This window comes from Photobacterium minamisatsumaniensis (assembly GCF_050336695.1).
Lineage (GTDB): Bacteria > Pseudomonadota > Gammaproteobacteria > Enterobacterales > Vibrionaceae > Photobacterium > Photobacterium minamisatsumaniensis.
Map to the genome: position 1 here is coordinate 57,672 of NZ_JAKJSI010000026.1, position 57,671 is coordinate 115,342.

At 41.6% G+C, this 57,671-nt stretch carries 54 protein-coding genes and 1 riboswitch (1 of these 55 only partly in view); of the genes, 34 read left to right on the plus strand and 20 right to left on the minus strand.

Going from position 1 to position 57,671, the window contains the following annotated elements:
- The first annotated feature begins 484 nt into the window (after positions 1-484).
- The 3 genes from L4D78_RS14665 to L4D78_RS14675 all read left to right on the plus strand — a co-directional run bounded on the left by L4D78_RS14665 (position 485) and on the right by L4D78_RS14675 (position 4,114).
- Positions 485-1,498: a TRAP transporter substrate-binding protein gene (locus L4D78_RS14665; protein ID WP_428467612.1), complete on the plus strand. Its 1,014-nt coding sequence runs from the start codon at positions 485-487 to the stop codon at positions 1,496-1,498.
- A gap of 113 nt (positions 1,499-1,611) precedes the next feature.
- Positions 1,612-3,558: a TRAP transporter large permease gene (locus tag L4D78_RS14670; RefSeq protein ID WP_428467613.1), complete on the plus strand. Its 1,947-nt coding sequence runs from the start codon at positions 1,612-1,614 to the stop codon at positions 3,556-3,558.
- A 139-nt stretch (positions 3,559-3,697) separates the two neighbouring features.
- Entirely contained in the window at positions 3,698-4,114 is a 417-nt protein-coding gene (locus L4D78_RS14675) for a GlcG/HbpS family heme-binding protein (protein ID WP_428467614.1), read from the plus strand.
- Positions 4,115-4,142: 28 nt separating this feature from the next.
- Here the strand turns inward: L4D78_RS14675 and L4D78_RS14680 are convergent, their stop codons facing one another.
- The 3 genes from L4D78_RS14680 to L4D78_RS14690 form a co-directional block, all read right to left on the minus strand.
- Complete coding sequence (locus L4D78_RS14680; RefSeq protein ID WP_428467615.1) at positions 4,143-4,814, minus strand: Crp/Fnr family transcriptional regulator; 672 nt, start codon at positions 4,812-4,814, stop codon at positions 4,143-4,145.
- Between the two features lie 215 nt (positions 4,815-5,029).
- Positions 5,030-6,112 carry a rod shape-determining protein RodA gene (rodA, locus tag L4D78_RS14685; protein ID WP_428467616.1) on the minus strand — a complete coding sequence of 361 codons (1,083 nt, stop codon included), beginning with the start codon at positions 6,110-6,112 and terminating at the stop codon, positions 5,030-5,032.
- A gap of 85 nt (positions 6,113-6,197) precedes the next feature.
- Positions 6,198-6,677 (minus strand): hypothetical protein, encoded by a 480-nt coding sequence (locus L4D78_RS14690; protein ID WP_428467617.1) that lies wholly within the window; start codon positions 6,675-6,677, stop codon positions 6,198-6,200.
- Positions 6,678-6,879: 202 nt separating this feature from the next.
- On the opposite strand from L4D78_RS14690, the gene L4D78_RS14695 reads away from it, so the two are divergent.
- Together L4D78_RS14695 and L4D78_RS14700 are read left to right on the plus strand one after the other, a co-directional pair.
- Positions 6,880-7,344: an outer membrane lipoprotein gene (locus L4D78_RS14695; protein ID WP_428460410.1), complete on the plus strand. Its 465-nt coding sequence runs from the start codon at positions 6,880-6,882 to the stop codon at positions 7,342-7,344.
- A 151-nt stretch (positions 7,345-7,495) separates the two neighbouring features.
- Complete coding sequence (locus L4D78_RS14700) at positions 7,496-8,158, plus strand: alpha/beta hydrolase (protein ID WP_428467618.1); 663 nt, start codon at positions 7,496-7,498, stop codon at positions 8,156-8,158.
- Between the two features lie 58 nt (positions 8,159-8,216).
- Here the strand turns inward: L4D78_RS14700 and L4D78_RS14705 are convergent, their stop codons facing one another.
- The 3 genes from L4D78_RS14705 to L4D78_RS14715 form a co-directional block, all read right to left on the minus strand.
- Entirely contained in the window at positions 8,217-8,843 is a 627-nt protein-coding gene (locus tag L4D78_RS14705; RefSeq protein WP_428467619.1) for a 3'-5' exonuclease, read from the minus strand.
- A 26-nt stretch (positions 8,844-8,869) separates the two neighbouring features.
- Positions 8,870-9,292, minus strand: a complete 423-nt coding sequence (locus L4D78_RS14710) for a DUF3859 domain-containing protein (RefSeq protein WP_428460646.1) — start codon at positions 9,290-9,292, stop codon at positions 8,870-8,872.
- A gap of 139 nt (positions 9,293-9,431) precedes the next feature.
- Positions 9,432-9,578 (minus strand): hypothetical protein, encoded by a 147-nt coding sequence (locus L4D78_RS14715; protein ID WP_428467620.1) that lies wholly within the window; start codon positions 9,576-9,578, stop codon positions 9,432-9,434.
- Between the two features lie 619 nt (positions 9,579-10,197).
- Here L4D78_RS14715 and L4D78_RS14720 point away from each other — a divergent pair.
- Positions 10,198-11,364, plus strand: coding sequence for a sodium:proton antiporter (locus L4D78_RS14720; protein WP_428460648.1), 1,167 nt, complete (start codon positions 10,198-10,200; stop codon positions 11,362-11,364).
- A 147-nt stretch (positions 11,365-11,511) separates the two neighbouring features.
- Here L4D78_RS14720 and L4D78_RS14725 read toward each other — a convergent pair whose 3' ends face one another.
- On the minus strand, positions 11,512-12,894 hold the full coding sequence (locus L4D78_RS14725) for an MATE family efflux transporter (RefSeq protein ID WP_428467621.1): 1,383 nt from the start codon (positions 12,892-12,894) through the stop codon (positions 11,512-11,514).
- 54 nt (positions 12,895-12,948) lie between these two features.
- Between L4D78_RS14725 and L4D78_RS14730 the strand changes: the two genes are divergently transcribed.
- Positions 12,949-13,848 carry an AraC family transcriptional regulator gene (locus L4D78_RS14730; RefSeq protein ID WP_428467622.1) on the plus strand — a complete coding sequence of 300 codons (900 nt, stop codon included), beginning with the start codon at positions 12,949-12,951 and terminating at the stop codon, positions 13,846-13,848.
- Between the two features lie 50 nt (positions 13,849-13,898).
- On the opposite strand, the gene L4D78_RS14735 is transcribed toward L4D78_RS14730, so the two are convergent.
- Both L4D78_RS14735 and L4D78_RS14740 read right to left on the minus strand, forming a co-directional pair.
- The gene (locus L4D78_RS14735) at positions 13,899-14,891 is read right to left on the minus strand and encodes an MBL fold metallo-hydrolase (protein WP_428467623.1); all 993 of its coding nucleotides are present in this window, start codon (positions 14,889-14,891) and stop codon (positions 13,899-13,901) included.
- Between the two features lie 169 nt (positions 14,892-15,060).
- Positions 15,061-15,411 carry a hypothetical protein gene (locus tag L4D78_RS14740; protein WP_428467624.1) on the minus strand — a complete coding sequence of 117 codons (351 nt, stop codon included), beginning with the start codon at positions 15,409-15,411 and terminating at the stop codon, positions 15,061-15,063.
- A 154-nt stretch (positions 15,412-15,565) separates the two neighbouring features.
- On the opposite strand from L4D78_RS14740, the gene L4D78_RS14745 reads away from it, so the two are divergent.
- From L4D78_RS14745 to phrB, 6 genes are all read left to right on the plus strand, one after another.
- Complete coding sequence (locus tag L4D78_RS14745; protein WP_428467625.1) at positions 15,566-15,982, plus strand: ACT domain-containing protein; 417 nt, start codon at positions 15,566-15,568, stop codon at positions 15,980-15,982.
- Positions 15,983-16,290: 308 nt separating this feature from the next.
- Complete coding sequence (locus tag L4D78_RS14750; RefSeq protein ID WP_428467626.1) at positions 16,291-18,351, plus strand: alpha-amylase family glycosyl hydrolase; 2,061 nt, start codon at positions 16,291-16,293, stop codon at positions 18,349-18,351.
- Between the two features lie 154 nt (positions 18,352-18,505).
- Positions 18,506-18,829, plus strand: coding sequence for a divalent-cation tolerance protein CutA (gene cutA, locus L4D78_RS14755; RefSeq protein WP_428467627.1), 324 nt, complete (start codon positions 18,506-18,508; stop codon positions 18,827-18,829).
- Between the two features lie 155 nt (positions 18,830-18,984).
- Positions 18,985-19,932, plus strand: coding sequence for a YbgA family protein (locus tag L4D78_RS14760; protein ID WP_428467628.1), 948 nt, complete (start codon positions 18,985-18,987; stop codon positions 19,930-19,932).
- 7 nt (positions 19,933-19,939) lie between these two features.
- Positions 19,940-20,752 (plus strand): MerR family transcriptional regulator, encoded by an 813-nt coding sequence (locus L4D78_RS14765; RefSeq protein ID WP_428467629.1) that lies wholly within the window; start codon positions 19,940-19,942, stop codon positions 20,750-20,752.
- 85 nt (positions 20,753-20,837) lie between these two features.
- Positions 20,838-22,289 carry a deoxyribodipyrimidine photo-lyase gene (phrB, locus tag L4D78_RS14770; RefSeq protein WP_428467630.1) on the plus strand — a complete coding sequence of 484 codons (1,452 nt, stop codon included), beginning with the start codon at positions 20,838-20,840 and terminating at the stop codon, positions 22,287-22,289.
- 13 nt (positions 22,290-22,302) lie between these two features.
- On the opposite strand, the gene L4D78_RS14775 is transcribed toward phrB, so the two are convergent.
- On the minus strand, positions 22,303-23,958 hold the full coding sequence (locus tag L4D78_RS14775) for an ATP-dependent endonuclease (RefSeq protein ID WP_428467631.1): 1,656 nt from the start codon (positions 23,956-23,958) through the stop codon (positions 22,303-22,305).
- Between the two features lie 290 nt (positions 23,959-24,248).
- Between L4D78_RS14775 and L4D78_RS14780 the strand changes: the two genes are divergently transcribed.
- Positions 24,249-24,641 carry a VOC family protein gene (locus tag L4D78_RS14780; RefSeq protein ID WP_428467632.1) on the plus strand — a complete coding sequence of 131 codons (393 nt, stop codon included), beginning with the start codon at positions 24,249-24,251 and terminating at the stop codon, positions 24,639-24,641.
- A gap of 46 nt (positions 24,642-24,687) precedes the next feature.
- Here the strand turns inward: L4D78_RS14780 and L4D78_RS14785 are convergent, their stop codons facing one another.
- On the minus strand, positions 24,688-25,611 hold the full coding sequence (locus tag L4D78_RS14785; RefSeq protein WP_428467633.1) for a YeeE/YedE thiosulfate transporter family protein: 924 nt from the start codon (positions 25,609-25,611) through the stop codon (positions 24,688-24,690).
- A 169-nt stretch (positions 25,612-25,780) separates the two neighbouring features.
- Between L4D78_RS14785 and L4D78_RS14790 the strand changes: the two genes are divergently transcribed.
- A complete protein-coding gene (locus L4D78_RS14790; RefSeq protein WP_428467634.1) occupies positions 25,781-27,538 on the plus strand; it encodes a bifunctional metallophosphatase/5'-nucleotidase in 1,758 nt (585 codons plus the stop codon).
- A 345-nt stretch (positions 27,539-27,883) separates the two neighbouring features.
- Here L4D78_RS14790 and L4D78_RS14795 read toward each other — a convergent pair whose 3' ends face one another.
- The 4 genes from L4D78_RS14795 to L4D78_RS14810 form a co-directional block, all read right to left on the minus strand.
- Positions 27,884-28,033 (minus strand): hypothetical protein, encoded by a 150-nt coding sequence (locus L4D78_RS14795; RefSeq protein ID WP_428467635.1) that lies wholly within the window; start codon positions 28,031-28,033, stop codon positions 27,884-27,886.
- 116 nt (positions 28,034-28,149) lie between these two features.
- Positions 28,150-29,334: a MalY/PatB family protein gene (locus L4D78_RS14800; RefSeq protein WP_428467636.1), complete on the minus strand. Its 1,185-nt coding sequence runs from the start codon at positions 29,332-29,334 to the stop codon at positions 28,150-28,152.
- A gap of 296 nt (positions 29,335-29,630) precedes the next feature.
- On the minus strand, positions 29,631-30,998 hold the full coding sequence (locus tag L4D78_RS14805; protein WP_428467637.1) for a CoA-disulfide reductase: 1,368 nt from the start codon (positions 30,996-30,998) through the stop codon (positions 29,631-29,633).
- Between the two features lie 72 nt (positions 30,999-31,070).
- Entirely contained in the window at positions 31,071-32,489 is a 1,419-nt protein-coding gene (locus tag L4D78_RS14810) for a cation:dicarboxylate symporter family transporter (RefSeq protein WP_428467638.1), read from the minus strand.
- A gap of 637 nt (positions 32,490-33,126) precedes the next feature.
- Here L4D78_RS14810 and betI point away from each other — a divergent pair.
- The 7 genes from betI (at position 33,127) to L4D78_RS14845 (ending at position 42,118) form a co-directional block, all read left to right on the plus strand.
- Entirely contained in the window at positions 33,127-33,720 is a 594-nt protein-coding gene (gene betI, locus L4D78_RS14815; protein WP_428467639.1) for a transcriptional regulator BetI, read from the plus strand.
- Between the two features lie 42 nt (positions 33,721-33,762).
- Positions 33,763-35,223, plus strand: coding sequence for a betaine-aldehyde dehydrogenase (betB, locus tag L4D78_RS14820; RefSeq protein ID WP_428467640.1), 1,461 nt, complete (start codon positions 33,763-33,765; stop codon positions 35,221-35,223).
- A 90-nt stretch (positions 35,224-35,313) separates the two neighbouring features.
- Positions 35,314-37,008: a choline dehydrogenase gene (gene betA, locus L4D78_RS14825; RefSeq protein ID WP_428467641.1), complete on the plus strand. Its 1,695-nt coding sequence runs from the start codon at positions 35,314-35,316 to the stop codon at positions 37,006-37,008.
- A 126-nt stretch (positions 37,009-37,134) separates the two neighbouring features.
- A complete protein-coding gene (locus L4D78_RS14830; protein WP_428467642.1) occupies positions 37,135-38,085 on the plus strand; it encodes a choline ABC transporter substrate-binding protein in 951 nt (316 codons plus the stop codon).
- A gap of 113 nt (positions 38,086-38,198) precedes the next feature.
- Positions 38,199-39,047: a choline ABC transporter permease subunit gene (gene choW, locus L4D78_RS14835; RefSeq protein WP_428467643.1), complete on the plus strand. Its 849-nt coding sequence runs from the start codon at positions 38,199-38,201 to the stop codon at positions 39,045-39,047.
- A 2-nt stretch (positions 39,048-39,049) separates the two neighbouring features.
- Positions 39,050-40,252, plus strand: coding sequence for a choline ABC transporter ATP-binding protein (gene choV, locus L4D78_RS14840; RefSeq protein WP_428467644.1), 1,203 nt, complete (start codon positions 39,050-39,052; stop codon positions 40,250-40,252).
- Positions 40,253-40,327: 75 nt separating this feature from the next.
- Positions 40,328-42,118: a choline/carnitine O-acyltransferase gene (locus L4D78_RS14845; protein WP_428467645.1), complete on the plus strand. Its 1,791-nt coding sequence runs from the start codon at positions 40,328-40,330 to the stop codon at positions 42,116-42,118.
- A gap of 57 nt (positions 42,119-42,175) precedes the next feature.
- On the opposite strand, the gene ribB is transcribed toward L4D78_RS14845, so the two are convergent.
- Together ribB and L4D78_RS14855 are read right to left on the minus strand one after the other, a co-directional pair.
- Positions 42,176-42,853, minus strand: coding sequence for a 3,4-dihydroxy-2-butanone-4-phosphate synthase (ribB, locus tag L4D78_RS14850; protein ID WP_428467646.1), 678 nt, complete (start codon positions 42,851-42,853; stop codon positions 42,176-42,178).
- Between the two features lie 133 nt (positions 42,854-42,986).
- Positions 42,987-43,156, minus strand: a riboswitch (FMN riboswitch).
- Positions 43,157-43,255: 99 nt separating this feature from the next.
- Positions 43,256-44,206 carry a hypothetical protein gene (locus L4D78_RS14855; RefSeq protein ID WP_428467647.1) on the minus strand — a complete coding sequence of 317 codons (951 nt, stop codon included), beginning with the start codon at positions 44,204-44,206 and terminating at the stop codon, positions 43,256-43,258.
- Between the two features lie 271 nt (positions 44,207-44,477).
- Here L4D78_RS14855 and L4D78_RS14860 point away from each other — a divergent pair, with 271 nt between their 5' ends.
- The 6 genes from L4D78_RS14860 to L4D78_RS14885 all read left to right on the plus strand — a co-directional run bounded on the left by L4D78_RS14860 (position 44,478) and on the right by L4D78_RS14885 (position 49,639).
- Entirely contained in the window at positions 44,478-44,669 is a 192-nt protein-coding gene (locus L4D78_RS14860) for a hypothetical protein (RefSeq protein ID WP_428460561.1), read from the plus strand.
- 310 nt (positions 44,670-44,979) lie between these two features.
- Positions 44,980-45,261, plus strand: a complete 282-nt coding sequence (locus L4D78_RS14865; protein ID WP_428467648.1) for an HlyU family transcriptional regulator — start codon at positions 44,980-44,982, stop codon at positions 45,259-45,261.
- A 445-nt stretch (positions 45,262-45,706) separates the two neighbouring features.
- Complete coding sequence (pntA, locus tag L4D78_RS14870) at positions 45,707-47,263, plus strand: Re/Si-specific NAD(P)(+) transhydrogenase subunit alpha (RefSeq protein ID WP_428467649.1); 1,557 nt, start codon at positions 45,707-45,709, stop codon at positions 47,261-47,263.
- Between the two features lie 10 nt (positions 47,264-47,273).
- Complete coding sequence (gene pntB / locus L4D78_RS14875) at positions 47,274-48,653, plus strand: Re/Si-specific NAD(P)(+) transhydrogenase subunit beta (protein WP_428467650.1); 1,380 nt, start codon at positions 47,274-47,276, stop codon at positions 48,651-48,653.
- A gap of 189 nt (positions 48,654-48,842) precedes the next feature.
- Entirely contained in the window at positions 48,843-49,112 is a 270-nt protein-coding gene (locus tag L4D78_RS14880; RefSeq protein WP_428467651.1) for a type II toxin-antitoxin system TacA family antitoxin, read from the plus strand.
- Entirely contained in the window at positions 49,109-49,639 is a 531-nt protein-coding gene (locus tag L4D78_RS14885; protein ID WP_428467652.1) for a GNAT family N-acetyltransferase, read from the plus strand. Before L4D78_RS14880 ends, L4D78_RS14885 begins: the two co-directional genes overlap by 4 nt.
- Positions 49,640-49,720: 81 nt before the next feature.
- Here the strand turns inward: L4D78_RS14885 and L4D78_RS14890 are convergent, their stop codons facing one another.
- Both L4D78_RS14890 and L4D78_RS14895 read right to left on the minus strand, forming a co-directional pair.
- Positions 49,721-51,088 (minus strand): NCS1 family transporter, encoded by a 1,368-nt coding sequence (locus L4D78_RS14890; RefSeq protein ID WP_428467653.1) that lies wholly within the window; start codon positions 51,086-51,088, stop codon positions 49,721-49,723.
- A gap of 104 nt (positions 51,089-51,192) precedes the next feature.
- Positions 51,193-51,888 carry an aspartate/glutamate racemase family protein gene (locus L4D78_RS14895; RefSeq protein ID WP_428467654.1) on the minus strand — a complete coding sequence of 232 codons (696 nt, stop codon included), beginning with the start codon at positions 51,886-51,888 and terminating at the stop codon, positions 51,193-51,195.
- 357 nt (positions 51,889-52,245) lie between these two features.
- Here L4D78_RS14895 and vxrA point away from each other — a divergent pair, with 357 nt between their 5' ends.
- From vxrA to L4D78_RS14925, 6 genes are all read left to right on the plus strand, one after another.
- Positions 52,246-53,685, plus strand: coding sequence for a sensor histidine kinase VxrA (vxrA, locus tag L4D78_RS14900; protein ID WP_428467668.1), 1,440 nt, complete (start codon positions 52,246-52,248; stop codon positions 53,683-53,685).
- Positions 53,660-54,322, plus strand: a complete 663-nt coding sequence (locus L4D78_RS14905) for a response regulator transcription factor (protein WP_428460531.1) — start codon at positions 53,660-53,662, stop codon at positions 54,320-54,322. Before vxrA ends, L4D78_RS14905 begins: the two co-directional genes overlap by 26 nt.
- A 2-nt stretch (positions 54,323-54,324) precedes the next feature.
- Positions 54,325-55,191 (plus strand): DUF2861 family protein, encoded by an 867-nt coding sequence (locus L4D78_RS14910; RefSeq protein ID WP_428467655.1) that lies wholly within the window; start codon positions 54,325-54,327, stop codon positions 55,189-55,191.
- Positions 55,192-55,304: 113 nt separating this feature from the next.
- A complete protein-coding gene (locus L4D78_RS14915) occupies positions 55,305-56,510 on the plus strand; it encodes an NnrS family protein (RefSeq protein WP_428467656.1) in 1,206 nt (401 codons plus the stop codon).
- Between the two features lie 81 nt (positions 56,511-56,591).
- Positions 56,592-56,768 (plus strand): YoaH family protein, encoded by a 177-nt coding sequence (locus L4D78_RS14920; RefSeq protein WP_428467657.1) that lies wholly within the window; start codon positions 56,592-56,594, stop codon positions 56,766-56,768.
- 246 nt (positions 56,769-57,014) lie between these two features.
- On the plus strand, positions 57,015-57,530 hold the full coding sequence (locus tag L4D78_RS14925; RefSeq protein WP_428467658.1) for an HD domain-containing protein: 516 nt from the start codon (positions 57,015-57,017) through the stop codon (positions 57,528-57,530).
- Positions 57,531-57,589: 59 nt separating this feature from the next.
- Here L4D78_RS14925 and nadE read toward each other — a convergent pair whose 3' ends face one another.
- Positions 57,590-57,671: the 3' end of an NAD(+) synthase gene (gene nadE / locus L4D78_RS14930; RefSeq protein WP_428467659.1), read on the minus strand. It continues 755 nt past the right edge of the window; the window shows 82 of its 837 coding nt (coding positions 756-837); its start codon lies beyond the right edge, outside the window; it ends in the stop codon at positions 57,590-57,592.

Sequence of the window (57,671 nt, forward strand, 5' to 3'; positions counted from 1 at the left end):
AACTCTCTGGTACAAAACGATAACGTAGATGTAGCTGAAGGTTTAACTTGTACTTGATGTTGCATTCAATAACCTCTGAACAACAGAGCGAGACGAATAATAACATCTGGTTGTTTTTTGTACAGTGTAATTTGGAATTTATTACGAAATATTTAGCTCAAGGTGTTGAGTATGGCGTAAGAATTCGCAATTAATGATTATATATCAATTGCTTATTTTTATTAAATCGCTGTTCGCATGAATGACAGGTTTTATATAGTCGTGAACTTGCCCATCACTTTCAATGATCGCGGGTATAAGTGATTTAGTAAATGATTGTCATGATAGTAGGGGCATTAGATGCACTAAATTATCAATAAATGATACGTAAGGTTTCATTTATTGATATTTATGTTTGACAGTAATTGTTTTTAAGTCATATATTTCTAGTGTTGCAATTTTGATCTCAATGTTGCTTTTTGGTTAACGTAAAGGAGTGTCACCGATGAAAACTGCTCTGTATACCCTGTCTTTGGCTGTGATGACGATGTCGATTAGCTCTACGGCAATGGCTGATTACTCAGGCCCTAAAATAAAAATGAAATTGGCTCATACCGCTCCCCCGGGTAATCATATAACGATGGCATATAAAAAATTTGCTGATTTAGTTAAAGAAAAATCAAATGGTAGAATCAAGGTCCAGCTGTTTCCAGGAGCCGTACTTGGTAGTGATCGGGTATTAGTGGAAGGAGCTCAGAGAGGGACTTTAGAAATAGGTGTTAGCTCTACACCAAATTTGGCGGGCTTTTCGTCTAGCTTTCAAGTGTTTGATTTGCCATATATTACCAGTCCTGAGCATCAAGAGAAACTGTATAAATCATTGGACAAAGGTGGCCCTCTAAATTTGTATTTTGAGAAAGTTTCCAATGATATTGCGCTACAGCCAATTATGTATGCGGAATATGGTTATCGTAATTTTGTTACGACAAGCAAACCGTTAGCTGGTCCTAGCTCTTTATCAGGGTTGAAGATGCGAACCACTGACTCACCAGTAGAAGTCGCAGTAGCGAAAGCCCTAGGAGCTAACCCTGCACCGATCGCTTGGGGGGAAGTCTATACCGCTTTGCAACAGGGAACGATTGATGCTGAGGGGAATACGTTCCCACATATGTTCGGGGCTAAGCACCATGAAAACCTGAAGTATGCGATGACATCTGCCCATAATTATGGCATGCAGGTAGCAATGGCAAATAAACAATGGTGGGATGGATTGCCAGATGAAGCGAAGGAACTCATTGAAGAAGCTTCACAAGAGGCGGTGACTTATCAACGCACAATAGCCTACCCGAAGAATGAGAAAACGGCTTTACAAGGCATGCTCGATGCCGGAGTTACTATTCATCAGGTTACTGAGCAAGAAAGGGCTGAGCTTCGTGAATTAACTAAACCCGTATTTGATAAATTTGCAGCAAATTTACCCAAAGACTTGATTAATTTGGTGCAAGAAACTCAGAAGTAAAACATACCTCTATTAAGGAATAGTTGAGTTGTTATCGCTTTTTATTTTAGAGCGATAATTTCGGGAGTCATACTCCCGTGAAATTACTCTAGATGTTGCATTGGAGCAGCGTTATGGAAATGATTAAGCAATATGAACATCAGGATAGTTTTAAAGATAAAGTATCAAATATCTTAAATAATATAGAGAAGCCTTTCCTTTTTGTCGGTTTGATATTGATGATTGCGATTATTAATTATCAAACATTTTTCAGATATGGTATCTCCACAGCAGTAGAGTTAAGTGCAACGCCTTGGTTTGAGCATTTTTTTGGTGGATTGTTAGATGTTGAGGCTTTTCGCGCCACCATTAAAGGAGCTGTTGGCTGGGGAATTTGGACTGAAGAACTGGCCCGCTATATTTTCATTTGGATTTCATACCTTGCCGTTTCAATATCGATCCTGACACGTAAAGGAATTCGAGTCGATGTGCTGCATAACCGCCTTCCAGAGCGGCTCCAAAATATTGTTTGGGTGATGATTGATAGTTGTACCCTGGTGTTAGTTTTACTCTTTGCTTACATGGGGTTAGGGTATGTAAATATGCAATTTGTAATGCCTCAGATCACCCCAGCGTTACAAATAGGTTATTACATCCCTTACCTTATATTGCCTATTGGGTTTGGTTTGATGTCTATACGTACCTTGCAGACATTATGGATACAATGTCGAAATATGGCAGCCAGTGATATTGCTATCGGGATCGCGCTGTCATTACTCTTATTTGTGCCCGTAATCGTGTCTGAGGATTGGAATGCTTCATTGTTATTATTTGGCTATTTCACTCTTTTTTTACTGTTAGGGGTACCTATTGCTTTTTCACTCGGCTTAGCTGGATTAGCAACCGTGTTGGGTGCCGGCACGTTACCTGTCGATTATTTGGCACAAATCGCATTTTCATCCATTGATTCCTTCCCGATTATGGCGATTCCTTTCTTTATTGCTGCCGGCATGTTTATGGGGGCTGGCGGTCTATCCAAACGGCTACTGAATTTGGGTGATGAGATAGTTGGCGCCTTGCCGGGGGGGATGGCACTTGCGAGCATTATGACATGTATATTCTTTGCTTCGATAAGTGGTTCGGGGCCTGCGACGGTAGCGGCTATTGGAACAATTACCATACCCGCCATGATCGCCCGGGGGTACGATAAATATTTTGCCGCTACTGTCGTGGCTTGTGCTGGGGCTATTGGGGTGATTATCCCACCGAGTAACCCTTTTGTTGTTTATGGGGTCTCAGCTCAGGTGTCGATCGGTAAATTGTTTATTGCTGGTATTATTCCCGGTTTAATTATGGGGGTTGCCCTTATGGTAGTGGCCTACCTAATTTCGAAGAAGAACGGCTGGTATGGTGAAGTCAGAGAGCGTTCGTTGAAAACAGTGATGAGTGCAGCTTGGCAAGCAAAATGGGCTTTGATGGTACCAGTGATTGTGCTAGGTGGTATTTATGGCGGTATTATGACGCCGACCGAATCGGCTAGCGTAGCAGCATTATATGGGCTGTTTGTTGGACTATGTATTCATAAAGAGCTGACATTTAAAAGTCTCTGGTCATCAACGCAAGATGCTGCAGGTATTTCCTCTGTCATTATTATGCTAATGGCAATGGCGACTATTTTCGGTAATATCATGACGATAGAGCAGATACCTGAATATATAGCTGAATCCATACTCGCACTGACATCTAATAAACTTGTTATTCTTTTGATGATAAATGTTTTCCTGTTATGGATTGGTATTTTTATGGAAGCATTGGCTGCGATTGTTATTCTGACTCCGATACTATTACCGTTGGTATTAGCGGTCGGGGTTGATCCTGTTCATTTTGGGGTGATGATGGTAATGAATTTAGCCATTGGTTTTGTTACACCACCAGTAGGTGTTAATTTATTTGTCGCGAGTGGTATTGCTAATGTGAGTATTAGTGGGTTGGCTAAGTCTATCTGGATTTATCTATTGGTTATGATTTCAGTGCTACTGTTGATTACTAATATCCCTGAAATATCATTGTTTTGGTTTTAATTTACCTTCATTGATGACTTTTATAGGTGTTAAATGGCTTTGATGATTTATTTTTTAGAGGGTAAATCATCAATAGCGCGTAGAGCCAATGGAAAGGGAAATCAACTCTTTTAAATCAGTACAGAATAAGGAAAGTTTGATGTTTATTAACCCAGAGAAAGTTAACTCAGGGAGTGTTGCAAAAGTTTGTCTCGCGTTGGCAGAAAATATACACCGAGACGGGGGTGTACCCGTCTGTTTTGCTGCTGTAGACAGTGTAGGAGAGTTGATCTACCTGCATCGGATGGATGGTGCTCCTGAACGACTGATTAATATTGCCATTGGTAAAGCGTACACGGCGGCAAGGATGCGAGTATCGACGACAGCATTCAAACAAAGATTAATCGATGAGCAGTTATCATTAGCTGACTTTTTAGATGTGAAATTCACCTCATTACCTGGGGGGCAGCCCTTGTTTGATAATAAACAATTAATAGGTGGAATCGGTGTGAGTGGCCGAACATTAGAAGAAGACAGGGTACTGTGTCTGCAACTTGTAGATTCTATTCTTTCTTGAGAGAAAAACACTCGATATCGCTACGCTGCTACTTGTCGAGCTCAACCTCAAACTCGTGTTCAAGAACCTGACGATTAATAACGCTTATATACCGTCTCTCAACGTTAATTGCCCCCGCATCTTGTAATTGCTTCAAGATACGATTGTAGACACGGACTGTTGTTCCAAGGCGTTCGCACTCTAGGCTTTTATTAATGATGTATTTTGTGTTGGGGTTGTCGCTATCAAAACGAAGTAGATCATCAATCACACAATATTTAATGCTATGAAGTATGCTGCGAGYCATACGCTCAACAGACAGATACCATTTGGTTGTAATGTGTTTGAAAATGTATTCAGCCAATTTGGGCGTCTGGTAAATTTGCTGAGTAAATGCTTTCCCATCAATAAGGTAGGCATCACAAGTCGTTTCTGCATAGACACTGTAGAAACCACTTTTTTCAGAAAACAGCTCCATTAATCCAAGAAAGCCATTGTGTGCATAGGTGCCAATTTGATAGCGACGACCATGGCTTGTTTGACGACTAAGCGAGATTGTCCCTTTAACAATAAAAAAGACGGTGTCGCTATGTTGCCCCTGAGTCATGATTGCTTGTCCTTTATCTATCTTGATGGGTTTTAAGGACAGCAGTGACTGGTTTTCTTTGAGGTAATCTAGAATATTTTCGGAATGGTAAATGTCATGTGAGGTTATGTGCATAATTAAATCGTATCGTTTGAGCTAAAGAAAACCGCAGACGAATACTAGCACCAGAGAGTAATAATTGTTGAGCAAAGTGTGGAGTAGGAGAACAAAATTCTCAATATATTTAGTCACCAAAGCTAAGAAGATAAAAACCATAGCACCAAAACGCCTTCAGTCGAGACGTTGACACTTTGGTGCATATGACTTTTATCGTTTGAACGAAACTACGGTTATTTGGCTTTATACGGTTTGTATAAACAGAGTGACATAATAATGCCAAAGCACACGCCTTGCGTGATCATTGCGGTACCACCATAGCTGAAAAACGGTAATGGGCTACCCATAACAGGTAATACGCCACTGACCATACCCATGTTAATGAAGGCATATAAGAAGAAACTTAGTGCCAGCGCACCACTGACTAAACGATTAAAAGGAGATTCGCACTGGCTTGCTAGCCAAATAACCCTTGCGGTAATAAATAGATATAGGCCAAGCAATAACACACTACCGAGAAAACCCCATTCTTCGGCAAACGTAGAGAAAATGAAATCAGTGTGGCTTTCAGGAATAAACCCTAAGTGACCCTGTGTCGCATTCGTCCAGCCTTTACCTTTAATGCCCCCAGATCCAATTGCAATTAACGATTGGATTATTTGATAGCCAGCACCAAGCGGATCGGATTCAGGATCAAGAAATTGGCTAACCCGTTTCTTTTGGTAGGCTTCCATAACAAAGTACCAAAGTAGCGGTGCTGTTATGGCTATCCCCCCTAAGAATGAACCGATAATCTTCCAACTCATTCCTGCAAAATACAGCACAAAGAGGGCGTAAATTAGGGTGAATATTGCACCGTCTAAATCTGGTTGGATGAAGATCAAGCCCGCAGGGATACCAGTAACGGCGAGACATCCACCAATCTTTTTCATGTTTGGTCTGCCAGCTTCAACTACTAAGAGCCAAGCCACCATCATTGGGATCGCAACCTTAACTAGTTCTGAAGGTTGAAAGCGAATTGGACCTATAACAAGCCAACGTTGTGACCCATTTGTACTATCACCCATGATAATAACACCGAGCAATAACACAATTGCTAGGCCATAAAGGTAGGGAGAAATGAGTTGGTACTTTATTGGTGGGATCGATGACATCACGATAATCGCGCTTAATGCGATCACAGCACGGATTATATGACGTTCTAACATGGGTTCACTGAAACCGCTGGCGCTCCACACGGTGAGTGAACCGAGTAAAATAAGCGAAGTAATAGCAAGGAATAAAGGTAGATCAACTCTGGGTCTATATTGAAACATAATATCTTCATCAAAAGTAATAACGCCGCATGAACAAGTGTTCTGCGTTCTTTGGCTATATAGCTAAGCCTTGTTTGTTCTTAACTTATGATGGAAGCGAACTTATCGATAAAATTTTGTAATGAACATTTGACTCTTTCCAGCCGCCAAGTCGGTGCGCATTTGAGGCGTAAGAACGATATTGCGTTGCTGGAATGGCAACTGCTTTTTGGGCTTCTTTACGCCAATTTTTTGTGACTGATTGAGCTCTATAGAAAGGCGCTTTTGCGGGATTAGTCTCTGACTCATCGATAAAACGAAGGCTGGGCGCCGATGGTGGTGAAATAAGGACTAGTTGATGATGTGCATCAGAGTGAGATTGTGCTGATGTTGCATAGTCGTATTCTTCACTTTCACGTCTTGATTCTGAAGAGTCAGTCGCCAGTGAAAAATGGTAAGTCGAATGTTGCTCATAACCAGATGCAAAAAAATGGCAAAGAGAGGTTGTTAGGAAAATAAAACAGACACTTAGCAATAAGATCAAATGCTGCTGGAGTGGGTATGGTTTATTTTTTAATCTCAACACGGTAATGGCTATGTTAGTAACGAATAAAAGCTGTCATAAAATAGCGTTTTGGCAAAAAAAAGCAATGTAAATTTCAGGGTATGTACGTTGTGGTTTTTCATTAACACTTCCAAGTTTGATGGGGCAAGGGGTAAACCTTTAACTTAGAGGCCTGTTGCTATACTTATGGCAATTGTGTGGGATGCTATAGGTAGGTGTTGTTGTGAGAGGTTTGTATCTTATCGTTTTCTTCTTAAGTACTCTTGGAGTATACGGTTGTTCAAGTAATCCTTATGGTGACTCTTATGGTGTTGCTAATACACGGACAATACAGCAAGTTCGATACGGAACAGTGATGAAGACCGAGCCTGTTTCGATTGAAGGTGAAGGACAAGTTGTCGGTGCACTCGCTGGTGCGGCTGTCGGTGGGATCTTAGGCTCGAAAGTTGGTGGTGGCTCTGGTTCCGATATTGCGGCCATTGGTGGTGGTGTACTTGGTGGGTACGCAGGGAGTAAAGCTGCTGAGGGGGTAACTCGGCGAAATGGCGTGAACTTAACCATTAAAATGGACGATACCGGAGAAACAATTGCGATTGTTCAAGAAGTTAACCCGAGCGTTATTTTTCAAGTCGGTCAGCGTGTAAGGGTAAACGTTGACGGTAAAACAGCAAGGGTCGTGCCAGAGTAATCTAAACGACTATTACTTAACAGAAAAAGGCCGCTGCATCATGTATAACAAATGATTGCAGCGGTTTTTTCGTTGATGGAATAGTATGTGAGAATTATAGCGGGGGTTGCTATATCAGCATGTACAAATTAATAGAGGGTAGTAAGTAATAATGACGTATTTATCTGCAGTAATCGTTGAGCCTGAAGTTAAGGCAACTGCATCGGTTATCTGGTTGCATGGGTTAGGTTCTAATGGACACGACTTTGAGTCGATTTTACCTGAGCTTCATTTGTCTGCTGATGCGCCGATAAGGTTCATTTTTCCACATTCACCGTCAATGCCTGTAACGGTTAATGGCGGCATGGTTATGCCAGCTTGGTACGATATTTTAGAGATGGGCGCAGGAAGAAAGTTGAATATTGAGCAGCTAAAAACCTCTGCAGAACAAGTAACCCAATTAATAGACCGAGAAATTGCTAATGGTATTGCCAGCGAGCGGGTGATTGTAGCTGGTTTCTCTCAAGGAGGAGCGGTTGCTTATCATGCAGCGTTAAGTTACCCGCAGCAATTAGGTGGTTTGCTGGCGTTATCGACGTATTTTCCCACAGCAGATATTATCGCTATCGCTGAAGCAAATAAAAATCTACCGATTAATGTAATGCATGGCTCCTTTGATCCTGTTGTTGTACCTACGATGGGGAAAAGTGCCATGAAATCACTGCAACAATTAGGCTTAGTGGCGTCATGGCGAGAATACCCAATGGAACACCAAGTGTGTTTGGAACAAATTAAAGATATAGCGAAATGGTTCACTCAGCAATTTAAAGTGTAGGGTAAGGCCTTAGCCTAGTGTATCTCAGGTTAACCGTAGTTAACCTGAGTTGATGTCATTATACGCTTAACGCTAGCTTATTAAGGTAGCTAGGGACAGACGCTTTAGCTGTCTTTGCTAACTTTTGCATGTTAGAAAACGTTAGTTGACGTAGCTTGTAATTTGACTGCACTGTATGAAGAATTTCAAGCCAGAGTTTTGCAGTCATCTCAGAATCGGCTAATGCGCGGTGAAATACACCATCGTTATCAATATTAAGTGTATGAACGAGTGTGCCCAATTTGTGGTTTGGCGCATCTTGAAATAAGCGACGTGCAATCAGCATTGAGCAAGTAAACTGACCGTCATATTGACGGTTGATCTGTGTAAGTTCAGCATCTAAAAAGCGTTGATCAAATGAAGCGTTGTGAGCCACAAGATTATAACCTTGAATGAAATCTGCGAATTCATCCATCACTTCATCACAAGGTGCAGCAGTGGTTAGCATGCTGTTTGTGATGCCTGTATAGCCTTCAATAAAGCTGCTGACCCTGAACCCAGGGTTCATTAGTTTTTGAAAGTGGTCGACGACAATCCCGCTTTCCAGTTTCACTGCACCAATTTCAATGGCTCTGTCACCCATGTTTGGTGATAAGCCGGTTGTTTCGAAATCGAGTACAATGACGGTGTCGGCATTAGTTTGCATGTTTATTTTATTACCTTATCTATTTCTTAGAAGCCGCGACGTTTCCAAAACTCACCTTCATCTCTTGCGTAGAGGTTGAACGTTTTTTCTGCAATGACTTTATTATGCATCTCAATTGTCATACGCCATGGCCCAATTTTATTTGAAATTGGTTCCCATATTGTATCACCTAAATAGAAGTCCCAATCATTGGTACGAACGTGGAGTTCACCATCAAATGGTTCTAACTCTTCACCATCATCATCGGTAATGCCTGGATGGTAGATGCAATAGCGGATTTTCTCTCCACGGGCTTTTTTTATATTGATAGTGAAACCAAACTCAATATCGATTTCAGCCGGCACATCAGTCGTGAAGGTTTTAACTTTGGGTAAATGTTTAGATTCAGCATCCCAAGTTGTATGAATCCCATAGGTTTCAATGCTGACAACGGGTTTTGATTTTGCCATTGTTGGTTTTTACAAGAGGGAAATGTAGGGGCGATTATACCTAATCTTCAAAAAATCCCTAATCTTCAAAAATTTCGTAGTTTCAACATGTACCACCCGATGGCATCCTGCCATCGGGTATGCGCATTATAAAGATAAGTTATTCTCCCTCTTCGTCATCGCTAGGGGAGCCTTTAGCGAAATTTGTATCGAGTTCTTCATCAACTGAATCTTCAGCTTGTTTGTCGATGATGTTATCTGACACATCTTGGTTTGGTGCGAAGATATTTTTTAGCCAATCAAACATAAGTTAGCCTTAGTGGCATCACCACAGCAGTCTATCGATTCTTCATGGTAATTGTAGTGTAAAGGAAGGGGATGTGTATGAGATAAGAAACAAGACAAACTTAGAATGTGTCAACGTTAAGCTCCTGTAACACATATTTCAAATATCGATTTTTTATGTTTGTATAGCATTAAAGTGCATATAAGAGGCACGTAGTAACCCGCGCATAAATGCAATCTAATGTTGCAATTTTGTGTTCTTGTTTGTTTGTGGTCTTAACATTACACATTGAATTGGTATTGTTTTATCGGTTAGACAGAAAAGTCTTGAAAAGAAAACCGAGCTAAGGTTATTATTCACTCGTAAAATTTAATCTTCGCTTAAAAAGTCCTATCTCAAGCCTCCAGAGCTAACATGTTGGTAACATATGTTGCATTGTGTGACCAATGGAAACACTCGCTAAATCTTTATCTAACTTAAATACATAAAAGATATTTTCATTACACAAAGATACGATTGCATACCGTTACTTAAATACAAACATTAAATTTATGAATATATTTCCTCTAACAATAAAAAACATATAAATGTCAGTTTTAACGTAGAGGTAAATTATGTATTTAGTTTTAGAGGTGTCGGAATGAAGCAGATAGTTCTTTATTCTGTATTGTTGCTGGTGGGACTTGTTTTATCCCAATTACTACCAACGTTCATCGAAGGGTACGCATCAATACAACCATTCTTAATGGTTATCACTATGTCGGCACTTGCTTATATTATGATTAATGTAGGTAGAGAGTTTGAAATTGATAAGAACAACCTTAAGCAATATGGCTGGGATTATGTCGTTGCAATGACAACAGCAACATTTCCGTGGATCGCTGTTGTTGCCTATTTTATTTTCGTGCTTATGCCAAGCGATCTTTGGTTTAATGCTGATGCATGGACCGAAACATTAGTTATTGGTCGTTTTGCAGCCCCTACATCTGCTGGAGTATTGTTCGCAATGCTTGCTGCTGCAGGTTTAGGTGCAACGTGGATGTTTAAAAAAGCCCGTGTACTAGCAATATTTGATGACCTAGATACCGTATTGCTAATGATTCCATTAACAATCTTGGTTGTCGGCTGGCGCCCAGCTTTAGGCTTGACGTTACTTGCTATGCTGGTGATTTTAGCCTTGGGTTATAAATATCTTCATAAGTGGGATATACCCTCATCAGCGAAGGCTGTTGTAGGTTACTCCGTGTTTATTGCTGGCTTATGTGAAATTTTCTACATTTCGACTGATATTCATTTTGAAGTATTGCTACCTGCTTTTGTTTTAGGCTGCATGATGAAATCTCAGCACGAAACGAAAGAAGACCAGAAAGTTTCTGTTGTCGTTGCAAGTGCATTTATGGTGCTTGTAGGTTTAAGCCTGCCACAAATTATTGGCGCAGCTGAAGTCACTAATTCCGATAGTATTACAACATCAATGCCAGCAATGGGGATGGGAGAGATTGCTTTCCACGTAATGATGATTTCGATTGTGTCGAACCTCGGTAAAATGTTCCCACTATTTTGTTACCGCAAAGAAGCCACTATAAAAGAGCGTCTAGCACTTTCTATTGGTATGTGGCCACGAGGTGAGGTTGGTGCAGGTGTATTGATGATCAGCATCGGTTACGGCTTCGGTGGACCAATTGTCACAATCAGTATGTTGTCTTTAGCATTGAACCTAGTGCTAACAGGGTTCTTTATTATGGCAGTACGCAGTTTAATTCTTACGAAAGATGAAGGAGTCGCACATGAAAAAACGAGAGCTTAAGTTACTGGCAGCAGTTATGACTATTTTCCTGTTTTCATTAGTTGTTGGTCGAGCTGCGGCGTAATTAGATCTAGTTAAATTTTAATAAAATATCGCTTAACCATTTAGCGGGCTATGTATCCAGTTTACATAGCCCGTTTTTTATTTCTAAATTGCAGGTTGTGCTTGAACCGTTAAATTATTCATCCAACGTCGTTTCAAGTAGCGATTAAAGCAAAGAGATAGTTTCACTACTTCTTCTACTAGCATTGCGGCATAAACCCAGCCAAAACTCCACTCACCAAGAAAAGCACCATAAGTGGTTACTGGAATACCAATTAACCACATTGCAATAAAGTCCATTCGTAGGCAGAACATGTTTTCTCCCCCCGAGCGCAGAATACCGTTAATAATAATCATATTTAGCATGCGTAAGGTAACACCAATACTTATCACAATCATTGCAGGTTGTGCGTAGGGCAGCAATTCATCACTATCTAGGTTAAGCCAACGAATGACAAATTCGCTATTAATATAAAGAAAAATACCAATACCAATACCAATAATCAGGACAAATTTAATAAAGAATGCCGTCATGGCTTGTGCTGCATCAAATTCGTTACGACCTAGCGATTGCCCAACAAGAACAGAGCATGCAACGGAAATACCCATAAATACTGAATAGAGTAGTGACTCGAAGGGACCGATCATACTAAATACAGCGAGTTCGGTTGTGCCTAAACGACCAAAAACAATTTGGTAAGTAAGGGTACCTAGTGCCCACAGAAGTGCATTTAATGAATGAGGGATCGCCAATTTACGATAGGTCATCCATAGGGTTTGGTGGTTCGGAATTGCACGGCTTGTTAATAGCCAGTGATGGCGGTATGCCATTACCGCCCACATCATCATGACCTGTGCAAATCGAGCAATTGTTGTTGCAAACGCAGCTCCCGCTACACCCATTGCAGGAATACCCCAACCACCTTTAATGAATAGGAAGTTTAACGCGATATTTAATGCAATCGTTATAGCACCAAGTATTAGAGGTAATAGTGCATCACCACTAGAACGCAGGCTTGATTCAGTGGTAATGATCACATGCGTTAAAATTAATACCGGAAAACTGTACCAAAGGTATTGCGCGCCTTGTTCGATCACCTGAAAATCATGAGTTTGCAGCTGCATAATTTGCGGTGCGAAAAACGTGATGACAAAGGTCACTGGCACCATGATAATGGCACCGAATTTCATTGCCTGTAAAGTCACGGTTTTTGCGTGAACTTTGTCTTTATTGCCCCAATATTGCGAGACAAGCACACCATTTGCCGATGCAAGGCCAGCCATGATCATGATAGCAACAAAGTGCCACTTTGAAGCAATACCTACTGCGGCTGTTGCAGACTGACCAAAGTCACTCACCATCAAGACATCGGCAAGTGCTAGAATCGCAACCAATGCACTTTGAATAGCAACTGGAAAAGCCAGTTTAGCTACACGGGAAAAAAGTGCGTCGGGTAAGGCTGATTTTTTAATGTATTTTGTTGTCATATTAATGCCCTCTATTTACGGGGGCAAATATATAAGAGCAGGGACGTAAGCGACATGTTAGAAAAACCACAAAACCTGTGTGAATCTGTCACCCTTGAAAAGCGCTTGGATCAGAAGAAAACCCATTGGGCAGAAAAGGTGTATTTATCTGAAGCGTGTAAAGAGCGCTTTTTAATGCAATCCGACTTACCTGAGTTAACTGATAATGAGTTTTTCATGGCAGGATTAGCTGAATTATCTGATGGTTATGAAATTGAACGAGAGTGTACGACTTTACATACATTGCTGTTTTCTCTGGAAGGGAAAGGGTCACTTACCACTGAGGATATGGAGTACCAGTTATTACCTAACACACTGACGATTCTTCCTGCTGGGTTACCATTTCGATTTGAGTTATCAGAGCCTAATGGCCATTGGAAGATGGCATGGGTATTACTTGAAAAAACAGAGAAATGGCATCCGTTTGCCGCGAATGGTCAACGTGTAGAGTTTACCCAATTAAGTGAGCAGGTGTGGTCAGTTATGAATTTATTGCACAGTGAGATAGGTGGTCGTTCAAGCTATCGAAAACTGTTTGCAAGTGAGTTATCAAGGTTGTTGCTTGGCACAACTACACTGGCTCCGTCGAATTCGGTATTACGTGTTCAAAGCGTGTTTAATGAAATAGAGTCTCAGCTGCAACATAACTGGACCGTAAAGGGTATCGCAGAGAAGTGTTATTTGAGTACTGAGCAGGTAAACCGAATTACAAAGAAACTTTATCAATGTTCAACGCAACAACGCTTAATTACATTACGAATGGAAAAAGCTGTCGACTTACTGCATTACAGAGAGTGGTCAATAGGGATGGTTGCGCAGCGATTAGGCTACGCAGACCCGTTTAACTTTACTCACCGGTTTAGGCAATATCACGGTTGTTCACCAAGAGAATATAGAAAGAGATTAGGTTATTAAAATAAGCCTTATACCCAAGCTACTTGGAGTAACTTGGGTATTTGATCTCCCTATAATGAAAGACTGTCACCTTGAGATGGGAACAAAAAGGTTACGCCCAAATCATTTTGTGCCTCTAATTGTTTCTTTATGACGGTTTTAGGATCTTCGCCTTTTTTCAGACTGTACTTGATGTGACTAATAATAATATTCAAGTCTTGCAGTGATCCTTTTCCTCCAGCTAAATGCTCGAGTTTTCTCAGTTCGTGCATTAGCCAATCAGGGGTCAGGTGCCCGAATAAAAATTGGTCTTCAACACCATTGGTAAAAGAGACTTCAATGACAATTCCAGACAGTTTATCTTCCTTGATATAAGGCACTAATGATTTCCAGACCGTGTTTATTGCTTTACTTTGCTCAACGTCATCCGGGCCAGTATCACCGAAATATACAAAGGCAGTACCATTGTTATCTAACAGGAATGCTGTGGATTCAACACCGGAATGGCTGAGTGGGAAAGTTTTGACCTTTAGCGATGTTGACTTTATGTCTTGCCACTCTAGTGGAGTAAGGTCGTTCATTTGGAATTTTTTTAACTTGAAACCGTCGCCTCGGTCAGTGAAATTTGGCCATGAAACCCAATTGAAATAAGTACTTGAGAGAGCTGAATTCACAGAAGGGAGACTGTAGATTACCTTGGAGCTATCATCTGGTGAGGCAATAATCATTCCTGCAACGTGATCTAAATGTGCATGGGATATGAAATAGCCTTTTATACGTTCTTTTAGTACATATCCGACAGTATTATAGGGCGAGTCTTCAGGTACGGTAATATGATCAAAAGCCCCTTTTTCAGTAGCAATTTTGATCCCATTGACCAGTGTACCAGCATCCATCGTAACGTAATGTTGATCTTGAGATGCTTTGACCAGAAAAGCCGTGAGGTTACCGTCTTGTATACCACCACGAGAGCCTAGCGTTACCACATCAAATTGCTTAGTTGGGGTTGCACTAACCTGTAATGACAGTAGGGTAATGAAAAGAATAAAAAAATGCTTAAACATCAGATCCTCTAAATAGTCGACATCTATGTCTGGATAGTCAGACGTTATCGTGGCTATTGTAATTGAGTTGTGATGAATGCGTTGAGGTTTATTGTGAGAATATGTGAAAGGCTATGAGGCGAAAATTCAAAAAACAAAAAGTTGCCGGCATTGAATGCCGGCATCAAGATTATTTTCGCTTAGGCTGCTGGTAAGTTCGGCCCGCAACTTGGTATACATCTTTTTGCTTCATTTCAAACATGGCAAAGAAGAACCAAGCAACAAACTTAATGATGTCATCACCATCGTTCATAACCCATTCAACGTATTCTTCTTCTTGACCTTCGTCGTTCTCATGTACTGATACATGATAAATACGTTTTTCGCCGTCAATTTCAGCTAACTGAAACTGACCAGTAAGAGACACTGCTGCTTCTGAGACTTCAGTATCTTCACAAGCCTTCAGCGCTTCAAGCGCTTGTGGCAAGTTTTCTTTTTCACACAGTGCTTTAACTAGCGTTTCAAACTCTTCGTGTTGCATTACTCTAACCTCAAATACTCATTGGTATAATGCGACTATTGTAACAGTGTGAAAGCGTGATGTAGTAAAAATAATGGATTAGCATCTACCATAGTTAAGCTGAGTGCTGATTAACTAATCAGTTATAACAATGAAATGATTAAGGAAGCGATAAATGACTGGGATAACTGATCTAGATGTTTTACTAGAAAATATGTCACCAATTTTGATGGATGGCGATTTTGTTTTTTGTACTCAACATATTGAAAATGAAATCTCAGTTGAATTTGGTTCGTTATTATCACTTAAGCCCCTAGCAACATTTATGGAGTCAGAAGGCTTAACCATGGTGATTGAGAAGCGTATAGCAGACACTGAAAAGCTTGAGTATGAAGGTGTATTTAAATGTATAACCCTAACAGTTCATTCAAGTTTAGAAGCCGTTGGATTAACAGCTGCAGTTGCAGGGCGGTTAGCGGAATTGTCTATAAGTGCAAATGTCATTGCAGCCTATTATCACGATCATGTATTTGTGCCTGTAAATAAAGCGGAAGCAGCGTTAAGTGCATTAGCAAACTTCGGCAATAAATAGCCGAAGTTTGCTTACATAGCTCAACGAAGCCATGAATTGATGAAAATGCACCTCGTATCACAAACATAATGTTTGTTGTTAGTTACTCAGTGAAACATGAACTTAATAACAGATTGGGTGGCAGTATTTTGCTACACAGCGACGTTTTATTGCTAGCGATCTCACTTTGCATACATGGATTATCGTGAACGGCTCATGAAATTCCCGTCTGAATAATAACTTTGTTCTACGCCCCTTGCCTACGCCTTGCTTCCAACAGCAGGGGATGGTCTCAGGTGTTATCTTGTTGTGAATAATGAATAACCGTTATGGAACCTCATATAAAAACAAGATTAATCAAGGAGATTATCGTAGTGAAACGGAATCTAAAAACGTGTCTAGCATTGGCAATAGTAGCTTCGCTAACCGCTTGTTCAAGCACAGATATTACCAATACTGATAAGTCAGAACCATACCTCTGTGATACCCAGCTAATGTCTCAATCAGATGATTTGAGAATCTATCAAATAATGGTAGAAAGTTTTGTCGATGGCGATTCAAGTATTGGTCATGGTACGGGTTACGGCACCAGCCATCATAAAGGTGACTTACAGGGTATTATAGACTCACTTGATTACATTGAATCTCTTGGCGTGAATGCGATTTGGCTGACACCTATTTTCTATTCTATTCCAGTCGAAGGACAAGACCACTGGGCCGATCGCCTTGATGCAACAGGTTACTTTGCCAGTGATTATTTTGCGGTTGACCCTCGTTTTGGCACTATGGAACAAACCAAAGAACTTGTTGAAAAAGCACATGCGAAAGGTCTTTACGTATTCTTTGACGGTGTATTTGGTCATCATAAAGACAATGTAGTGCCATCACCAGAAGGCCGTTTGCCAGTCGGTGAGAGTAACCCCGTTAGTTATCCTGAAAGCCTAGAGTTTTACCAAGAAGTCGCAACGTATTGGATTAAAGAGCTGAAAATTGATGGTTGGCGTTTAGACCAAGCCTATCAAGTACCGACAGATGCATGGAAATCGATACGTCAAAGTGTTGATGAGGCTTCTCGCTCAGTGACTTACGTTAACAACAATGGCGAAAACGTTAATCCTCTTGGCTACATGGTGGCCGAGATTTGGAATAATGAAAACTACATTACAGAAACAGGTTATGGTGAACAAGATAACCCTGCATTGTGTTCTGCATTTGATTTTCCTGTGCGATACCGTGTGGTTGAAACCTTTGCCGTTAATGAAAGTAGTGTAGGCAATAAAGGTGGCGCTTGGCTCAATGACGGAATGAATTTACATAGCCTGTATCCTGATCATGCGAAACCTAATTTGATGCTAGGTAATCATGACTTAGTGCGATTAGGGGATTTGTTACAGCGAGGTGATATTGCATCGCCAGATGACGCTGAATATTGGTTGCGCCATAAAGCCGCACTGTCATTTCAAGCCGCATATACCGGCCCAATCACGTTATATTACGGCGAAGAGATTGGTGATCAAGTAGATGGTTATGCTGCGAAAGTAGAAGAAAACTGTGCCGTTAAAGGTCTTTGTGACGATCATGTCGCACGCACCAGCGCAAAAATTGATGGCATGACAGTGTCACTTGGTAGGCACCAAGCTGAACTTAGACAGTATGTTTCGGAACTCATGGCGTTAAGAGCGGCTCACCCAGCGTTATCATCAGGCGTACGAACCAATGTTGTTGCTAATGATAATGCCTATGTCGATCACAAGCAGGGTGTTAATGAAGCTTTGCTTTATATGGTAAGCACCACTTCTCGCGCTGATATTGTTGTGATCAATGCCGCCGGTGCGGGCTCGGACGGTGCGTTAATTGATTTACAGTCGGGAGAGCGATTTATACCGCAAGACGGTAACTACTATATCCCGTTAACGGCATTTGAAGCACGCTTCTTGCAAATTGAAGCACCATCTGCTGACGGTGTGAAATTAAACGTTGCGGCAGCTGTTTCGCTATCAGGCGAAGGTTTCATGGCGCAGTGTGATAATCCAACGGTTGAGCAAGCTGGGCCGATTGAGAAGACATTGTATGTGGTTGGTGACTTTGCGGATGCAGGTTGGAGTCATAAACCCCAAAGAGCGTATGAATACAAAGGGGACAACACCTATCAGGTTGTTGTCGATGAAAAAGTAGGTGCATATCGCATGCAATACGCAAGTCGTGACTGGTCACCACAATACACCGCAGATGGTTTAGAGCTCAAACCTGGAGTCAAAACCACGTTGAAGTCGGGTGGTTACGGTAAAGATACCGCAGTGACACTCCCAGAAGCAGGGCAATATGTCTGGAGTTTGAAGTTCAACGACAATGGTTTGCCTGAACAATTAATGGTTTCGAAGTGCCCATAAGCGTTTTTAATGAGTGATGTGCTTATATATGGCGAGAATTAGAGCCTGATAATGATAAAAGAAAGAGATCCAAGTGTTCTCTTTCTTCATTTTAGCGGATGGGCTCGATGCTATGAGTGTATAATTATGATTGTTTTTATTAGAGAAATTCGGCATGTCGACAGAATATTGTGTAGTCCTTACAACGTTTGCAGATGAACAAAATGGTGAAAAGATCATTCATTCTTTGATTGAAAAACGCTTAGCTGCCTGCGTTCAAGTTCAATCAATAGAAAGTTACTACCATTGGCAAGGGAAAGTGAATAAAGATCAGGAACGTTTGGCAATTATTAAAACGACGAAAGCGCATTACAAAGCCGTTGAAGCGGACATTATCAATAACCATGATTATGAAACCCCACAAATTATTCAGCTTCCAATAACCGCGGGTTACAGCGAGTACCTTCATTGGATAAATGAGGAGTGCTTTGATCAATAATGTATCAGTATTTTTACTCGCTATATAAGTATGTATTTTAACTATATGTTTTAAATCAATAAATGTAGTTGTACAAAAATAAAACTTGTACAACACCCTACATCGAACTAACTTTAGTTGTACAAGAGGTAAGTTTTGTACAAGGCTGGTGAGTTATGGAAATGCTTGTAGGAATTAGCGCTTGTGTCATCGGTGAAAAAGTCCGTTTTGATGGCGGACATAAACAAAATCGATTTGTGGTCGATGAGTTATCAAAATACGTAAAGTTTAAGCCAGTGTGCCCTGAAGTGGGTATTGGAATGAGCATTCCTCGATCTGCTATTCGCTTACAGCAAGTTACCGAAGGTGATGAACGCCTCGTTGATAGTAAGACTCAGGAAATTGACTACACCACGAAAATGAAGACCTTCGCTCACAAGCAAATTTCACAGTTTGATGAACTCAGAGGTTATGTTGTATGCGCAAAGTCTCCAACTTGTGGTATGGAGCGAGTGAAACTCTATGTGCCAAACGGTAATACCGTGCCAGGCGGAAGTGTTGGCATATACACGAAAGAACTCATGGAAAGAATGCCATGGTTACCTATTGAAGAAGACGGACGTTTACAAGACCCAGTTTTAAGAGAAAACTTTGTATTTCGTATTTTTGCACTAAATGATTTTTATAAAAGTGTACGTGATAATTTGTCATATGATGCTTTTGTAAAGTTTCACTCTCGTTATAAATTGGTACTAATGGCGCATAGCCCTAAAGCCTATAAAAGTATGGGTCCATTGGTAGCAAAGATTAAAGAATATGATTTAGATTCTTTTTATATAGAATATCGTCAACAGTTTATGGATGCGATTAAAAAAAGAGCCAGTCGGAATAATAAAACAAATGTACTCATGCACCTTCAAGGTTACTTTAAGAACTCATTAACAAAAGAACAAAAACAAGAGTTATCCGCACTCATTATGAGCTATAAAGATGGCCATCAGCCAATACTTGTGCCGTTAATGATGATTAAACACTACTTACGGGAATTTCCAGACCCATATTTGCAATTACAAATGTTTATCGACCCTTATCCTGAAGAATTGAAATTACGTTATGGGCTGTAGTAACGGTATGTTTACCATAAAAGAAGTATCAGATATTACGGGTGTAAATTCAGTCACATTACGTGCATGGCAAAGACGTTATGGATTACTTAACCCCGCGCGAACTGAAAAAGGGCATCGTTTATATAGCCAAGCTGATATTGAAAAAATTCAGAGTATATTAGGATGGTTAGAAAAAGGAGTGGCAATCGGGAAAGTGAGGCCATTGCTCGAGACTGCTTCTCTGTCTGTGATAGAAGACGCGAGTATTGAAACAGAAAATGATATTCGCAAGGCAGTAGAGCAACTTCTTGATGCTCTCGCAAATGTGAATGCGAGAACGCTTGATAAGCAATTAACTCAATTAATGAAAGAATACCCCCTTGATGTGTTTGATAAGCAGATAGCAGCAAGGGTAAATGGGGTTATAAACTCAAGTGATAACCCACTTTCTGCTATTCAAACGTCGCTTTGGCGAAATGTGTTAAGTGAACGGTGCCTTTTTCAAGTCGTAAAATCACGCAGAAGAAATAATAAACCTTGTGTGTTGATAAGCTTTGATGTGATACCAAGTTATCGCGTTTGGTTGCAAATGATGACATTAACCGAGATTGGTTACAGTGTGACGTTATTAACGAACTTGTCTGGGAAGCTATCACCATTAATTGTAATGATGAAAGAATTGCAAGTAAAAACACTTTATATAGACGGCGATAATAAATTAAGTCGTTATGACCAAGAGCAGCTAATTCACTTAATATATGAGGTGGAGTGTATTGTCTATTGTACTGGAAGTATTAACTCTATACATCCTCACCTATCAGAAGGGAAATATAAATAATCAGCGTATAATAAAACATGTCATGAATTGATGTTTAAACTCCCATTAACGAAAGCACATGAATACCAAATGACGAGGCTATGTTATGCACGAGCATACAGGGTTGTTATGGTTAAGAGCCGACCTACGTATTATTGATAACACAGCACTGATTGCTGCAAGAGCCCATTGCAACCAACTCATTGCGGTGTATATATCTACACCCATGCAGTGGCATGAGCATAATGTTGCTCCAATACAAATTGACTTAATTTATCGTCGTTTGTGTATTTTAAAAGAGCAGCTATCTACCTTGAATATTGCATTTGAGTTAGTGGAAGTCGCAGACTATAACGCGGTGCCTGAAGCCTTATTAGACGTTACAAAGAGATATAACATCAAGCATGTATTTTGTAATAAACAATATGAATGGAATGAACAACAACGTGATAATGAGGCGGCTCAGTTATTAGAGAATAATAAAGTAAAGTTTTCATCGTTTGATGATGCATGTGTTCTACCGCCTTCAAGCGTTTTAACGAAAAAAAGCGAAGCGTACAAGGTGTTTACACCATTTAGGCGAGAATGGATTAATGTATTTTGCCAGCAGAATACAATGCCTAAAGCCAAACCTGGTGCTTTACCTCTTGGTACCGGAACGGGTACGGATATCGCTCAGACTAAACACATGACGGTGACCTACCCAAAAGCGGACAGTATGTTGTGGCCTGTCGATGAAGACGCAATCAGGCAGAGGTTAAACACGTTTTGCTATGAGAAGATTAATGAATATAAAGATAATCGAGATATCCCCTCATTAGATGGAACGAGCTGCCTTTCACCTTATTTAGCCCTTGGTATGTTATCGCCTAGGCAATGTATTGCGGCGGTACTTACTGAATACCCTGATTGTTTAAATGACGCTGAGTCTGGTGCTTTCTGTTGGCTTAATGAAATTATTTGGCGAGAATTTTATCGTCATTTAATTGTTGCCTATCCCAAGCTCAGCCGTAATCAACCGTTTCTAGCGTGGACGGTCTCTGTACCTTGGGTAAGTTCAGAACGCAGGCTAAAAGCTTGGCAGCAAGGTAAAACGGGCTTTCCAATCGTTGATGCTGCTATGCGTCAATTACTTGCAACCGGTTGGATGCATAATCGATTAAGAATGATTACAGCCAGTTTTTTTACCAAAGACTTACTGATGCATTGGCAAATTGGTGAGCAATGGTTCATGTCTCACCTGATAGATGGTGATTTGGCATCAAACAACGGTGGATGGCAATGGGCTGCTTCGACGGGTACTGACGCTCAACCTTATTTTCGTGTATTTAATCCGACAACCCAAGGAGAACGATTTGATCCAAAAGGAGAGTTTATCCGTACATGGGTGCATGAATTAAAAAATGTCCCAGATAAATACATCCACCAGCCACATTTATGGTTGGGTGCTGATCAAATTGATTACCCATTGCCAATTATTGATCACAAGGCTGCTCGGATTATGGCAATTGATGTATTTAAAACAGCAAAAACACGTAGTACAAAAGGAGCGGTTTAGTGGGATCAGACAATTAACTAACACCGCGCGACATTGCGACCATCCGTTTTAAAATCCAACGGAGTAATATGGGAATTTCATCGACATTTTCTTCTTCAACATACTTTACCATGGAAAGGGCAACATCGGGTTTTGCGTGGCGTTTTAGTGCTCGCTGAATAATCTTTTTGGGGATTAATGGTGAACTATCTGGAATAGCAGCAAGCTGGCGGAAGAGTGGCTCAAAGCCATTAAAATAAAGATAATGTTCAATGTCGCGTTTGGGTAATACGGTTAAACGATGTCTCTCAGCATCAGATCCCAGCATATTCTTCACTGTTTCCGCGTATTTTCTTCCAGCCATATCTCCATCAGTAACCACATGCCATTCAATGCCAAGACTCTTGGCAACTTTAACTAAAGGCTTTAGCCCACTTTGTGCAAACTCAATGAGCTGTACACCTTCAGCATTAAGGTTATACCCGCAGATCCTTGCCAGTTCATTGAAAAGCCAAACTTCCGTTTCACCTTCTACAAATAACCATGCCCGAGAGAATAAAGCGCTAGGTCGGTGAACACGAAGATGAAAAGTGACACGGCGCTGCTCATCTTTGCTTAATTGATTGGGTTTTATTGAAAAGACCTTTGTCTTATTTGGGGTTCTAATGAGCTTTTTAATAGATGATAAAGGAACGATAGAACAAAGATCAGGGCTGTTACTGGTTAAGATCTTTTGCATCGGCATTTTTGAAATAAATGTCCATGCTTGGTGCAAAATAGTTGGATGTAATCGCCCCTCTGGATCCTCTAAGATCAAAATAGGACGAGAAATGCGTTTCAGTTCGACAGGGCCACGGGCTCTTATAAAAGCATTAAGTAGCCCCATGAGTAACAACCGACTCTGTTTAGTTATTTGGGGTTGAGTGAGTTGCTCTAAGGGGTTAACCGAGTACTGTGCTCTATCTGGAAAGTGTTGACGTTCAAATTCATTACGTCTGTTGTGAGGCGTGAATGCAAAATAGTGATCAACCAATGTACGCAGTGCAGTAACACTACTTTTTATCTCGGCTTGGCTAACATGGCCTGGATGGGTCATTAAACGACGGCATGTATTATCCAGCCGTCGTTCAATACGCTGATTATCAGTTTGGCGAGTATCATTTTCGTTTAGCGTTTTATCTTTAACGGGCGCTTCTCTTAACCGACGTGCATCGCGAATGCGCACAATAGGGTGAAGTACCATCAATTGACGAGCGAGTTTAAGGCTGTCATCACATGCTATAGGCTGTCCGTGATTATCAAGGAATTGCCGCAGGGTTGTAATTTTATCGCCAATGACACTACTGGATATTTGATAAAATAATGACTCACAGTCATCTTTCGTCTTAACCCAAATAGGTGTAAAAGCCTTATAACGACGAGCTTTGTGCTCGCTTGGGTAATCTTCACTGAAATGCAAAATAATGTTGAGGTGGCTGACTTTTTCATGACCTGCAGTGTAATCGACATGAAAATCAGAGAAATGGAAGGTGTAAAATTCAGCGTTTGGTGAGAGTGCAATATCAAGCGCATCGAGTAATGAGGATTTACCCCAAGCATTTTCCCCGATGAGTACGGTGAGTTCATCAAATGAAAGGGACAAACGTTTAATACCTCGAAACCCTGATATTTCAATACGCTTCAATTGCATAAGGTACCTCGATGGTCAGCCTAGGTAAGGTAATAAGAAAGTAGGTGTCCCCAACAATCGTTGATGCACCCAATTGTTAGCACCTAGCTGATACTTATAAGCCTACATGACCACGGAAAAATATGGGGTAGAGAGGGTCACATTCTTGCAAAGTCTTTAATACAAATTAGATAGTTAGAGAAAAATATAACACTTGTTGCCCACAGATTGAGTTGTTATAGTCCCGCTAAAATAAAAGCAGGTTAACGTGTTGATAAAGCGCGTGTTACAACCACATTCAGGAGATGTCGATGGCTAAAATGATACATACAATGGTTCGTGTTTTTGATTTAGACAAGTCACTGTTGTTTTATAAGCAAGCGCTTGATTTAGATGTTGCAGAACGTCTCGATTTTGATGGTTTTAGTCTTGTTTACCTTCGTAATGAAGAAAACGACATGGAGCTAGAGCTTACATGGAATGAAGGCGCAGAACCTTATACGCATGGTACAGGCTATGGCCATATTGCGGTTGCTGTCGAAGCGCTAGAAGAGGAGCATGAAAAGCTAACGCAGCTAGGGTATGAACCTGCAGAAATTAAAGAATTCTTCCGCGATGGCCAGTTATTAGCAAAGTTCTTCTTTGTTGTTGACCCTGATGGCTACAAAATTGAATTCTTACAGCGTCATGGGCGCTATCAGTAAGTATCAATGAAGCTGCAATGTAGATGAATAGAGGCTACATTGCGGCTTATTTTGATGGAATCTCGCGGTTTAACCATTTTCTCAGCATCATTCCCGAAGCAATACCGAGCACAATAAACAGTACGGCGATAGCCCCTGCTGGTGAGATAGCGGGTAGAGCAATAAGCAATTGAGAGTCGTTTCCTCCCAGTGCGAGTGATGCACCAACGCCCATGATAATACCGGCAATAAAGTGGGTCATAAGCTGGTTGATCCTGAACTCAAACTGCGCAATGGAAAGCCGTTTCTTTGCTCCTGCTGCCATACCAACGATTAACCCAGTAATGATAAGGAACCGTTGAATAGAGGGCCATTTCCCTTCCTGCATATGAAGTGTTGCAGCAGATATGTCCTTAAGCAGCTGGCTTGGTGACCAGTTAGGCACCAGGTAAGTGAGAATGCTTGCGGTTATGCCAAAGAAGATAATACCCAGTAGCAGTGGACGTTTTTCGCTGTTAACTCGATAGAATAAAATAAAGCCAACAATCAACAGTAAGGCGAGGTGAAGTAACGATGGCGATGTAGTTGCTTGAATTTTGTTATATTCAAGATTCAGTGACATTGATGTAAGAGCAAACCAGCCAATGAGCCAACCCATCACGGTTAAGAGCATATGATAATGTCCCTTCGCAAGCTTCGATATCGTTGAAATTGAACAGCCTTTGTTAACGGCTGCACCAAAGCCAAACATGAATCCACCAATGATAAAATGAAAACTGATTTGGTAGCGATCTATCGACAAATCGAGAAGCTGATCGGTAGAAAAGGGCGTGACTAACCAATACCAAAAGCCACAACATAAGATGGTAATTAAGAAAGCAGGGCGTTTTGCTAGAAGTTCATGTACCCCTCTCACCATGCATAAACCCGTTCGTTGGGTAAGGTAGCCAACCAGTGTGGCAAGAAATATTGGCAGTATATAATTTATCATTGATTAGCTCTGACACGTTTTTGTCATGCTTCTAACTATAATACGTAAAAAAAGAATGATAATTATCACTTTAAAGAGTTAAAACGAAAGAGATGTAACATAAGCAATGTGATTTGCATCATGCTGTAATATGATGTACCGAGAATAAGACGGAGACATTATTACGATTATGAGCACTAACCGCCCTGCGAAAATTACGATAGCCCACATTAACGATACACATTCACATTTTGAACCGTCGTCTGTTTCTCTAACGCTACCCCGTGAGGTACTGAATTCAGAGACATCGGTTTTTTCCAGTTGTGGTGGATTCTCGCGTGTTTCATCTGCGGTGCAAGATGTTAAACGACAAGCATACTTAAATGACCGTGAATTTATGTTTGTTCATGCTGGTGACTGCTTTCAGGGAACCTTGTATTTTTCATTGTATAAAGGCGTGGCTAACGCCCGTTTACTCAATGCTATCGGTATTGATGCCATGGCCTTGGGTAATCATGAATTAGATATGGGCAACAATGTGGTTGCCGATTTCATGGATCTCGCTAATTTTCCATTATTAGCGGGTAACTGGGACTTATCTAAAGAGCACCAAACTAAACCCAACCCGTTATTGCCAAAAGAAAATGTTCTCGCTTTTGATAACAAAACTGGGCACGCAAAATACCTAGTGAAAGATGTTGCTGGAGAACCTGTTGCGATCTTTGGGCTCGCAATTGAAAACATGGCTGGTATCGCAAACCCTGATCCAGATACTGCATTTTTGAATGTTGTTGATGTTGCCAATAATACTGTGACTGCATTAAATTCGAAGGGTATCAATAAAGTTATTGTTTTAAGCCACCTAGGTTATGAACGTGATTTAGAACTTGCTGCGCAGATTGATGGGATTGGTGCAATTATTGGAGGCCATACCCATACAATGCAAGGAGACTTTAGCAATATTGGTTACGGCGTCACGGACTCTTATGGCCAAATGATTGCCGGTACTTGTGTTGTACAGGCTGGTTGCAATGCACTTGCACTTGGTCAGCTGCAAATTGATTTTAATGCTGATGGATCTATTGCTAAAGCAAGCGGAATCAATCAGTTACTGTTAGGGCGCCAGTTTACATTAGATGCAAGCCGTAATGAGCATCTTGAAAGCACCAGTCATGATGCCGTTAAAGCGTATTTGCTTTCACAGCCGAATGTTCGTTTTTGCATTAAAGACCCACATATAGAAAATTTACTGAATGAAGATTACCGACCTGCAGTGCGTAAACTTCAAACACAACATGTCGCGGAAATTGCTGAACCACTTCGCCATATTCGAGTTCCTGATCATAGAGGCGGAAGCCAAATAGCGCCTTTAGTTGTCGATAGCTTTGTATGGCAAGGGCGTCAACTTGGTTATGAGGTTGATTTTGGTATTCATAATGCGGGTGGTGTTAGAGCATCGTTACATAAAGGCGTAATTACGTCAGCGGATATTTCAGGACGGTTATTGCCTTTCGCCATTGGTTTAATGGTGTATCAAGTTAAAGGTCGCCAAGTAAGAGCAGCCCTTGAAGGTGCGATTGATAATGCAATTGATAATGGGGTAGAAGGAACGGGTAGCGGTAGTTTCCCTTATACCTCACACTTGCGATATATCTATCGTTGCTGTGCAGAGAAAGGTCAGCGCATAGAGGGGCTGCAAGTATTAAAAGTAGGGACTTGGTGTGATATCGATGACGATGAGGTTTATTCATCAATTTCTTCGGGTTATACCGCAACAGGTAAAGAAGGTTATGGTGCACTGCTTGATTATGACGTTGAACCTATTGCGATAAACCGAACGATGGCAGAATCATTTGAGGCTTATGCTCAAAGCCAGCAAGTAATTTCAGCTCCTAAAGCGGAACTCGCACAATTTATTCCTTGTGGATGCAATTCCATCGTCGCCTAGCGAATAAATAGCGTTGCTGTAATTCCTTTGGGATTACCAAATTTTTAGCCGTTATAAATAAAAGCCGATTTATGATCGGTTTTTTTTGTTTTTTCCTAAAGTATCGTTCGAATCTGACGATAATATAAACAATAAGGAAATAGATTGTTTTTATGATGGGCTCGTTTCATTTCAATACAATTGATATCGATTAGAAGCATAGCCTAATGGAGAGAATAATGACTCGAGATTGGTTTGATATGATGTTAGTGGGCGGCTGGGTTTCAGCGTGGGGCGTTATTGTTTATTTCATTCCAGCGATTGGTGTGTAATACCGGCTAAATAGAAGATGTTGGCTCTTGCTGATTACTGCAAGCTGAGGCCGAGTATATTACTCGGCGTTGATATAAAGGCCGCGGTGTATAATGTCTTTGCTTCTTTTATCGATAAGTCTTCAACGACGCGATAGGCTTCTTCTTTAAAGGCTATAATACCTTTGGTAATTGTCTGTGCCATGAATATTCTTTCACTCACTAATTGGGTATACCTTCCATTACTTCAGTAAGGGAAGTATCTAACGATAAGCGGCCATGTGGCCGCTTATCGTGTCTACATGGTGCTTGTTTGGATTATTACTGGTTGTTGCTGGAGCCATTTATGGCGGACTTAAGTAATTCAAATGATGCTTGAACCTGGTCTAGCGGTGAAGCGAAGTTCATTCGATAGAAGTTTTCATTCGGCTCACCAAACCATGTACCTGGTGTGAGTGCCATTTTTGCTTGCTCAGTCAGTAATGATTTAAGATCAGAGGCTTCTAAATTTAGCCCAGAAAAATCAAACCAAATCTGGTTGGTTCCTTCTGGGGCAAATGCCTTCACTTGTGGGAGTTCATTCGCCACAAAATTCACAATCCAATTTCGGGTGTTTTGGGTGTAATTCAAGAACGCATCAAACCACGCTTTACCATGCTGGTAAGCCGCAATCGTAGAGTAGGTAGTAAATGCATTACCATGATCAAGAGACATAGATGCTGACGTCGCTTTGATCTTTTCGCGTAATAGCTGATTATCGCTGTAGATATACCCATTAGATATACTATTCAGACCGAAGTTTTTAGCTGGAGAGCCAATAATGGTTAGGCTGTTGTCATAGTCTAATGTCGTCATACTGGTGAAGGTTGAACCCTCAAAAATAATATCACCGTGTACTTCATCACTAATGATGATCGTCTGATATTTTTCAGCAATCGCCACCAGTTGTTCTAGCTCTTCTTTGGTCCATACACGACCAACAGGGTTATGTGGGTTACATAGCAACACCATTTTTACGTTGCTGCTCTGTAATTGTTGTTCGAATTCTTCAAAGTCCATAACATAACGATCACCTTCAATTTTGAGTGTGTTATTCACGGCTTTTCGACCTGCTGATTCAATCAATCGGCGAAATTGATGGTAGACAGGTGTTTGAATCAATACGCCATCGCCTTCTTGTGTGAAATCACGGATTAATAATGCAATTGCACTTAGTACACCAGGCACTTGAACAAAGTGATCAGGGTTTAGGGTGATGTTGTGTCGTTCTTTATTCCACTCAGCAATTGATTGAAAAACGGTTTTTGAATCGAACTCATATGAGTAAGTTTCACGACTGACTAATTGCTGCATTGCCTTGCTAATTGGTGAGGCAATTGGAAAATCCATATCTGCAATCCAATACGGTACAACATCGTCGCCACCGTAAATTTGGTTGAGCATTTGGCTATCGCGCTTAATGAATTTGTCAGTAATGTGTGCATGAGTAGGTGTTACTTGAAACATGGTGTTCTCCAGTCATTTTCGTTTTATACAACTAAGACGGACTAATAAAGAAAAAGACGTAGCAAAATAGAATTAATTTCCAAAAAAGTGGAAATATTGGCATGAAGAGGGAGTTAGAGATTAAGAAAGTATGGGTATAAGGATAGAGGTGTTGATATACCCATGCATGTAACCAATGTATCAGTCACATACAGCATTATTTATACGATGTAATAGCTACATGTGACTTACATTGGTATGTGTTTAATGGATTAACAGCGATGTGTGTTTGGCAATAATATCAGTGTATTAAAGGTTCACTTTGCAACATTGCCTGCCACGTTTAGTGCATCCCATGTTCTGGCGAACGGTGGGGCATAACTAAAATCAAGGTAGCCCAATTGCTGCGTTGTCATCTTGGCTGTTATCGCTACGCTTAGGGCATTAAGGCGTCCTACTGCACCTTTCTTACCCACAATCTCCCCACCTAATAAGCGTTTAGACTCAGGGTGATAGACCAGTTTTATTTTTATATCTTCTTGCCCTGGATAATAATCGGTTTGGTTTTTATCTTTAATGACTGACGTTTTGACGACCATTTGATGTTGATTCGCAAGCCATTCAGATACACCAGTACTTGCCAGTTCAAAGTCCAGCACCTTTAAAGAAGATGAACCTAAAAAGCCATCGAGGTAAACCTCATTGCCTGCCAATTTATCTGCCATCATTCGTGCTTGTTTATTCGCAGTAGTTGCGAGAGGTAGATACACGGGTTTATTCAACACGAGGTGGTTAACTGTTGCACAATCGCCAACTGCATAAATGTTCGCAGTAGGTGTTGAACCATACTCATCAACCAAAAGTGCGCCATTGGCAGCTTTCGGTAAATCAAACATCGCAGTATTGGGTTTAAAACCAAGGGCTAAAATTACAATATCGGCTTCGATTTCATCACTGCGTCCTCCAGAGCTATTAGTGGTCGATATGATGTAGCCATTCGTTCCGTTATCACTGATGTGATTAACTTGCGTACCTGTCATTAGGCGAGTACCCGTTTCCCGAATCGAGGCCTCAACGTCTGCTATCATTTCTGGGCTAAATTGTCGGCTCATTATGTGCGCTTCACGCTCAATGAGAATGACCTCTTTACCTAAATCATGGGCTGCATCGAACATCTCTAATCCAATAAAACCCGCTCCAATGATAGTAATGCGCGGTTTATCGGTGTTTTGCAATGCTTGTTTTACCGCAATGCCGTCTTCCATGCTGGTTAGCGTGTAAACATGATTTGGGTTGTACTCTATCTTCTCACTGTTACCCGCGTAAGCAGTAAAGTCGGGTACGATTGGGCTAGCGCCCGTTGCGATGATCAGCTTATCGTAATGAAGCTGTTGCTGCTTTTCATTATGTAACGTTGTAACAGTTTGCTCGACAGGGTTGATGCCAATGACCTCTGTTTTTACGCGAACATCTATACCTGAGTCTATGGCTTGTTGCGGTGTACGTGAAATCATACGATCAGTATCGTCAAACTTCTGTCCAACAAAATACGGTAAGCCACAAGCGCCGAATGAGAGATAACTGCGTTTTTCAATGACGATAACGTCATCTGTTGGTTGGTTTCTTCTGTATTTAGCGGCAAAGCTCATACCTGCGGCACTGCCACCTAAAATAACGACTTTCATAGTAATAACTTCTTATTGATAGGGCACCAAGTTAGGTGCCCTTTAGATTAATTGAAACAAAGTAACGTGAGATTAAGCGACGATTTCATTGTTGGGTTTATCTTGGTTAGATAATGTTTCTTGAGCGTTATATTGCTCGACATCCAGAGAGTCGTTGCGCTTAGCGGTAATCACACCTGATAACATGGAACCTGAAATATTCAGGGCTGTACGTGCCATATCAATCAAGGCTTCGATAGAGACTAAAATGGCGACGACCGTGATATCTAATCCCATGATGGTAAGGACGGCTACGGCTGCGAATGTCGCACCGCCACCAACGCCAGCGATGCCGAATGAAGCAATCGCGATCACCGCAACAAGCTGTAGGATGAAGCTCAAGTCAACGGTGATACCCATAACTTGTGCTGCCATAATAGCGAGCATTGCAGGGTAAATACCGGCACAACCATTTTGGCCAATACTGGTGCCGAATGTCGCAGACATATTGGCGGTCTCTTCATCCACACCTAAACGCTGAGTTTGTGTGTCAACGTTAAGAGGGATGGCAGCCATACTAGAGCGTGAGCCAAAACCGAACAGTAATACTGGCCAGATTTTTTTCGCGAATATTTTTGGTGATAAACCAAATAAAGCAACCAATGCAAGATGAATGGCGAACATCACCCCGATGGCTGCATAACTTGCCATGAGGAAGCGTCCCATTTCAGCCAAAGCAAATAAGTCATTGGTCATCATAAACTTTGTCATTAGAGCGAAGACGCCATAAGGGGTTAACTTAAGAATCTCACGTACCATCGACAGTACGACTTCTTTAGTCGCATTGATGAAGTCGACAAAGCTTTGGACTTTTTCTGGTTTACGCTTTCTTACCTGAAGCACGCTAAAACCTAGGAACATACCAAACAGCACGGTAGACAGAGTCGATGTTCTTTCAACGCCTGTCAGCATCTCAAAAATGTTGGTTGGAATGATAGACAACACCAAGCTAGTCAAACTGTTATTCGACATGAGCTCTTGGGTTGATAGCAGCGTGTCACTGCGTGCTTCTATCGCATTATTTGTCCCCATTACATTGACTAGGCTGTTTGCATCGATATTAAACAAATAAATACTAGCAATACCGACCACGGCAGAAATAGCAACGGTCACAATCAATACCCCAATAATCTTGGGAGCGATTTTTGATAATGCGCTATTACCTTCAACGTTCATTATTGAGGCTGTCATGGCAATAAATACCAATGGTATAACTATCATTTGTAGCAGTTTGATGTAGCCGTTACCGAAAATGGAAATCAGGTCAGAAAATTGCGCGCTAATTTCACCGTCCGTGCCCAATATCAGTTGAATGGCACCACCAAATAACAAACCGCCGACCAATGCACTTAGTACGCGGTAGTTAAAGCTTTTCTTGCGCGATTTCAAGCGGGATAAAACGGCATAAAACCCCAAAAAGGCAACAATTAGCGTGATTAAGATTACGCTCATGTAAGGCTCCCAATATTCAATAATTCATAAGAGGGCCACGAAAAAACGTCTGTTTATTTCTGTGRCCAGATATTGCTTGTCATCCGGAATATCACAGCCCATATAACTGTCACCCGGTGAAGTAATGCCTGTAAGACGAATCAAGAAAAAAAAAGACGCTAAAAATCGAAGTAAAATTACAAATAATTTTTTTTTGAATTATTTACGCCCCTATGTTCATTTCACCACCTAGCCTGAATACGGTAAAAAATATGAAGGTTGCCTTTGTCGATTCTTATCGAAGATATAGACGCTGTGAATTCAATATTCTCTGCTATATGTTGATTTTTTGCGCAAGTTTTCCAGTGTTTAATTCGATGTTTTATGGTGTTACTAAACGTCTTTTTCTGGGTGGTTTTCAACCAATTACCATGAGGGTAAGTCAAAAGTAGATGTTTTTAGTACGAAACATTTAAAATATTCATAAATACCAGTAAATACATAAAACCCCTTAAAATTCATCTTGTTATGTTGCGGTGTGTTTTTTCATCTTGCTTTTAATTCATTACTGCACGAAACATTATTTTGACTTCCTTCTGAGAAGATGTAAGTCTATTTTTAATTAAACGTTCAATTAAAAAACATTTGAGTAACAGATATGCCAAAAGTAGGGATGCCAGAAATACGTCGACCGCAGCTTGTTGAAGCGACGATGAGCGTTATTGATGAGGTCGGATTATCGGGGGCGAGTGTGGCCTTGATCAGCCGGAAGGCAGGTGTCTCTCCGGGTATTATTAATCACTATTTTGGCGGCAAGCATGGTTTATTGGAAGAAACGATGCGATCTGTACTACGTCAGCTATCAGTAACGGTGATTGAACACCTTCGTGCTGTTGATGGTAACGATGTTACGACAAGGATTAAGGCAATTGTCACTGCAAACTTTGATAGTCATCAGGTCGATAGCAAAGTTGTTAAGACATGGCTGGCATTCTGGGCGCAATCAATGCACGACAAGGATTTACATCGACTTCAACGTGTTAATGAGCGCCGCTTGTTGTCACRCCTTCGATGTGAACTTAAGAAGGTCTTACCGACAGAGAAGGCCATTTTTGTTGCGCAGGGAATTGCCGCGTTAATTGATGGTATTTGGCTTCGAGGCGCGCTAAATCCAGAAGGGATTTGCCCCGAAAAAGCACAGAAGATCATTTCTGACTACCTCGAAAAGCAACTCGCCCCTTATTCCAGCTGATGTGAAATCACATAATAAAATATTAATTATCAAGGCATTTTGATGAAAATGAAGTCCCTCTACATCCATGGTCAAGCAACTGATGTCTCATCAGGAGAAACGTTTATTACCTCTAACCCTGCAACGGGTGAACAACTGGCTGAAATTGGTCATGCATCAGCTCAAGATGTTGATCGCGCCATTGTATCGGCTCAAGAAGGCTTCAGAGTATGGTCAGCCATGAGTGGTATAGAGCGTGGCCGTATTTTGATGCGTGCGGTGGCCATTCTTCGAGATCGCAACGACGAGCTAGCACAGCTTGAAGTCAAGGATACTGGGAAACCGATCCAAGAAGCTATAGAAGTGGATATAGTTACTGGTGCGGATGTTATTGAATACTACGCGGGGCTTGCCGCTACGATACAAGGGCAGCAACAAGACTTGGGGCACGGTCAGTTTTTCTATACCCGCCGTGAACCTTTAGGCGTCTGTGCTGGTATTGGTGCGTGGAACTACCCAATTCAAATTGCAATGTGGAAATCGGCTCCGGCATTGGCAGCTGGCAATGCAATGGTGTTTAAACCATCGGAAGAAACGCCGTTATCGGTATTGAAGCTTGCTGAAATTTACACTGAAGCCGGTGTTCCCGATGGCGTTTTCAACGTTGTGCAGGGTGATTATCGTGTCGGCCAAATGCTGTCTCGCCATCCAGATATTGCCAAGGTTTCTTTTACTGGTGAGTCAGGCACGGGGAAAAAAGTGATGGCTGACGCAGCCGGTACACTTAAAGATATTACGATGGAGCTTGGCGGAAAGTCACCCCTGATTGTATTTGATGACGCCAAGCTTGATAACGCCGTTTCCGCAGCCATGCTAGCCAACTTTTATACGCAAGGTGAAGTCTGCACCAACGGAACTCGTGTGTTTGTTCATGATGCAATTTACGATAATTTTATCGAGCAGCTAGCCTACCGAACTAACAAATTGATTATTGGTAACCCTGCCGATATGTCGACCCAAATCGGTTCACTGATCTCTGGCGAACATCTAGAAAAAGTACTTGGTTTTATCCAAGCAGCTAAAGAGTCGGGTGCGAGACTTATTTGTGGTGGTGAACGTGAAGCTGGCAACGGGCTTGATAAAGGTTTCTTTGTTCAACCAACCATTTTTGCTGATTGCACTGACGATATGCCTCAGGTTAAAGAAGAGATTTTTGGTCCTGTGATGTCGGTACTGCGTTTTACTGATGAAGATGAGGTGATCAAGCGTGCTAATGCAACGCAGTACGGGCTTGCTGCAGGTTTGTTTACCCAAAACCTTTCTCGTGCCCATCGCGTAATTGCCCAAATAGAAGCGGGTATCTGTTGGGTGAATACATGGGGAGGTTCGCCGGCAGAAATGCCTGTCGGGGGCTATAAACAATCTGGCATTGGCCGTGAAAATGGCATAGACACACTTAACCATTACACCCAGAACAAGAGCGTGATGATTGAGCTTGGTGATCTTGAATGTCCTTACGATTAAGCCAGAAGGTACCTGCTGTTCTGGAGTGACAGCAGGTATTGAGAGCAACAGCAGGTTTAAATCTAATTGTCGAATCGAAAGGGAAATCAAATGAACACAACATACGATTATATTATTGTCGGTGCTGGATCTGCAGGCTGTGTACTAGCCGATCGTTTAAGTGCTTCAGGTGAGCATCATATATTATTGCTTGAAGCTGGTGGAAGTGACAAAAGCATCTTTATTCAAATGCCAACGGCATTGTCATACCCAATGAACAGTGAAAAATATGCATGGCAATTTGAAACACAGCCCGAGGCTGGGCTTGATAGCCGCAGCCTTCATTGCCCGCGAGGACGTGTACTTGGTGGTAGCTCCTCGATAAATGGGATGGTTTATGTGCGGGGACATGCTTGTGATTATGATGAGTGGGTAGAGCGGGGGGCAGCTGGTTGGAGCTACCAAGAGTGTCTACCATATTTTCGTCGTGCTGAGTCATGGGTTCGTGGTGGAAATGAATACCGAGGTGACGATGGCCCTGTCGCAACCTGCAATGGCAATGATATGGCGCTTAACCCGTTATATCAGGCATTTATCGATGCAGGGCAACAAGCGGGCTACCCGAAAACTGATGACTATAACGGTTATCAACAGGAAGGATTTGGGCCAATGCATATGACGGTCGATAAAGGTGTACGTGCCTCGACCTCAAATGCCTACCTGCGCCGCGCGATGAAGCGCGATAACCTTACAGTAAAAAAAGGTGTTGTAACCCGCAAAGTACTGGTTAAAAACAAACAAGCGATAGGTGTTGAAATAGAGCTCGGCGGTAAAGTGCAGTCGGTTTATGCCAACACCGAAGTATTGTTATCTGCAGGCTCAGTAGGATCACCGCAACTTCTTCAGTTATCAGGGATTGGCCCTAAAGCGGTATTGGAGCAAGCTGGCATTGCTGTTGAACAAGACCTACCGGGTGTAGGCGAAAACCTACAAGATCATCTTGAAGTGTATTTCCAATATGCTTGTAAACAGCCAATTACTCTGAACAGCAAATTAGGGCTTATTAGCAAAGGATTAATTGGAACGCGTTGGATATTACAAAAAGACGGCTTAGGAGCAACGAACCACTTTGAGTCATGTGCTTTTATTCGCTCTCGTGCCGGTTTGAAATGGCCCAATATTCAATATCATTTCCTACCAGCTGCTATGCGGTACGATGGCCAAGCTGCCTTTGATGGTCATGGTTTCCAAGTACATGTTGGCCCCAATAAACCGCATAGCCGTGGACGAATTTGGGTAACATCACCTGATCCTCACCAAAAGCCAAACATTGAATTCAACTATATCAGCACTGACCAAGATAAGCAGGATTGGCGCGATTGCATTCGTTTGACCCGTGAAATTCTAGCGCAGCCTGCTATGGATGAATATCGCGGTGAAGAGATCCAGCCTGGTGTCGATATTAATAGTGATGACACGATTGATGCCTGGGTTCGGCAAAATGTCGAAAGCGCCTACCATCCATCTTGTACTTGTAAGATGGGAGCGGATAACGATCCAATGGCAGTGCTTAATCAAAATTGCCAAGTCCGAGGAATAGAATCCCTGCGAGTGATCGATTCTTCCGTTTTCCCGACCATTCCTAATGGCAACCTTAATGCCCCAACCATCATGGTGGCAGAAAAGGTAGCTGATATCATCTTGGAAAATACGCCACTTTCACCATCAAAAGCACCGACATGGATAGCGTCGAAATGGGAAACAGAACAGCGTAATTGTACGGCTCAGCGGCCCATGCATACTTAACAATTAACTCTTTAAAACAAGGCTTCATTAGGGCGTTTTTACGTTTCCTAAGGGATCTTGCAACCTAAAAACTGCTAGTCATATTCAACATGACTTAGCATTAAAATAATGGATAAAGGAAAAGTCATGAAGACGAATACAGCCATCAAACACACACTTGTAGGAAGTACCGCTTTATTATTAAGTCTATCTGCGTCAACAGCTTTTGCTGCTCAATGCGATACGGTGCGTTTCTCTGATGTTGGTTGGACTGATATTACCGCAACAACCGCGATTACTAGCGAAGTACTTCAAGGACTTGGCTATGAAACCTCAACGCAGCTGTTGTCCGTACCTGTTACATATTCTTCGCTGGCAAACAACGATATCGATGTTTATTTAGGTAATTGGATGCCGACAATGGAGGCGGATATTGCCAAATATCAAGAAGACGGTTCAGTTGAAACCGTTCGTGCCAACTTAGAAGGGGCAAAGTATACACTTGCTGTACCTAAATATGTTTACGATGCCGGTGTACGTAACTTTGCTGATTTGGCAAAACACAAAGATGAATTCCGTGGCCGTATTTATGGTATCGAGCCGGGTAACGACGGTAATCGCCTGATCCAAGATATGCTCGATCAAAATGCATTTGATTTGAAAAGCTTCCGCTTAGTTGAATCCAGCGAAGCAGGCATGATGTCGCAAGTAAAACGCGCGGTTAATCGCAAGCAATGGATCGCTTTCTTAGGTTGGGCTCCTCATCCAATGAACAGCAACTTTGACATGGTTTACCTAGATGGTGGTGATGATTTCTTTGGTCCTAATTACGGTGGAGCGAGTGTCCATACCAATGTTCGCCAAGGCTATCTCGAAACGTGCCCAAATGTTGGCCAACTATTACAAAACTTAAGCTTTAGTTTGGAAATGGAAAGCCAATTGATGGGTAGCATTTTAGACGACAATATCAAGCCAGATGCAGCAGCTAAAGCTTGGCTAAAAGCGAACCCAGAAGTATTAGAAAAATGGCTTGAAAAAGTCACAGCGCGCGACGGTACTAATGCAAATGAAGCCGTTAAAACATATCTGAATATTTAATTAAAAGCCCAATGTTTATTCTGCTAGTGCAGCGGGAGCTGTGCTAGCTGCGGTTACTGTGTTTATATACAGTAGTGCGTAAATATAACAATATGGACCATTAAGGAGTAACAATGGACTTTATTACCGATCATAAAATCCCGTTAGGCGATTGGATGGCATCCTTCGTGGATTGGTTAACCTATAACGCCGCAGGTTTTTTTGATTCGCTTTCTTATACCTTAGAAATAATGATCATGTTCTTGGTCGACTTGTTTAAATGGTTTCCACCAGCAGTCCCTATTGTAATGACTGCTTTATTGGCATGGTTTCTTCACCGAAGTCTTCCGTTGGTCATCTTTGTCGCTGCTGCATTGCTGTTGATCATGAACCTTGGTTACTGGGAAGAGATGTTAGAGACGCTTGTACTGGTATTAACGGCCACGATGTTTTCTTTATTGGTGGGGGTTCCAGTAGGAATTTTAGCGGCACATAAACCATGGTTGTACACTATTTTACGACCGATGCTTGATTTAATGCAGACCATACCAACATTTGTTTATCTTATTCCAACCTTAGTGTTATTTGGTTTAGGGGTTGTTCCCGGCCTTATCTCTACCATTATTTTTGCCATTGCCGCTCCAATTCGCCTGACCTATTTAGGCATTAGCCGAGTACCGGAAGAACTGGTCGAGGCGGGGAGAGCATTTGGTGCCAGCCGTATGAAGTTGTTGTTCAAGGTTGAGCTACCGGCGGCAATGCCAAACATTATGGCAGGGGTTACACAGTGCATTATGTTATCGCTGTCTATGGTGGTGATTTCTGCGCTGGTAGGTGCTGATGGCTTAGGCAAGCCTGTTGTTCGCGCATTGAACACAGTGAATATTTCACAGGGGTTTGAAGCAGGGCTCGCGATTGTTTTGGTTGCAATAATATTAGATCGCCTATGTAAAACACCAGCCAGTCAGAACAGAGAGGGATAACCATGAGTGCTATTAGTATAAATAATCTGGATGTCATCTTTGGTCAACAGACCGGAAAATCATTAGCAATGCTTGATAATGGCAAAAGTCGTCAGGACATTATTGATGCCACGGGTGATGTAGTCGGTGTACACGATGTAAGCCTTGATATTGAAAAGGGTGAAATTTGTGTGTTGATGGGGCTTTCTGGTTCAGGAAAATCGAGTTTACTGCGTACGATCAATGGGTTAAATACCGTTAGTCGTGGCTCATTGAATATTCAAGATGGCGAGCAGGTTATTAACCTCGCAAATTGCGATAAGGCATCACTACGCCATTTGCGTACTAATCGTATTTCGATGGTTTTCCAAAAATTTGCGTTAATGCCTTGGTTGTCGGTGTTAGATAACGCCGCATTCGGCTTAGAGATGCAAGGGATCGGAAAAACAGAGCGTCGTCGCCGTGCAGAAGCAATGCTGGAAATGGTTGATTTGGCAGAATGGAAAGATAATTACCCTCATGAGTTATCTGGTGGTATGCAGCAACGCGTAGGGCTAGCGCGAGCATTCACCATGGATAGCGATATTCTATTAATGGATGAACCATTTTCTGCGCTGGACCCCTTGATCAGAAGCCAACTTCAGGATGAGTTGCTTGAGTTACAGCGTAAGCTAAATAAAACCATTGTATTTGTAAGCCATGATTTGGATGAAGCACTGAAGCTGGGTAATAAAATAGCCATTATGGAGTCGGGCCGCTTGATTCAGCATGGCAGGCCGGAAGAGATCGTACTCAATCCAAACACAGAGTACGTTGCCGAGTTTGTGGCTCATACTAATCCGCTGAATGTATTGTGTGGTCGTTCTTTAATGACAGATGCAGCCGCGCTGGAATTACAGGACAATAAACTGGTTTTAAGTCCGCATGATCAAACTCATATCGAAACAGATGAACAAGGGAATATTACCTCGGTTACCCGTCAGGGTAAGGCGTTACCACTGTATTCATGGCAAGAAGGAGACTGTCTAGAAGCATTGAAACAAGACAGTCTGGTAATGACCAGCCCTGATATATCGATGCGGAAAGGATTGGAAATTCGTTATCGTACGGGGCAACCTGTTTTGTTGGTTGAGGATGGCCCATTAGTTGGCGTGTTGTCAGATAATGACTTCTACCATGCTCTATTAGGTAAACACTTCTCACTAGATACTGAAATAACGACCTAATTCCCCCTCTTTTTATTAGAAAGCGCGGTTTGCCTCCGCGTTTTCTAATCGATAAACCCAGGATCTAAACTCGTAATGGATAATACATTTAGTCGTCAAACTGAGTTGCCTATATTGCCGGTGCCAGACTTAAATAAAACATGTCGCAAATTCATTCAATGGGCTGAACCGTTCTTAACGGAAGCAGAAAAAGGCCAAACTCAAAAGGTTGTCGATCGATTTTTACAGCCTCACGGCGAGGGTGAAATATTACAAAATAAGCTGACAGAATGGTCTAATCTGCATACGAACATGAATTGGTCCGAGCAGGCTTGGCGAGATATTTACTTGGAATCTAGATCCTCGCTGGTGATTAACAACAATGTCTTTTATTACTTGAAAAGTAAGCTTGATGAAAAGATTTACTCGCAGGGAGCTATCGCGGCAGCGCTTATTGGCAGTATCTATAACTTTATCTCACTAGTTGATGAAAAAAAGCTTACCGTGGACATGCAGAAAGACATGCCACTTTGTATGAATCAATATAATAATCTTTTTTCAGCAACAAGAATTGCGCAGCAGGAAACAGATGAGATTAAAGTATCATCGTCCAGAAAGCATATTGTGGTAATGCATAATCAACGTATATACAAGCTTGATATACTTGATGAACAAGGCTGCATTAGACCAATGCGGGCAATTGAAACTGATCTTGATTACATTCTATCTTGCTCTGAAAGTGGGCAAAATGTTGGGGTACTAACGACATTACCGCGAAATGATTGGGCAGAAATTCGCTCCGATTTGCTTAAGGGCTCTGAGAATAATAAAGAATCAATGGCAATCATTGAAGACGCCGCTTTTGCCCTGTGCCTCGATGAAAATAATCCAGAAGAGATTACGGAAGTATCTAAACAACTACTTCACGGTGATGGGAGGGATCGTTATTTCGACAAGTCGTTGCAATTTATTGTTTTCAAAAATGGGAAAACAGGGATTAACTTTGAGCATACCGATGTAGATGGCTCTGTTATGTTGCGCCTGATAGGGTACATCTATGACACGATAGATAAGCATGTTTCTGATAGAAGCAACATGTCTATAGAGGAAAAAAGAACACTAGCGTTAAAAGCTCAAGGTATTGAATTTGATTTAGATAATACGTTGATACAAGCAATTCAAGTTGCAACCGATGAGTTTTACCAGCATGCGGCTAATACTCAAACTCAGGTCTTGGATTTTACTCAGTTCGGTAAAAATCAGATCAAGCAATTTGGTGTCAGCCCAGATGCGTTTGTCCAGTTAGCATTACAATTGGCGGAGCATAAGCTTTATGGAAAGTGTTACAGTGCCTATGAAGCAGTGATGACCCGAGCATTTCTCTATGGGCGCATTGATGTTCTGTACACGGTTTCACCTGAGTCGATGTTATTTATTCAAAATATTCGTAACCCTGATTGTAGTCATCAGACGAAGGTGAACTCTCTTGTTGAAGCTGCACGAGTACACATTGCAAGGGCGAAAGAATGCAGATTTGGTCATGGCGTTTATACACATTTACTTGCGCTTAAATACTGCTATAAAACCATTGGCCGTGACGCTGCAATTGATACGCTTCCTGAACTCTTTACCGATAAAGGGTATCAGGCTTTGACTCGCAGTGTAGTTTGTACCAGTACTACCTCTGAATACGGTGTAGAGCTTGCTGGTTACGGGCCGATTGTCGATGAAGGTTACGCAATTAGGTACTTTAAGCGAGATGATTCCATCCGCTTTAATATGACAAGTCGTACCGACATGCAGGAAAAACTTAAGCTGATGCGGCTTTATACTGAGCAGTCGTTGATTGAAATGGCTGATTTAATGCGAGGGCTAGATAGCGTTTGACTAAAAAGCCGAGCTTGTGCTCGGCTTTAATACTTTTTACTGCTTCGAAGTAGCGAATTAAACAGCCATTTCTTCGACAGATTCAGCTTGCTGAGCTTCGGTCGCCAAGCGATAAGCAGCAAGATCTTCAATGGTCAAAACTGGCATGTTATGCACTTTACCAAACTCAATCACTTCAGGTAGTCGTGCCATCGTGCCATCAGGGTTAGTTAGTTCGCATAATACACCGTATGGCTTTAAACCAGATAAACGCATTAGGTCGATGGTTGCTTCAGTGTGGCCACGGCGAGCAAGAACACCATTTGGGTTTGCTTTTAGTGGGAATACATGGCCAGGGCGACTTAAATCGGAAGGTTGTGCATTGTCAGCAATTGCCGTTTTAATGGTGGTAACACGATCGGCAGCAGAAACGCCAGTTGTTACACCTTTAGCCGCTTCAATTGTCACAGTGAAACCTGTTTCGTTTGCACTGGTATTCTTTTCAACCATCATTGGTAAATCAAGTTGCTGAACACGTTCATCAGTTAGGCATAGACAAACAATGCCTGAACATTCACGGATCATCAGCGCCATTTGTTCAGTGGTTAATGATTCCGCGGCAAAAATGATATCGCCTTCATTTTCACGATCTTCATCGTCAACAACAAGTACACCGTGACCTTGGCGAATAGCTTCAAGACCAGCTTCAACACGCTCAAAAGGGGTGCCGTAAGGGGTAAGTAGAGACTGATTCATGGTAATAAAACTCCAAATAAAAATGTTTACCAGAATCAGGGCATGGAAAGTCAGCTGAGCATTCAGTGTACAGCTCAAATAAAGAACGGCACACACCATCAAAGCAATAAGGTACTTTGATAAATGCTTGCGCTGAAATCCTCTTTCATCCGGACTATAACCGTCGGCTCTGGAATCATACCTATTGGTACTGCACCAGATCTGCTGTCCTTACTACTTGGAAAGCAGCAAGCGCTCGCGGGCTTTCTCTAAAATAATGAGACTACCGCCGGTGGGGAATTACACCCCGCCCTGAGAATTCGTTGGCAATATAGGAAATTCAATCTGTGAGTGCAAGGTAAACGATTATTTTTAATCGATTAGTTTGAACTAGACAGGCTATTGAGTGATTTATAGACGTGATTAATGACTAGACGCGACTTCACTTTTTTGTTGTTCACGTTTTTCTAATCTTGGTTTTAGCCAACGAACAAACAGTGGAAGCGCAGAGGTGGGAAATTGAATTGCCCCCATCAAGATGATGAACTCAGGCCCTAGGTAACTACCAGCAACGGTATAGGTAAGCAACACATTACGGTTAGCAGATGCGGTTGCTGCTAGTAGAGCAGTGTTGATGTCACCTTGTTTTCGAAACAGGAAATACCCAGTAGCAAAAAATATCACCGATAAAGCAAGACCTACTGCACTATAGAATAAACCAGTGCTTAAAGATTGGTCGAATACATTTCTAAAAGAGCCTGTAAGGCCAAAAGGAAAGGTAAAAACGAGAATAATTGTGACTTGAGATACCTTGCTATGCGCTCGTAGTAATAGCGGGTTGGGCACAAAACGATAGACGATAGCTGAGAAAAGCATAGGGCCAGCAATAAAAATAAGTAAACGCTGAACGTAGCTAACCATGTCTAGCTGGAAGTCATTACCTTGGAATATGAGCAGATTGATAAATAAAACAATCGGCATCGCTAACGTTGAAGCAATCGTCATTGCCATTGCTTCCAATGCATCAAGTCCAATAGAGCGAGCAATTGCAGGTGTAGCAAAAAGCGAACCTGTTGCTGCAACGCCTGCGATGGCAAGCATGAGGGAATCAGAACCACCAATTAATTTCGCAATGGTACAGCTTATAATGGTCAATAAAACCGAGTGAATAAAGGTGTAGCGCCAGATGTTAGCTTTGAATAATGTTTTTACGAGTTGGTTTTGATTCATCCCTAACAAGGTCAATAGCATCAGGAAGAAAAGGACCTGTGGCAGATAGGGAAAAATTGCAGCGGATAGGCTAGGGAATAGAAACCCAGCGACCCCTGCTAATATGAGAAAGACGGATGAATGTTTCGCAATAAAGAAAAGCATAGAAAAATCATTATAATTAACTTGTTAAGTTATTGTTACCTGAAAGGCTGATTGATTGCAAGGTTATTAGTTATTATGCGTATAAAGAGTATGATTATGCGTAAAGCGCTTGTTGTACTGAATGAAATTTCAGATGCAAAAGGCTTGATTTAACGAGGTGTTAACGCATTAGATAAACTAATCCCAAAGGCGAAATAATGTCACTTTGTGTCGATAAAACAGGCAGTTAAAATGGTTGCAGTTCAAAAATAAAACAAAATAAGAGGCAATCATGGCACAGGCAATGAATTTTGACACCATCGCAACGACAACCGCTTTGGACAAAAAAGCCTATGCGGTTAATATCAAAGGATTGATTGCACACGCATTGGACATCGTATTTGGTGGTTCAAAAGCACCAAAGCAATATAATGTTTCTGATCTACCGGTTCACATTCAAAAAGATATTGGTATGTACCGATAGTTCATCTCACTAAAAGAATGAATTAGAAACGTCGACCTAGGTCGGCGTTTTTTTATGGATTAAAGACTCAGTAATGAATTAATTTTACTCATCAATAAATGGCTGATGAAGGTTTTATTTGATACGTTATGAATATTGTTTGGTGAATGATAAATGTTATCTAGAAGTGTCATTTTACGATTGGTGGTTACTCGTGTAGCAAAACCAACATATATCCTGCTTCTGGATGAAATTTTTATTATCATGCCATGTTTTTTTTCAAAAAATGGCATGATGTCACTGTATGAAATTGATAATGGAGATAATTTAGGTGGGCTTCTTTTCAAAACTATTCGGATTGGATAAATCTGAAGTGAAAAAAACTGAGGTTGAGCCGGTTGAGTATGAAGGGTATTTAATTTACCCAGAGCCAATCGCAGAAGGAGGGCAATTTCGAATTGCTGGACGCATATGTAAAAGAGACGGCGAGGAGTTGAAGACGCATACCTTTATTCGTTCTGACTTACTCGCGTCTAAGCAAGATGCTGAATCATTTATGCTAAAAAAAGCAAAAATGTTTATTGATCAATCTGGTGAGAGCATGTTCCGCTAGGTTTGGTTATACCTGTCTATTAGCCCTATCGCTGATAGGCGGGTCTATACACTGGTAAGTAAAGCTATTTGGAAATAGTGATATTTGAACAATTATCAAGGAATGATGGTCTCTGTATCCCTCTATGGTTTCTCGTGAACTCTTTTCCTTGATGTTTTAAACAATTATCTGTCTATACAGGTGACATGTTTTGGGCGTTATATTTGGTTTTATCCGTGAATACGGTTTTTTATGCATTTTAATGTGTGAAAAGTAATTTATATTCATGGTTTGACCTCTGTCCAGGTGTTGTGAATGTTATTTTATTTCAGTAATGGAGTAACATTTTTCATAAATTACACTGTAATGATTAATTAATTCTGTATTTCTCCTACAAAATGCGTGATATTAAGCAAATGGTTTGATACAAATTTATTACTTGTTTGCCAAAGTTTAGGGATTAATAATGCAAATTGGTGTGCCTAAGGAAATATTCGCAAATGAAACGCGAGTGGCTGCGACGCCGAAAACGGTAGAGCAGTTGTTAAAAATGGGGTTCAGTGTTGCTGTTGAAACGAATGCAGGTATTCATGCAAGTTTTGACGATGCAGCTTTTGAGGCGGCTGGCGCCACAGTGGTATCAACGGAAGAGGTTTGGTCTTCTGACCTAATCTTTAAAGTTAATGCCCCTCAAGTCAATGAAGAAACGGGTGTCGATGAATTCGAATTAATGAAAGACGGTGCAAGCATTGTCAGTTTCATTTGGCCTGCACAAAATGCAGAGCTTCTAGAGAAGTTATCAACTCGAAACATTAATGTCATGGCGATGGACTCTGTTCCTCGTATTTCGCGTGCCCAAGCATTGGATGCGCTGAGTTCAATGGCAAATATTGCAGGCTATCGTGCTGTTGTAGAATCGGCGCATGAATTTGGTCGCTTCTTTACCGGTCAAATCACCGCAGCAGGTAAAGTACCGCCAGCTAAGGTGTTAGTTGCTGGTGCAGGTGTTGCCGGTTTGGCCGCAATTGGTGCAGCAGGAAGCCTAGGTGCCATAGTACGTGCTTTCGATGTTCGACCTGAAGTAAAAGAGCAGGTTGAATCAATGGGCGCCGAATTCCTTGAGGTGGATTACAAAGAAGACACTTCAACGGGTGATGGTTATGCCAAAGAAATGTCTGACGAATTTAATAAGGCTGCAGAACGCTTATATGCAGAGCAAGCTAAAGACGTCGATATTATTATTACCACAGCGCTTATCCCAGGACGTCCCGCTCCTAAGTTGATCACTAAAGAAATGGTCGACTCAATGAAAGCGGGAAGTGTGATTGTTGACCTTGCGGCGGCAAATGGCGGTAACTGTGCTTATACCGAAGCAAATAAAGTCATCACTACCGAAAATGGTGTGAAGATCATTGGCTATACCGATATGGTGAGCCGCTTACCGACCCAGTCTTCACAACTTTACGGTACAAACCTAGTTAACCTTGTAAAACTTCTTTGTAAAGAAAAAGACGGTAACATCAATATCGACTTTGAAGATGAAGTACTACGTGGTTTAACCGTTATCAAAGAAGGCGAGATTACTTGGCCTGCGCCACCAATCAAAGTGTCAGCTGCGCCACAACAGCAAGCTCAACCTGTTCAGGCACCAGTTGAAAAGGTGGAAGTACCAACGTCTCCCGTTAAGAAGTATGGCTTTATGGCGGCGGGTATTGCCGCATTTGGTTGGTTAGCAAATTACGCGCCTGCAGAATTCCTTTCTCACTTTACGGTATTCGTATTGGCCTGTGTGGTTGGTTACTACGTGGTATGGAATGTTACCCATGCATTGCATACGCCATTGATGTCAGTAACTAATGCCATCTCAGGCATTATTATTGTTGGTGCGTTATTACAGATAGGTCAAGGAATAGGGGTTGTCACTTTCCTTTCGTTTATTGCCGTCTTAATTGCAAGTATCAATATATTTGGTGGTTTCACCGTTACCAAGCGCATGCTTGAAATGTTCCGTAAAGATAAATAAGGAGTAACACATGTCTGCAGGAATCGTACAAGCGGCATATCTTGTTGCTGCGGTACTCTTTATCATGTCGCTGGCGGGTCTTTCTAAGCAAGAAACTGCACGTGCTGGTAACTATTATGGTATTGCCGGTATGGCAATTGCACTTATCGCAACAATCTTTGGCCCTGATGCCCAGGGTACAGGTTGGATCATTCTTGCGATGATCATTGGTGGTGCAATTGGTATTTACTACGCTAAAAAAGTAGAAATGACCGAAATGCCAGAGCTTGTCGCCATTCTTCACAGCTTTGTGGGTATGGCTGCGGTATTGGTTGGTTTCAATACTTACCTTGATCATGGTGAGCTAACAGGTGCGTTGTTAAACATCCACTTAGTTGAAGTCTTCATTGGTGTATTCATTGGTGCTGTAACATTTACGGGTTCAGTGGTTGCCTTCGGGAAGCTACGCGGATCTATTTCATCAAAAGCACTGATGCTCCCTCATCGTCACAAGCTAAACCTTGCAGGGATTATTGTCTCATTCTTGCTGATGGTCGTGTTTGTGAAAGCTGAAGGTTCAATGTTCGCATTGATCTTAGTAACGCTAATTGCTTTTGCATTTGGTTATCACCTAGTGGCTTCGATTGGTGGTGCTGATATGCCAGTTGTGGTTTCAATGCTGAACTCATATTCGGGTTGGGCAGCGGCAGCCGCTGGTTTCATGCTGGCAAACGACCTGTTGATCGTAACAGGTGCATTAGTCGGTTCTTCTGGTGCAATTCTGTCTTACATTATGTGTAAAGCGATGAACCGTTCATTTATCAGTGTTATCGCTGGTGGATTCGGTAACGACGGCGCAGCACCAACAGAAGATGTTGACCACGGTGAGCACCAAGAGGCTTCCGCTGAAGAAGTCGCGGAAATGTTGAAAGATGCACGCTCTGTTATCATCACTCCAGGATACGGCATGGCGGTTGCTCAAGCCCAGTACCCAGTGCATGAAATTACTGACAAGCTACGTAAGAAAGGCATTGATGTGCGTTTCGGTATCCACCCAGTTGCTGGTCGTTTACCAGGTCACATGAACGTACTGCTTGCAGAAGCGAAAGTACCGTATGATATCGTGCTTGAGATGGACGAAATCAACGATGATCTTGGTGAAACAGACGTTGTGTTGGTTATTGGTGCAAATGACACGGTTAACCCAGCAGCAATGGAAGATCCAAATAGCCCAATAGCAGGTATGCCAGTACTTGAAGTGTGGAATGCGAAACATGTAATTGTGTTTAAGCGTTCAATGAACACAGGCTATGCAGGGGTACAAAACCCACTGTTCTTCAAGGAAAACTCTCAGATGCTGTTCGGTGATGCGAAAGAGTCGTGTAATAAGATTCTTGAACATTTACATTAATGCCACACCAGCTATCTTAATTAAAGCCCGCGTTATGCGGGCTTTTTAGTACCTATTACTTTGACAAAACGTTGCTATTTAACATTGCTATTTAATTCCGTCACTTTTCCGTACAGATTGTTTGTCGGATAATAACGATCTATACTACATATGGATACGGAACAATTCCGTACAAAATGAGGAGGGGGTATGGCGACGGCACGGCTCGATTTACGCTTAGATGAAGAAGTTAAAGCTAAGGCCGAGAAAGCTTCTGCATTACTAGGTTTAAAGAGTTTAACTGAATATGTAGTGCGTCTGATGGATGAAGATGCGACGCAGGTGATTGCTCAACATGAAAGCATCACAATTGAAGGTAATGCTTTTGACCGATTTGTTGATGCTTGTGATAAGGCAAAAGCGCCGAATAAAGCACTTATTGATGCAGTATCTTTTACTAAAGAGCAAGGGATTAAGTGAGTTGGTCGAAAGAGTTTGTGGAACTCGATAAACGTACCCATGACAGAGTATCGTTCGACTGCGGTGAGCAAGAGCTAAACGTCTTTATTCAGACTCAAGCAGCAAAGCACATGCAAGCAGGTATCAGCAGAACCATGGTGTTACCTGCTTTAGTGCCTTTACCCAATCAGAAACTACCCATCTGTTCATTTTATAGCATTGCGCCGAGTTCAATCTGTCGCGAAACATTACCAGCATCGTTAGCTAAGAAATTACCAAGATACCCCATTCCAGTGTTTCTATTGGCGCAGTTGGCGGTTCATGGTGAATTTCACGGACGTGGCTTAGGTAAGATAAGTTTGGTTAAGGCATTGCAGTATTTGTGGGAAATAAATGCTCATATGCGAGCTTACGCCATTGTTGTTGATTGCTTAACACCAGAGGCTGAAGCATTCTATACCAAATATGGTTTTGAGTTTTTATGTCAGCACAATGATAGAACCCGAATGTACATTCCGATGAAAACCGTAGAGCAGCTGTTTAGTTAAGCGCTACAGAATGGCCGATTAATGAATAAAGAAAAGGAGCGGTAAGCTCCTTTTCGTTTTAGTGACAGTCTTGTGGCTATCTTATCTCTCTGGGATTGTTTCTGGTTGCTGATGAGCCGAAAACGCAGCAGCGGTATAGCTATCATGTTTGATAACCCAGTACCGCATTAATGTGAAGTACAAGGTGGCGCCAGTAATGGTGCCGACAAACCATGATAAGTCGATAAAGACTAAGGCAAGCAATGCACCCACCACAGAAGCGATAATGGCTGCTGGATTGATCTTATGCCACTTCCCGTACATTTCAGTGGAGTAAAGCGCATCCACGTTATAGTTTCCTTTATGGATGACATAGTAATCAACAAGCATGATCCCCAATATCGGCCCTAAGAAAGCGGATATACCAGCAACAAAGGTGAGGAAAAAGCTCTCTTGCATTATTAACCATGGGCAAGTGAATATGGCTAAAACACCAATGATGACACACGCCTTAGCCCATGAGATCTTGAAAATATCCATCGCAATAATAGCGGGAGGTATAATGTTAGCGACAAGGTTAGTGGTAACTTGAGCTAAAGCAATAAAGAACAAGATAAAGATGCTAACAATTGGCATTGGAATGTACTGGCTAATAACATCAACTGGGTTCCAAATACCAACTGCCGCCGCCCCCATAATTCCAATGAAAGGCATTAATATACTTGGAGGTAATACACCGATTACGTGTGCGTTAACATAGGTGGCTTCGCTGACACCTTTACGAGGGATGAAGCGGGTATAATCGGATACATTCAGGAAGAGTGCAGAGAAATTTCCGGTCAAGGCTGTTATTCCCAACCAAAATGGTAATGCCCAAGTTCCTTCAATGTCACCAACTGCACGTACTTCTAACCCAAACTGATCAAGGAATAGAAAGAGCAAATAGACTAAGCCGATCATGATGAATACCGCACCAATGATTTCGACCCATTTAATGGACTCCATTCCTTTGGCTGAGATCCAAATTTGAATTGCTTGGAAAGCAAAAAACCAAAGCCAGACATTATCGAAACCAATTGTCTGAATGACGATACTGTTAATGGCCTGTGCACCAAGCCATGTTTGTATTCCGTACCAGAATAGTGCTGGGAAGCCTCGTAAAAATCCGGGTAATCGAGAGCCCATGTGCCCAAAGGATGAGCGTAGTTGCACTATCATGGGGATACCATGCTTCCAACCAGCACGCCCATTAATGGCTAACATCATGGCGACTAAAATGTTAGCTATTACCAAGACGGTTATGGCTTGCCATAAGTTCATTTCTCCAAATGGAGGAATTAAACTGGAACCGAGCATGAAAGCGCCGACCATGACGGCATCTCCCCACCACATAGCAATGTACGCTTTGGGACCCAGAATTCTATCTTTGCCATCAGCGATTGGCTCTATACTTGTTTGTTGTGCTGACATTAGGTAACTCCTACCTTATCAACGGTATACAACTTCCTACTTACCGTTTGTGTTTGTGTTTGTGTTTGTGTTTTTTAATATTGACTGCTTAGATTTGGCTTTTGTTATTTTTGATTTGGGTAGCCATATGTACAGGATTTACTTGTTTGCAGTTTCATGCCAACTAATGCCTCTATTAACTTGATACCAGCAGCAGTACCATCGATGACAGGTACACCTAATGCTTCACTAAGTGGTTCGGCCATTCCAGACATACCGCCGCATCCAAGGATGATGCACTCTGACTTATCTTGTTCCAGTATTTCCTTACTGCGTATAAGTATTGCTTCAAAGGCTAATGCTTTCTCTTCAAGGGCTAATACAGGAAGGTTTACAGCGTGAATGCCCTTGCAGCGTTTGTCTAAGCCGTAGCTAGAGGCGTTATCTTCGAGAATACTAACGGAACGTTGTAGGGTCGTTATCACGGAGTATCGGGCACTAATTAGGTTCGCGATATGTAGCGAAGCTTCACCAATACCAACAACTGGTACCGAGGTTATCTCTCTTGCAGCTTGCAATCCCGTGTCATCAAAACAAGCGAGTACATAGCCATCAATATTTTCGTGTTTATTGGCTTTAATTAAATTTAATAAGTGATAAGCAGCCTGTATACCATCACTAGAGCCTTCAATACTTGCTACACCTTCATTAGGATTGGTCACAATTAGTTCGGTATCATGGCCAATGTATCTTTCACACGATTTACGAATGGTGTCAGTAAATGACGATGTCGTGTTGGGGTTGATAATCATTATCTTCATTTATCTATCCTTATGATTAGTTGTAATTAATTGTATTAGCAAAAAGTAGGCCACTTAAATTTTCAAAATTGTTTAAGATGAACAAATAGACGTCGTTGTGTATGTGTAGAAGCAAGCGGGTTGGCTATTTCAAATCATCTTGTTGGGGTTATTGTTCATCATCTGTATATAATATGTGTACAATTTTCACAATTCGCAAGATGAATGTTACTTATTTGTTAATTTAGTGTTTGGTGTGTGACGTTGGTCGAGGTTTATCTGGTGTCATGTTGGGCTAACCTTACGGTGAATAGAAACTTATTGTGGGAATGACAATAAGCTGACAAAGAGAGGAGGTTGAGTGATAAACTCTTTCGTATGAAAAAATATGTCCTATTGTTCTCACTGCTGCTCACTGGAGCATGTTCCGTTCAGGCTGAAAATTTGCCTGAACGACTAAATGGCGTTCGCTCAGAATTGTTAGCCAGTGAAGCTTTGGCGACTTATGACTTCAGGCAGCTGCAAAGTCAGTTTCCAACTTCGTTACTTGTACCTTCATCCTTATTACCACAATCAGCTTCATACCCGTTGAAATCGATACAGCGGTTGTACAAAAATGCCACGACCTGTAAAGGTCCATGGCCTGTTAGCCCCTTATTGACTCAGCCACTGGTGTTCACAAGGGCGCTGTGTAATAACTCTGTTTTACCCATTGGCTGGTTTGCTAGAGCTGGGTATATCCATCCAGGTGGTGGCAGTTATGCATTACGCTATTTAGATAAGTATCCCGATATGCAAGAGACCCTTGATGGTTATCAGCATATTCAAGAACGTACGCTTGCCCCAACAAATACCATTTTAGGGCGGCTACAGAGGATGAGTTCTGATGAAATTCAGGTCTTTATTGCGGGCGCTGAAGCGTTTATATCGAACGGTGAGTTATGGATAAGAAATGGTAACGAATACTCAGTTTATGGTCAGCCAAATTGGTCTTTAGCGTTAAGCGAATTTGATGTGAATTTCACACGCTTAAACCAAACAAGTTTCTGTTTGCTTAAAAGTGGCAATATTTGCTGGGAAGAAGAAGATAAATCACACTTAACACTCTATCTTTTGATTGGACTCTTAGTTGTGAACGTTGGCTTGCTTATCGGTTGGGGCTTATACCGTTGGCGTAATAGACGACGAGCGATGCAAGAACGTATGCTCGTTCTTCAAATACTCACTCACGAATTAAGAACGCCAATTGCTAGCTTGGCTATGACAGTAGAAGGATTCAGACGCAACTTTGATGCTTTACCTGAAAGCCTATATGATGAATTTAGACGCTTAACCGAAGATTCAAGGCGTTTAAGACAACTTGCAGAGGCAAGTAAAGATTACTTACAAGCAAATCAACAGGAACTAAGTGTCCAACATGTTGACTCATTTAATGAGTGGGTTGAATACTTATCAGAACCGTATGAGGTAACCTTAGAGTTAGCTGAAGATCGTCCTGTTGATGTAAACATATACTGGTTGGGCACCTGTATTGATAACTTGTTATCAAATGCCCATAAATATGGCGTAAAGCCAGTGACATTAACGTCATCGTTCAATAATGGAAAATTGATTGTAAGCGTTTCAGATAACGGACAGCTTGGTACGAAAGACTGGGCGAGATTAAGAAAGCCCTTCGTTAGTGAAAAAGGCTTAGGGCTTGGCCTTACAATTGTTGAATCGATGATCCGAAGAATGGGGGGACGAATGAAATTAATTGGTCCTCCAACAACTTTTATATTGGAGATACCGTGTGAATCAGACTCTGCTACTGGTTGAAGATGACCGCAACCTTGCTGATGGTTTACTCGAGAGCTTGAAAGAAGCTGGTTATACCTGCCTGTACGCTGACTGTGCGACAAATGTCGCCGACCTTTGGTCTGACGCTGATCTTGTTGTGTTAGACCGCCAGCTACCTGAAGGTGACTCGTTAAATTATTTGAAAGATTGGCTAAAGATAAAAAATGTTCCCGTTATTTTGCTTACAGCAATGGTATCGGTATCAGATAAAGTGATTGGTCTTGACTCTGGTGCAAAAGATTACCTTACGAAGCCTTTTGCAGAAGAAGAACTTTTGGCGAGAATCCGTTTGCACCTTCGTACTGGTACGGCTGAAGTGCCAGCAGCGAATGTTGTGAAAGTAGGTGATATTACTATCGATTTAGATAGTCGTGATGTTTTGTTGTTAGGTGACAACGTCACACTGACAAGAACAGAATTTGAATTGCTTGTTTTCCTTGCTAAACATGCAGGGCGCGTGTTTACGCGTGATGAACTTCTTGATCAGGTATGGGGCTATAATCACTACCCAACAACCCGTACTGTTGATACGCATATTCTACAGCTACGTCAGAAATTACCTGGCATTGAAATAGAAACATTGCGTGGAGTTGGTTACCGGATGAAATCAGCGTAGTAATGTTTAAGCTAACAACTGCGACAACGACCATGCTCATCCTTCACTCGGTGCTCTATGCGCCGAGTGTTGCCGCGAGTTGGTTTCTTCATAAAGATGTTTTTACTAGCGCGCACCAAAACTTATTAGAGGGTAAAACATCACAAAGTTTTGACTCAATGGTACAAGCTTGGCAGCAAAGCCCAACATCATTGCAGGTGAATAACCTCAATGGTTTGCTTGAATTAGCCATCACTGAAGACTGTGGCCACAGCCTTGATCAGTCGCCACTACCGACATGGCTATCCAACTTGGTCATTCAGCGAGAGATGGTTCAAAGTCAAAATCAGATTTTGCCAAAGCTAGTTATAAAAGGTGCATCAGAGTCTCGGGTAACATCGATAGATTTCGTACGTTGGCCAGAACAAAGGATACTTTCTTCGACGCCAAAGCGATTTAAAGGCGGTACTTTTTCTATTGAAACGAAGCGTTTAGAAAGGGCGAGTAGTGAAGGGCTTTATCAGTTAACCATAAATGCGGACGGTGAAAAGTCATTTACCACTTGGGTATTATTAACCGCGCCGAGTACTAAGCAAAGAATTGGTTGGATTGATAGCCGTAACTGGCGGATTGAGCGCAGTGGTTTACCTAATCGTGCTTGCCCATCACCTGTATTATCAATGGGCGTTTATGATTTGAACGATACTTCTTGGACACCATTATGGACCGAGGATGTTGACGGTAAATTACCGACGACGATCCCAAAGGTCGACTTACCTGATGGTCGATATTGGTTAAGTGTTGGTTTGGTTGAAAGTCGTTGGCAGGGGGAGATATCCATTCTAGATATTCAAACTATTACGCGTCCTGTTGATTACCCAGACTATTAAAGGCTTTTAACTTCTTTAGAAAAGGCCTTTAAAAGGTTTAATTTTAAAGATGTGTTTTATTTGCAACTTATAAGGTGTATTATTTATACATGTTTAAGAGGTGGTAACTAACCATGATGCAAATACTTGATAATGAAAAGGAACAAAAAATCGTTCCTATCTTCCGACTCGCTTTTAGACCATTCTTTCTTGGCGCAAGCATTTTTTCTGTCATTGCTATGGCGCTTTGGGCACTATTTTGGGCTGGAAACGTTGAAGCTGCCAACTATATGTACAGCAATCCGATTTGGTGGCATAGCCATGAAATGCTCTTTGGTTTCTCTGGTGCGGTGATCATTGGTTTTTTGTTAACAGCAGTACAAAATTGGACGGGGAATCCTGGAGTAAGGGGATGGCAGCTAGCATTCGTATTCATCTTGTGGGTCGTTGCAAGGCTAGGGTTGCTGCTTGGCTCACCAAGTGCATTGTGGATGGTTGTCGATTTGTTATGGATGCCTATATCGGCCTATTACTTAGCTAAGCCGATAATTATTCGTCGTCAATGGAACAACCTATTTTTTGCACCTATGATTGCATTGATGACTGCGCTAAATGCTGCTTTTCACTTCATTGCACTTGGGTGGTTAGACGGTGATATTCGAGCGATATCATTTGCTACCGTCATCGTGATATCCGTTATTGTACTTGTTGTTGGAGGAAGGGTAATTCCATTTTTCACATGGCGTGGAACGGATACAGAACAAATAACTCGGATCAAATGGATAGAGCATGCTTCTCTGATTCCTAGCTGGCTATTGTTAGCTGCGGTGTTATTACCTATTCCTCAAACTATCAACCAATGGTTATTACCGCTGCTATTAACTGTAACAGCGCTACTGCACTTAGTACGTTTTATCCGCTGGCGTTCATTATCGACATTGCGTGTGCCGCTATTATGGTCACTGCATTTTGCTTATGCTTCAATGATTGCAGGGCTAATTCTCCTTGCTATTCATTTTACCACTAACACTATAAGTTACAGTGTCGCGCTACATGTGCTCACAGTGGGTGGCATTGGGTGCATGATTTTATCGATGATTTCAAGGGTCTCACTAGGCCATACTGGGCGGGCATTAAAAATTAAAGGCATTATCGTTGTTGCGTTCGTAGCTTTAATTGCTTCAACATTGGTGAGAACGGTTGTTATTGTGGCGTTGCCAGCGTTAACCATAAATGCGTATGTAGTATCCGCGAGCTTATGGGCGATTGCTTTTAGTATCTTTAGTGTTGTGTATTTTCCTATTTTAACGCAACCAAGAGAAGATGGTCGGCCGGGATAGAGAAAGGTGGCGACTGATATAATCAGTGACAATAGCCAGTGAAATCCTTAGAATACCGACTCTTTTTTAAGTGGATGACATATGTTTAATAATACGCCGACATTGACGCATGCTCAGCAACAAGAAGCTGCTGACAAAATTCATGAGTTAATGGCTCAGGGTATTAGTAGTGGAGAGGCAATAATGATTGTTGCTGATGCAATCCGCGAAGCTGAAGCCAAAAAAAATCAAGCAGAAGCTGAATCAGATTCAGAATAAAAGCTGCCGTTCAACGATGAAATAATTAAAAACAGGCATCCTTTGGTGCCTGTTTTTGCAACAAATCGTGCAATAAATCTCATTTATAACCCCTCCTCTTAGTAAATCTCGTCTTGCTGAAATAGAATCTTAGTTATAGTGCTTAATTCGTTTGTTTCATTATGGGCATTTTAAGCGCTCAGCAATCATATATTGGCTACAACAGGTTTATCATACTGACAGGTTTACATACTATGGGGGGCAAGGATGAATAACCGTTATCTGAAAGCTTGCACATTAGCGCGTACTAAGCATGAAGGGCAAATGTACGGAGATGTACCTTATTTTATTCACCTTGAAGCGGTAGCGCATTTAGCGAGTCCGTTTGGTACTGATGCCAAGATAGTTGCTCAGTTGCACGATGTTGTTGAAGACACCTCTACGAGCATTGAAGAACTCTTTGTCGACTTTGGTTTTATTGTTGCTGATGCTGTGAAATATATATCGGATAGTAAGATTGAAAGCAGGGTCTTACGTAAGCAAGAAATTAACCAACGTTTATCGAATTTAGAGACATCTGAAGAAGCTGCACGTATAGCCTTAATTATTAAAGCGTGTGACCGCTTAGCGAATGTGCGTGCAAGCTTAAAAAGCACTGAAAACTACTTTGTGACTTACCAGCAAGAACATGATGCCTTTAGAAAGGCGGTATACCGTAAAGGGTTGTGCGAAGCTATTTGGTGGGAGCTTGATAATCTACTCCGTTACTCTGAAGCGTCTTAGTTAAGATAAAGGGGCAGATAAGCCCCTTTATTTAATTGCTTTAAACCACAGTCATTGGCTTATTCGTCATCATAAATTGTTGGGATAGGCTGACGTTTATGTTGTGTTCTCTTATAAATACCGACAAGACGCTCTGATACG

Excerpts from the sequence above, each read along its gene's own strand:
- L4D78_RS14760 (WP_428467628.1), top strand. The coding sequence starts at position 18,985 with ATGGAAATGCTTGTAGGAATTAGCGCTTGTGTCATCGGTGAAAAAGTC.
- choW (WP_428467643.1), top strand. The coding sequence starts at position 38,199 with ATGGACTTTATTACCGATCATAAAATCCCGTTAGGCGATTGGATGGCA.
- phrB (WP_428467630.1), top strand. The coding sequence starts at position 20,838 with ATGCACGAGCATACAGGGTTGTTATGGTTAAGAGCCGACCTACGTATT.
- L4D78_RS14745 (WP_428467625.1), top strand. The coding sequence starts at position 15,566 with ATGACTGGGATAACTGATCTAGATGTTTTACTAGAAAATATGTCACCA.
- L4D78_RS14800 (WP_428467636.1), bottom strand. The coding sequence starts at position 29,334 with ATGTTTCAAGTAACACCTACTCATGCACACATTACTGACAAATTCATT.
- L4D78_RS14715 (WP_428467620.1), bottom strand. The coding sequence starts at position 9,578 with ATGTTTGATTGGCTAAAAAATATCTTCGCACCAAACCAAGATGTGTCA.
- L4D78_RS14810 (WP_428467638.1), bottom strand. The coding sequence starts at position 32,489 with ATGAGCGTAATCTTAATCACGCTAATTGTTGCCTTTTTGGGGTTTTAT.
- L4D78_RS14805 (WP_428467637.1), bottom strand. The coding sequence starts at position 30,998 with ATGAAAGTCGTTATTTTAGGTGGCAGTGCCGCAGGTATGAGCTTTGCC.
- L4D78_RS14735 (WP_428467623.1), bottom strand. The coding sequence starts at position 14,891 with ATGTTTAAGCATTTTTTTATTCTTTTCATTACCCTACTGTCATTACAG.
- L4D78_RS14705 (WP_428467619.1), bottom strand. The coding sequence starts at position 8,843 with ATGCAAACTAATGCCGACACCGTCATTGTACTCGATTTCGAAACAACC.
- L4D78_RS14830 (WP_428467642.1), top strand. The coding sequence starts at position 37,135 with ATGAAGACGAATACAGCCATCAAACACACACTTGTAGGAAGTACCGCT.
- L4D78_RS14670 (WP_428467613.1), top strand. The coding sequence starts at position 1,612 with ATGGAAATGATTAAGCAATATGAACATCAGGATAGTTTTAAAGATAAA.
- L4D78_RS14720 (WP_428460648.1), top strand. The coding sequence starts at position 10,198 with ATGAAGCAGATAGTTCTTTATTCTGTATTGTTGCTGGTGGGACTTGTT.
- L4D78_RS14730 (WP_428467622.1), top strand. The coding sequence starts at position 12,949 with ATGTTAGAAAAACCACAAAACCTGTGTGAATCTGTCACCCTTGAAAAG.
- betA (WP_428467641.1), top strand. The coding sequence starts at position 35,314 with ATGAACACAACATACGATTATATTATTGTCGGTGCTGGATCTGCAGGC.
- L4D78_RS14915 (WP_428467656.1), top strand. The coding sequence starts at position 55,305 with ATGATGCAAATACTTGATAATGAAAAGGAACAAAAAATCGTTCCTATC.
- L4D78_RS14895 (WP_428467654.1), bottom strand. The coding sequence starts at position 51,888 with ATGAAGATAATGATTATCAACCCCAACACGACATCGTCATTTACTGAC.
- rodA (WP_428467616.1), bottom strand. The coding sequence starts at position 6,112 with ATGTTTCAATATAGACCCAGAGTTGATCTACCTTTATTCCTTGCTATT.
- L4D78_RS14750 (WP_428467626.1), top strand. The coding sequence starts at position 16,291 with ATGGAACCTCATATAAAAACAAGATTAATCAAGGAGATTATCGTAGTG.
- L4D78_RS14855 (WP_428467647.1), bottom strand. The coding sequence starts at position 44,206 with ATGCTTTTCTTTATTGCGAAACATTCATCCGTCTTTCTCATATTAGCA.
- L4D78_RS14845 (WP_428467645.1), top strand. The coding sequence starts at position 40,328 with ATGGATAATACATTTAGTCGTCAAACTGAGTTGCCTATATTGCCGGTG.
- L4D78_RS14740 (WP_428467624.1), bottom strand. The coding sequence starts at position 15,411 with ATGCAACACGAAGAGTTTGAAACGCTAGTTAAAGCACTGTGTGAAAAA.
- L4D78_RS14765 (WP_428467629.1), top strand. The coding sequence starts at position 19,940 with ATGTTTACCATAAAAGAAGTATCAGATATTACGGGTGTAAATTCAGTC.
- pntB (WP_428467650.1), top strand. The coding sequence starts at position 47,274 with ATGTCTGCAGGAATCGTACAAGCGGCATATCTTGTTGCTGCGGTACTC.
- L4D78_RS14665 (WP_428467612.1), top strand. The coding sequence starts at position 485 with ATGAAAACTGCTCTGTATACCCTGTCTTTGGCTGTGATGACGATGTCG.
- L4D78_RS14780 (WP_428467632.1), top strand. The coding sequence starts at position 24,249 with ATGGCTAAAATGATACATACAATGGTTCGTGTTTTTGATTTAGACAAG.
- L4D78_RS14785 (WP_428467633.1), bottom strand. The coding sequence starts at position 25,611 with ATGATAAATTATATACTGCCAATATTTCTTGCCACACTGGTTGGCTAC.
- L4D78_RS14860 (WP_428460561.1), top strand. The coding sequence starts at position 44,478 with ATGGCACAGGCAATGAATTTTGACACCATCGCAACGACAACCGCTTTG.
- L4D78_RS14675 (WP_428467614.1), top strand. The coding sequence starts at position 3,698 with ATGTTTATTAACCCAGAGAAAGTTAACTCAGGGAGTGTTGCAAAAGTT.
- L4D78_RS14910 (WP_428467655.1), top strand. The coding sequence starts at position 54,325 with ATGTTTAAGCTAACAACTGCGACAACGACCATGCTCATCCTTCACTCG.
- L4D78_RS14725 (WP_428467621.1), bottom strand. The coding sequence starts at position 12,894 with ATGACAACAAAATACATTAAAAAATCAGCCTTACCCGACGCACTTTTT.
- L4D78_RS14775 (WP_428467631.1), bottom strand. The coding sequence starts at position 23,958 with ATGCAATTGAAGCGTATTGAAATATCAGGGTTTCGAGGTATTAAACGT.
- choV (WP_428467644.1), top strand. The coding sequence starts at position 39,050 with ATGAGTGCTATTAGTATAAATAATCTGGATGTCATCTTTGGTCAACAG.
- L4D78_RS14710 (WP_428460646.1), bottom strand. The coding sequence starts at position 9,292 with ATGGCAAAATCAAAACCCGTTGTCAGCATTGAAACCTATGGGATTCAT.
- vxrA (WP_428467668.1), top strand. The coding sequence starts at position 52,246 with ATGAAAAAATATGTCCTATTGTTCTCACTGCTGCTCACTGGAGCATGT.
- cutA (WP_428467627.1), top strand. The coding sequence starts at position 18,506 with ATGTCGACAGAATATTGTGTAGTCCTTACAACGTTTGCAGATGAACAA.
- L4D78_RS14890 (WP_428467653.1), bottom strand. The coding sequence starts at position 51,088 with ATGTCAGCACAACAAACAAGTATAGAGCCAATCGCTGATGGCAAAGAT.
- pntA (WP_428467649.1), top strand. The coding sequence starts at position 45,707 with ATGCAAATTGGTGTGCCTAAGGAAATATTCGCAAATGAAACGCGAGTG.
- L4D78_RS14925 (WP_428467658.1), top strand. The coding sequence starts at position 57,015 with ATGAATAACCGTTATCTGAAAGCTTGCACATTAGCGCGTACTAAGCAT.
- ribB (WP_428467646.1), bottom strand. The coding sequence starts at position 42,853 with ATGAATCAGTCTCTACTTACCCCTTACGGCACCCCTTTTGAGCGTGTT.
- L4D78_RS14880 (WP_428467651.1), top strand. The coding sequence starts at position 48,843 with ATGGCGACGGCACGGCTCGATTTACGCTTAGATGAAGAAGTTAAAGCT.
- betB (WP_428467640.1), top strand. The coding sequence starts at position 33,763 with ATGAAAATGAAGTCCCTCTACATCCATGGTCAAGCAACTGATGTCTCA.
- L4D78_RS14920 (WP_428467657.1), top strand. The coding sequence starts at position 56,592 with ATGTTTAATAATACGCCGACATTGACGCATGCTCAGCAACAAGAAGCT.
- L4D78_RS14790 (WP_428467634.1), top strand. The coding sequence starts at position 25,781 with ATGAGCACTAACCGCCCTGCGAAAATTACGATAGCCCACATTAACGAT.
- L4D78_RS14795 (WP_428467635.1), bottom strand. The coding sequence starts at position 28,033 with ATGGCACAGACAATTACCAAAGGTATTATAGCCTTTAAAGAAGAAGCC.
- L4D78_RS14700 (WP_428467618.1), top strand. The coding sequence starts at position 7,496 with ATGACGTATTTATCTGCAGTAATCGTTGAGCCTGAAGTTAAGGCAACT.